Genomic DNA, 56222 nt, shown 5'->3' on the forward strand with positions numbered 1-56222 from the left:
TTTAAATCTTATTTTTTCATGTGTTTATTCTTTAAATGCATATGCGAGATTTGAAATCGCAGGCGAAAAAAAAGGCCGTCGAAACGGCCTCAAAACCCCTGCTATGTGATCAGCGATTCGGTTGTGGCGTGAGTCGCAGGTACGGCTTCACCGCGCGATACCCCTTCGGAAAGCGTTTCTTGATTTCGTCCTCGTCCTTGAGCGACGGCACGATCACCACCTCATCACCGTCCTGCCAGTTGGCGGGTGTGGCGACCTTGTGGTTGTCGGTCAACTGCAACGAGTCGATGACCCGCAGGATTTCGTGGAAGTTGCGCCCGGTGCTGGCCGGGTAGGTGATGGTCAGGCGAATCTTCTTGTTCGGGTCGATCACGAACAAGGAACGCACCGTGAGGGTGTCACTGGCGTTGGGGTGGATCAGGTCGTACAGGTCGGACACTTTACGGTCGGCGTCGGCCAGGATCGGGAAGTTGACGATGGTGTTCTGGGTTTCGTTGATGTCTTCGATCCACTTGTGGTGCGAATCCACCGGGTCGACCGACAGGGCGATGGCCTTGACGCCACGCTGGGCGAATTCGTCCTTGAGCTTGGCGGTGAAACCCAGCTCGGTGGTGCACACCGGGGTGAAATCCGCTGGGTGGGAGAACAACACGCCCCAGCTATCGCCCAGCCATTCGTGGAAACGAATCTTGCCGGCGCTGGAATCCTGTTCGAAGTCGGGGGCGATATCGCCCAGTCTTAGACTCATGGTGTGGCTCCTGGTGAGTGCTTATGGAGCCCACTGTGCATGGAATATGGATTATTTAAAAAGAATAAATATCGATTTATCTAGATGATAAAGGAATATTAAAAATCTGTTCATTGGACGTATCCGAAGGCGAGGAGCACCATCGTTTCCAAGGTTCGAGAAGGCCTTGAGACGCTGTACAAAGAGGGGTTCAGGAAGGGCTTGCGGGGGTTTAGCCCGACTTGAAAGCAAGACACCTTGCCCGGTGTTGCACCGGGCAAGGCTTTACGCAGTTACTTGAACGCGTAGGTGTAGCTAACGATGACGCGGTTTTCGTCCTGATCGCGCGCGGCGGCAACATCGTTGCGCCACATAGCGTTTTTCCAGGCCACGCCAACGTTTTTGAACAGGCCTTCTGGTACGACGTAGGCAACAGTGATGTCACGCTCCCACTCGGACTGGCCGGTGAACTCAGCGCGAGTGCTGTTGACGGTGTCGATGTCAGTACCTTTGAGGTACACAACACCAGCGGTCAGGCCAGGCACGCCAACCTTGGCGAAGTCGTAGGAGTAGCGAGCTTGCCAGGTACGTTCGCCAGCACGGGCGAACTTGGCGATCTGCATGTCAGTGGTCAGGTAAGCGGACGAACCGTCGCCTTGGTTCAACCAAGGGAAGTCGCTGCTACCGTTGCTGACTTGATAACCACCACCGAAGGTGTGACCGGCAACGGTGTACAGGAACAGACCGCTGTACAGGTTGTTATCAACCTTGCCGCGACCGGAGTTCACACCGCTGTAGTTGCCCGACGAGAAGTAGGCGGATTCGTTACCGTTCTTACCGTCGTCGGAGCTGTTGAAGTAACGCAGGTCAGACTTCAGCACGCCCGGGCCGATTGCCCAGTTGTGAGTCAGGCCTAGGAAGTGTTGCTTGTAGAAATCTTCCAGATTGCCGTAGTAGTACTGTGCGGTCAGATCCTTGGTGATCTTGTAGTCACCACCGGCATAGTAGAACTTGTTGCTGTCACGCCAGCTGGCGCCACGGGAGTTGGCACCCGAGATCGACAGGTTGTCGACGTTGCTGGAGTTACGACCTTTGGCTTTTTCGATCTGACCCGCAACCAGCGTCAGGTCTTTGTTGAGATCGTTGGTAGTGATCTGGCCACCTTGGAAGGTCTGCGGCAGCAGACGACCATCGTTGGTCACGATAACCGGCAGTTTAGGCTGCAGGGTACCCAGCTTCAGTTCAGTCTGGGAGATCTTGGCTTTGGCAGTCAGGCCCAGGCTCGAGTAGTTATCAACGGCTTCGCCATTGGACTTGCTCGGGAATACAGTGCCGCCGTAGGAGGAAGCAGTGGCGCCGTTGGTGCCGCCGCCGGAATCCAGGCGAACGCCCAGCAGGCCGATAGCGTCAAGACCAAAGCCTACGGTGCCTTGGGTGTAACCGGAGATGAAACGCAGGTCGAAGCCTTGGCCCCACTCTTCCTGCTTGCTCTGAACACCGGCGCGCTTGTTGGCAGCAGTGCCAGCAGCCGAGTCACGGTTGTCAGTGTTGATGTAAAAGTTACGCAGACCCAGTGTTACTTTGCTGTCATCGATGAAACCGGCAGCGCCTGCTTGCTGGGCGATTGCGCCCAAAGCTACAGCCAAAGCCAAGGTGGACTTCTTCATGTACCGCTCCTCTCATTTCTAATTTTTGTATTTCTTTGGTCTCGGGTCTGACGCCCTCGATCCACAGATGCGCGATTAGCGCCAGATAGTGACTACCAAGTCAATCGTAACCTTGTGTGTCTACTACCTTCGTCTAATCGCAGTTGATTTGGTCCCTGCAGGGTAATGAGTTTTTCATACACCCAAAAAGAATTGTTTCATTCTTTTTCATACGATTTGGGAATAAGGCTTTTTATGATGCGGACGCGTCAGGGTAGACGAACCGCTCCATAAGCTAATTCCTAAATGGTATTTGTTAGCGCTTTTTTAGATCGATTAGTGTGGCCGTACTGTTGCATACGTCACCCACGATCAAAAAGGCGACGCCATCATGGCCAAACGCACATCCTCCCGTCAATTTGTTACAGTTTTTGTGTCACTAATACTTTCTTTTGGTGTCAAAGCCGCCGATTTAACCGTCGGCTACCAAACCGGCATTGACCCCAGCAAAGTCCCACAGGCCGACGGCCTCTATGAGAAGGCCATCGGTGAAAAAATCGCCTGGCGCCGGTTCAACAGTGGGCCGGAGGTCGTCACCGCCATTGCCTCCGGCGATGTGCAGATCGGCAACCTCGGTTCCAGCCCCCTTGCGGCGGCGGCTTCACGGAATCTACCCATCGTTGCGTTCATCGTATCGGCGCAGATCAATACTTCTGAAGCTCTGGTGGTGCGCAACGGCAGCGGTATCGACAAACCCGAAGACCTGATCGGCAAAACCATCGCCACGCCCTTCGTCTCTACCTCTCATTACAGCCTGCTCGGTGCGCTGAAGCACTGGGGCCTGGACACCAAACAAGTCAAGGTGGTGAACCTGCAGCCAGCCGAAATTGCCGCCGCGTGGAAACGCGGCGATATCGACGGTGCCTTCGTGTGGTCGCCGGCCCTGGGCGAAATCCGCAAGACCGGCAAGACCCTGACAGACGCGGCCCAGGTGGGTCAGTGGGGCGCGCCGACATTTGAAGTGTGGGTGGCGCGCAAGGATTTCGCGGAAAAACATCCTGACGTAGTGGCCAAATTTGCCAAGGTCACCCTGGATTCGTTTGCCGAGTATGCGGCCCATAAAGACGGTTGGACGGTGGATTCCGAGCCGGTGCAGAAAATCGCGAAACTGACAGGTTCGAATGCTGCCGACATCCCGGAGCTGTTGGCCGGCACCACCTTCCCGGATGCGCAGGCACAGCAAACTGATGCGCTGCTTAAAGGCGGCACGGCGAAGGCGATTGGGGAGACGGCGAAGTTCTTGAAGGAACAGGGAAAGGTTGAAGCGGTGTTGCCGGACTACTCAGCGTTCGTGACCGACAAATTCATCAGCCAGTAAGCAGATCGAATGTGGGAGCGGGCTTGCTCGCGAATGCGGTGTATCAGTCACACATGTACCGACTGACAGTCCGCATTCGCGAGCAAGCCCGCTCCCACATTTAGACCTATCGTGCTTCTGAGACCCGGTTTAGAGGGCCTTCTCGAAAATCTTCGAATTACGCTGATAGTTGTACAGCGACGCCCGCGCCGACGGCAGACGATCCACGCTGCTCGGCACAAACCCCCGCTCACGGAACCAGTGGGCGGTGCGGGTAGTGAGCACAAACAAGGTCTTCAACCCCTGCGCACGGGCACGGGCCTGGATACGTTCCAGCAACACATCACCTCGCGCGCCATGACGGTATTCCGGGTTCACCGCCAGGCATGCCAGCTCACCTGCGTCCGAATCCGCGATCTGGTACAGCGCCGCGCAAGCGATGATCATGCCTTCGCGTTCCACCACGCTGAACTGCTCGATCTCACGCTCCAGCACTTCCCGCGAACGGCGCACCAGGATGCCCTGCTCTTCCAACGGGCTGATCAGGTCGAGCAAACCGCCGACGTCTTCAATCGCGGCTTCGCGCACCTGCTCGAATTGTTCCTGGGCTACCAGCGTACCGCCACCGTCGCGGGTGAACAGTTCGGTGAGCAAGGCGCCGTCTTCGGCGTAGCTGACAATATGACTGCGCCCTACGCCACCCCGGCACGCTTCGGCGGCCGCATCGAGTAATTCAGCCTGATAGTTGCTGCTGCCCAGGCGTTGCAAGTGAGCCGGCACTTGTTGTGGACGCAGCTCACGGACCAGGCGACCGTTTTCATCGATCAGGCCCATGTCGGCGCCAAACAGCAACAGCTTGTCGGCACCCAGGTCGATGGCCGCGCGGGTGGCGACGTCTTCGCAGGCCAGGTTGAAGATCTCGCCGGTCGGCGAGTAACCCAACGGCGACAGCAACACGATGGAGCGTTCGTCCAACAGGCGGTTGATACCCTTGCGATCGACGCGGCGCACTTCGCCGGTGTGGTGGTAGTCCACGCCGTCCAATACGCCGATAGGGCGTGCGGTCACGAAATTACCGCTGGTTACACGCAGGCGCGAGCCCTGCATCGGCGACGAGGCCATGTCCATCGACAGGCGCGCTTCAATGGCGATGCGCAGGTGGCCGACCGCGTCGATCACACACTCCAGCGTCGCCGCGTCAGTGATGCGCATGCCTTCGTGATAAGTCGGGATCAGGCCACGTGCTTCAAGGCGCACTTCAATCTGTGGCCGCGAACCGTGGACCAGCACCAGGCGCACGCCCAGGCTGTGCAGCAGCACCAAGTCGTGGACGATATTGCCGAAGTTGGGATGCTCTACACCGTCGCCAGGCAGCATGACCACAAAGGTGCAGTCGCGGTGGGCGTTGATGTAAGGGGACGCGTGACGAAGCCAATTAACATAGTCGGGCATAAAACCTGGGCCTGTAATAAAAAGCAGCCGAAAAAGGATGAATCGTGAAAGCGCACAGCGGGCTGATGGTTATCGTCGGAACAGGCTTGGCGACACGCTCACTCTCCTTTCTATGTACGAACAGGTTGGGGTTAATTTATGCAGGTTTCAGGCAGTAATGTTCGATCAGTTGCCGCAATAGACGCACTGTAGGCGTCAAGCGTGACATTTCGAGGTACTCGCCCGGTTGGTGGGCACAGGCGATGTCGCCAGGGCCGAGCACCAGGGTTTCGCATCCAAGGCGCTGAAGATAAGGCGCTTCGGTGCCGAACGCTACTGCTTCGGCACGATGGCCGGTCAATCGTTCCGCTACCCGCACCAGTTCGGCATCTTCGGGTTGCTCGAAAGGTGGCACCTCGGGGAACAGCGGCGCGTAATCGATCTTGACCTGATGGCGCTCGGCCAAGGGCACGAGCTTCTGCCGGATAGCGTCGCGCAGTACTTGCGGGTCCATGCCCGGCAGCGGCCGCAGGTCGAACTCCAGGGAACACTGGCCGCAGATGCGGTTGGGGTTGTCGCCACCGTGGATGCAGCCAAAATTCAGGGTCGGCTGCGGCACGCTGAATTGCGGGTTGCGGTATTCGCGCTGCCAGGCCAGGCGCAAGCCACGCAGTTCGCCAATGGCGTCGTGCATGGCCTCAAGGGCGCTGTGGCCCAGGCTGGGATCCGACGAATGGCCGCTTTGGCCGAGGATGTCGATGCGCTCCATCATTACGCCTTTGTGCAGGCGGATCGGCTTGAGCCCGGTCGGCTCGCCAATCACCGCTGCGCGGCCCAGCGGGCGCCCCGCTTCGGCCAATGCGCGGGCGCCGGACATGGAGCTTTCTTCATCGCAGGTAGCGAGGATCAGCAGCGGCTGCTTGAACGGCTGATCCAGCAACGGCAGCACCGCCTCGATGGCCAGGGCGAAAAAGCCTTTCATGTCGCAACTGCCCAATCCTACCCAACGGCCGTCGACTTCCGTCAGCTTGAGCGGATCGGTCTTCCACAGTGCGGCGTCATAGGGCACGGTATCGCTATGGCCCGCCAGCACCAGCCCGCCGGGGCCGCTGCCGTAACTGGCCAGGAGGTTGAACTTGCCGGGGCTGACGTGTTGGATGTCGATGGCAAAACCCAGGTCGCCCAGCCAACTGGCGAGCAAGTCGATCACCGGGCGGTTGGTCTGGTCGAGAGAGGCCTGGGTGCAACTGACCGACGGCGCTGCAATCAGCGCGGCGAACTGCTCTTTCATGGACGGTAATGGCATGCGCGGCCTCTCGACTTCCCGGATGAGCCCCACTATAGAGCCATCTGCACGACACAATAAACCGTTGCGGCACGTTGCCGGGCTCAGTCCTGTACACTGCACGACCTTGGCAGCCACTCTTTTCCCCGGCTGCGCTCCCGATCCTGGATGTACCGGCCATGCAAAAAGAAACTGAAATCAAGCTTCGCGTCAGCCGCGAGACCCTCGCCGCGCTACGTGAGCACCCACTGCTGAAAAAACGCAACAAAAGTGGCTGGGAACGCCGTGAGTTGATGAACCAGTATTTCGACACCCCCGAGCGCGACCTGGCCCAGGCCAAAGTTGCCCTGCGCCTGCGCAAGGACGGTGACGACATCATCCAGACCCTCAAGACCCGTGGCCAAAGCGTCGCCGGCTTGTCGGAACGCAACGAGTACAACTGGGAATTGCCCAAAGCCAAGCTCGACGTGAAGAAACTCGACGGCGAATGCTGGCCCGAGCAACTGGCCGAGCTGGACAAAAAGACCCTCAAGCCGATCTTCACCACCGACTTCGTGCGTGAACGCGCCGAAATCGCCTGGGGCCGTGGCAAGGCCAAGGTGGTCATCGAAGCCGCCCTGGACCTGGGCCACGTGGTGGTCGGCAAGCAAAAAGAAGAAATCTGCGAGCTGGAACTGGAACTGCGTGAAGGCGAACCGGCTGCACTGCTGGAACTGGCCGCCGAACTGGCCGCCACCCTGGCCCTGATGCCGTGCGATATCAGCAAGGCTGAGCGCGGCTACCGCCTGTACGACTCCAGCAGCTATTCCCTGAGCCTGCCGGCGCCGCAGATCCACGCAGAAATGCCGCTGGACGATGCCTTCGCCGCCATCATGTGGCACCTGCTGGGCAGCAGCCAACGCCTGGCCGAGCAATACCGCTTCAATGGCCACTGGCGCCTCCTGCAAGACTGGGTCGACAACCTCGGCGAACTGCGCGCCCTGATCGGCAGCCTCGGCCAAGCCGCGCCGCGCCAATCCACCAGCGAACTGCGTAGCGCACTGGATGCCCTGTTGGAAGACTGGCGCCCATTGGTACAAGCCGGTGACGACGACGAAGACATTCGCAAAGCCGCACCGGAACAATTCGCCGAAGAACTGGAAGACGTGCGTTGGGGCCTGTTCTCATTGAACGCTTCGCGCTGGCTGATGGCCCGTACCTGGACCGCCGACCGCAACGTGCGTGGCAACCGCCAGGGCGCTGCACAAATCACCAACTGGCTGCCACGCTTGCTGGCCGACGACGCCGTCGCCCTGCAACTGCCGCGTTACCAGCAACAACCGGAAGACCTGGCCGAGCAACTGCCGCGCATCGAACGCATCCAAGCCTGGCTGCACCATGCGCGTCAGGTGGTCGACATCCCGGAGCTGGACCGTCTGTACGGCGAACTGAACAAGTTGGCACAACTGGCCAACCAGCCGATCACCGATGAGTCGCTGGATGCGCGGATGCATCAAGCGATTGCGGTGTACCAGAACCGTGCCTGGAAAACTCTGCTGCGCCTGTAAATAAACTGTGGCGAGGGAGCTTGCTCCCGCTGGACCGGGCTGGCGCTCCAGTGCGCAGCGCTCCCGATTTTTGGGGCCGCTGCGCAGCCCAGCGGGAGCAAGCTCCCTCGCCACAGAGGCTTCATCTACACTGGCAGGCTGGTGGTGGACTTGATCTCCGACAACGCCACAATCGAATTGACCTCCTGAATCCCCGGCACCATCGACAACTTCTCGAAGAAGAACCGCTCATAGGCCTCGATGTCCGAGGTGACGATGCGCAGCAGAAAATCCACTGCCCCCATCAGCACATAACACTCCAGTACTTCCGGAAACCCGCGAATCGCGTCGGTGAACTCGGTGAAGTTGGAGCGGCCGTGGGCGTTGAGTTTGACCTCGGCGAAAATCTGCGTGTTGAGGCCAATCTTCTTGCGGTCCAGTAACGTCACCTGGCCGCGAATCACCCCCTCTTCCTTGAGACGTTGAATACGCCGCCAGCACGGTGACTGGGATAAGCCGACCTGCTCGGCGATCTGCGCGCTGGACAGCGAGGCATCCTCTTGCAGCAGGGCCAGGATACGGCGGTCGTAGACGTCCAACTCGCTGTGCATATAAATTCCTTCCATTACGTTTATTTTGAATCAATCAATTCAAATAACTTTCAAACAAGCCCATCTTAGATAAGAAATCTCCGTTGTCGAATGTAAAAATTTCTCCAGTCGAATCTGGAGTTTTCCCATGCACGCCGTCGAAACCACACACACTGTTACCCGCGTCGATGCGTGGGCCGTCACCAGCGTTCATTGCCAGGCGCACTACCGGATCGTCGCCGAGGCGGAGCCGGATGTTTTATGCCGGGTCCTCAACTATTTCGCGCTGCAATGCCTCACGCCGCGACAGGTCACGGTGAATCGGGAAGATGACCTGCTGAACATCGACATCGTGATGGATGGCCTGAGCTGGCACCGCGCCCAAGTGATCGGTGAAAAGATTCGAAACCTGATCAGCGTGTGCACGCTGGATATGCGGTCGGCTGACTCCATGGGGCCTCAAGCGGTGGTGGCGGTCGCCCAGTAAAAGCCTGCAATACACGCTGGGAGGCAGATATTCATCGGCTGGCTAGCCTGGGATTTACACCCACGGCCCCCCAGGAAAACCTTCATGCCGGTTGATCAACGATTGGAACTGCATCAGCTGTTGCCGGCTTTGGTCGAAGGGCGGCTGATCACGCCTGAGCTCGCCCAACGCTTGTCGGCATTGCCGGCCAGCAACACTCAGCATCCGCTAGAGAGCATCGCAGCCCAAGGCCCGTGCCTGGAAACCCTGACCGAATGGCTCGCCCAACAGGCCGGGCAACCCTATCTGCGCATCGACCCGTTGAAGATCGACGTGGCGACGGTGGTGCCGCTGATGTCCCACGCATTCGCCCAGCGCCACGCCATCCTCGCGGTGGCGGTGGATGCGCAAACCGTCACGGTCGCCAGCGCCCAGCCCCATGTCACCAGCTGGGAAGCCGGGCTCTCGCAGGTGCTCAAGCGTTCAATCAGGCGCGTGGTCGCCAATCCCCAGGACATTACGCGCTGCATCGGTGAGTTCTACCGGCTGGCGAAGTCCGTCAGCGGCGCCGATCAAAAGGTCGTGGCGCCTGGCAATGTCGACCTGCTCAACCTCGGCGCCAGCGACCAGGAGCCGGATGCCAACGACGCGCACATCGTCAATATCGTCGATTGGCTGCTGCAGTACGCGTTCGCCCAGCGCGCCAGTGATATCCATATCGAACCCTGCCGTGAACAGGGGCGTGTGCGCTTTCGCATCGACGGGCTGTTGCATGACGTCTATCAGTTCCCGCCCTAGGTGACGATGGCCGTCGTCAGCCGCCTGAAAAGCTTGGGCCGTATGAACGTGGCAGAAAAACGCAGGCCCCAGGACGGCCGGGTCAAGACCAAAAGCCCGACGGGCGCGGAAGTTGAATTGCGCCTTTCCACCTTGCCCACGGCGTTTGGCGAGAAGCTGGTGATGCGGATATTCGACCCGCAGGTGCTGCTCAAAGGCTTTGACCAGTTGGGTTTGTCGGCTGATGACCAGCGACGCTGGCAATCCATGACGCGCCAAACCCACGGCATCATCCTGGTGACCGGCCCGACCGGTTCAGGCAAGACCAGCACGCTCTACACCACGCTCAGGCAACTGGCGACCCGGGAGATCAACCTGTGCACGGTGGAGGACCCGGTCGAGATGGTCGAACCGGCGTTCAACCAGATGCAGGTGCAGCACAACATCGACCTGACCTTCGCCAGCGGCATCCGCGCGTTGCTGCGCCAGGACCCGGACATCATCATGATTGGCGAGATCCGCGACCAGGAGACCGCCGAAATGGCAATCCAGGCTGCTCTGACCGGGCATCTGGTGCTGTCGACCCTGCATACCAACGACGCGCCCAGCGCCATCAGCCGCTTGCAGGAACTGGGCATTGCTCACTATTTGATCAAGGCCACGCTGTTGGGGGTGATGGCGCAGCGGTTGGTGCGGGTTTTGTGCCCTCACTGCAAGCAGGCGCAGGGTGAGGTCCATGAGGCGGTCGGATGCGTGGAATGTCGACACAGCGGTTATCGGGGCCGAGCCGGTGTGTACGAAATCATGGTGCTCAACGAAGCGCTCAAGACGTTGATCACGCCCGGCGCCGATGTGCAGGCGCTGCGCCAGGCGGCGATTGCCCAAGGCATGTGCAGCCTGCGCATGGCCGGCCTGCAAATGGTCGAGGCGGGGCAAACCACGATGGCGGAAGTACTGCGAGTGACCCCTGGGGATTCGGTAACAAATCCTTTGTTTGATCGGCAGTGAAACCGTTCTTATCGGTGACAACACCGTTACAATCGGACCAACGTCGTTTTACTGACTCATTCAGATAGGGAATCGCTATGCAGATCGGAACCGTACTGCTTCTTTTCGTGGGCTTGGCCATCGCCATCCTGTTCATGGGCTTCAAGGTCGTCCCCCAGGGTTACCAGTGGACAGTCGAGCGTTTCGGCCGCTACACCAACACCCTCAAGCCTGGCCTGAATATCATCATCCCGGTCATGGACCGCATCGGTCGCAAGATCAACGTGATGGAAAGCGTGCTGGATATCCCGCCCCAGGAAGTCATCACCGCCGACAACGCCACCGTGCAGATCGACGCCGTGTGCTTCTTCCAGGTGGTCAACACCGCCCAGGCGGCGTACGAGGTCAACAACCTCGAACACGCCATCCGCAACCTGCTGCAAACCAACATCCGTACCGTGCTCGGCTCCATGGAGCTGGATGCCATGCTCAGCCAGCGTGACGGTATCAATGAAAAACTGCTGAAAACCGTAGACGAAGCCACCGCACCGTGGGGCATCAAGATCACCCGTATCGAGATCAAGGACATCAGCCCGCCCGCCGACCTGATGGCCGCCATGTCGGGCCAGATGAAAGCCGAGCGGATCAAGCGTGCACAAATCCTCGAAGCTGAAGGCCTGCGAGCCTCCGCGATCCTGACCGCAGAAGGCAAAAAGCAGGCGCAAATCCTGGAGGCCGAAGGTAGCCGGCAGGCGGCATTCCTTGAGTCCGAAGCCCGCGAGCGTCAGGCCGAAGCTGAAGCCCGAGCGACCCAGGTGGTATCGGAAGCGATTGCGTCGGGCAACGTGCAGGCGGTCAATTACTTTGTCGCACAGAAATACATCGATGCGCTGGGCAAGCTGGCATCGGCCAACAACAGCAAGGTCATCCTGATGCCGCTGGAAGCCAGCCAGGTGATCGGTGCAGTCGGCGGTATCGGCGAGATCGTCAAGGCAACGTTCGACAACAAGAAAGGCTGAGGCCAGCGCCATGTGGGATTTCCTGCAGCATCTGTCGTTTTGGGATTGGCTGGCACTGGGTACGGTGTTGTTGATCCTTGAGGTATTCGGCGCCGGTGGTTACCTGCTGTGGATGGGCATCGCGGCGGCGGCCGTGGGTGTGATCAAGTTTTTGGTGCCACCCTTGGGGCTGGAGTGGCAACTGCTACTGTTTGCCGTGCTGTCGATCGTCACAGCCGTGTATTGGTGGAAGCGCCAGCGCAGCAGTGCCAAAGCCAGCGACCAGCCTGGCCTCAACGAGCGCGGCTCGGAACTGATCGGCCGCACCTTCGTGGTGCATCAGGCGATTGTGGACGGTCGGGGCAAGGTAAAGGTGGGTGACGGCGTGTGGATGGTCACTGGCCCGGACAGCCCCGTAGGCGCTCAAGTCCGGGTAGTTGCCCAGGAAGGTGTGGTGTTAAGGGTTGAAACTGTTTAGTCAGTGATGGAACTCGGTTGGACTAACTACAATCATAAAGTACAGATAACCCACCCGGAGTCACCCATCATGCGTCTTAAATATGCTGTCGCAACCCTTGCTGTGCTTTCCCTCCCTGTCGGTTCAGCCATGGCCGACAGTTTCTGGCGCAACGTCATCTCGTCCGGCGCCACTACCGGCTCGACATACCTGACGTTCAAGGACCACAAGCTGGTGGTCGCCGCGCAAGACGACGCAGGCAGCTTTGTTGCCAGCGATGGCGGCATCCGTGGCCCATACCTGGAAGCCGCGATGCAGAAAGTCCGCGCCGATAACCCTGGCCTGCAAGCCACGGATATGGAGCTGGCCAACGCCATCCTCGCGAAAAACGCCGTTACCGAATAACTCGGGCTCGATAAAAAATGCCGCTTTGAACAGCGGCATTTTTTTGCCTTCATTTCCTACGGTTATACCCGCCGAGTACTACGCATAGGTTCCTGCTTTCAATGTGGAGTACAGAGAAGTCCTGTCGAGCCTCATTCTGCTGGGCAACAAGCTATGGGTTCCTTTTTAAATAAAGCGAATCACTGCCCATGCACAAGATTGCCTACGTACTGCTGCTCTCTGCATTTGCGACCTCCTACACCCAGGCAGAAAGCTGGTACGGATCAGCAAAATTCAACAACGCCCGCCAGAACCTTTCCAGCTCGCTGCTCACCAGCCCTCGTGTGACTGAACGAGTGGACGCCCCAGATAGCACCAAGTCATTCGTAGCCTCTTTCGCCGCAGGTTACGCCTTTGAGAATGGCTGGCGCCTGGAAGGGGAATACACAATGCCGAACAACTCGACATTCAAATCCTACTGGGCCCCCTTCAATGCCAACGTCAACAGCATGCACGTCCAGAGCCAACGCTTGATGCTCAATGGCTATAAAGACATCCCGATCAACCCATGGTTATCGTTCTACGGCATGGCCGGCGTGGGTGTCGCTCGCATTGAAGCCGAAGGCTATCAAACCAACGAGACCCGTCGCTTTGCCAATAATCGCCAGCACAACTTTGCCTACAGTGTGGGCATGGGACTTGAAGCCAAGGTCAGTGAGCAAATCACACTGGGGGCTGGTTATCGATATATCGCCATGGGCGATGTTGAAACCGGCTACAACACATTCGCAAACCGTGTGAACGCCAGGGATGAACAACTCAAAGGCAAGCTCAAGGAACAAAATGTGTTCCTGGAAGCGCGCTACGCCTTCTAAAGCCCGTAGAGAATGCCGCTGTTGAAGCGGCATTTCTTACTTAAACACTGACGATTCATTCACAGGCGACAGGCTATATTCAGTCACACCGTGTAACCATACCGGTACTGATCGCTTACTCATCGCCAATCTGAAACGGATGCCTTCGTCGTCATGAGCCAACAGCCTTTCCTGCCTTTCTCCAAACCCACCATTGATGAAGCCACCATCTCGGCGGTCGGCGATGTACTGCGCTCGGGCTGGATCACCAGCGGGCCGAAGGTGCAGGCATTCGAGGCTCAGCTGTCGGAATACTTTGGCGGCCGGCCGGTGCGCACCTTCAACTCGGGCACCTGCACCATGGAGATTGCCCTGCGCATTGCCGGTATCGGGCCGGGCGATGAAGTCATTACCACGCCGATCTCCTGGGTGGCCACGGCCAACGTGATTCTGGGAGTCGGCGCCACGCCGGTGTTTGCCGATATCGACCCGATCACCCGCAACATCGACCTGGCTCAGGTGGAGGCGGCGATTACCCCGCGCACGAAGGCGATCATCCCGGTTTACCTGGCCGGCCTGCCCCTGGACATGCCGATGCTGTATGCACTGGCGAACAAGTACAACCTGCGTATCGTCGAGGACGCTGCCCAGGCATTGGGTTCAAGCTGGGATGGCGAGCGCATCGGCGCCACCGGTGATTTCGTGTCGTTCAGCTTCCAGGCCAACAAGAACATCACCTCTTCCGAGGGCGGTTGCCTGGTGTTGAACAATGCCGAGGAAGCGCGTCTGGCCGAAAAGTATCGCCTGCAGGGCGTCACCCGCACCGGCTTCGATGGCTTGGATGTAGATGTGCTGGGCGGCAAGTTCAACATGACCGACATCGCCGCCGCCATTGGCCTGGGGCAGTTTGCTCATATCGAGAAGATCACCGCGCATCGCCAGAACCTGGCGCGACACTACTTCAAGTGCTTTGGCAGTGATTTTGAAGCGTTGTACGGCGCACAACTGCCACCGGCCGACTTCGAAAACAGCAACTGGCACCTGCTCCAACTGGTGCTGCCAGAGCGTCAGGACGGCCTGCCGGCCCGCGCCACCTTCATGGAGCAGATGCAGGCCCACGGCGTCGGCATTGGCTATCACTACCCGCCGATCCACCTGCTGAGTCTTTATCGGGCACAGGGCTTCAAGGAAGGCATGTTCCCGGTGGCAGAAAAGGTCGGTCGTTTGATCGTGTCGTTGCCGATGTTCACGGCGATGACGGAAGCGGATGTGGAGCGGTCGGTAGCGGCAGTGAAAGCGGTTCTACAGCGCTGAAAGCACATTGCGGGAGCCGGATAACCGGCTCCCGCAACAGAATCACTCGCCGATGGCGGCTTTGTAGCCAGCAGCATCCAGCAGTTTTTCCAGATCAGCCGGGTTGCTCGGCTTGAGCTTGAAGATCCACGCGCCGTACGGGTCGGAGTTCAGCAGCTCAGGGCTACCGCTCAGCTCTTCATTGACGGCAATCACTTCGCCTGCAACCGGAGCGTAGATGTCCGAGGCGGCCTTCACCGACTCAACCACACCCGCTTGGCCGGCAGCGTCAAACTGCGCGCCCACTTCGGCCAGCTCAACAAACACCACATCACCCAACGCTTCCTGAGCATGGTCGGAAATACCGACGGTCACGGTGCCGTCAGCTTCCAGGCGTGCCCATTCGTGGCTTTCGGCAAAACGCAGGTCGGCAGGGATATCGCTCATAATCTGTGTCCTCAAGAAGTAATGTCAGCGGCCATTGGCCTGCCGGAAATAGGTTAGATCAAGGTTTTGCCATGGCGCACGAAGGTCGGTTTGACCACTCGAACCGGGTACCACTTGCCGCGGATTTCCACTTCGGCCCGATCAGCGGTTGCCGTCGGTACTCGCGCCAGAGCAATGGATTTGCTCAGCGTAGGAGAGAAACTACCACTGGTGATCTCCCCTTCGCCAATATTGGCGATACGAACCACCTGGTGAGCGCGTAGAACCCCACGCTCTTCCAGTACCAGCCCGACCAGTTTGAACTGCACACCTGCCGCTTTTTCTGCTTCCAGCGCGGCGCGACCGATGAAATTGCGTTCGGCAGGCTCCCAGGCAATGCTCCAGGCCATGTTCGACGCCAAAGGCGAAACATCCTGATGGATGTCCTGACCGTAGAGGTTCATACCGGCTTCCAAACGCAGGGTATCGCGGGCGCCAAGGCCGATGGGGGAAATACCGGCACCTACCAGGTCGTTGAAAAAGCCCGGCGCCTGATCGGCCGGCAGGACAATTTCCAGACCATCTTCGCCGGTGTAACCCGTACGCGCGATAAACCAATCGCCGTCGGCCTGGCCTTCGAAGGGTTTGAGCTGGTGAATCAGCGCGCCGCGCGACTGGGTCACCAGCTCGGCAATCTTCTGCCGGGCGTGGGGGCCTTGGATGGCGAGCATGGCCAGCTCAGGGCGTTCATGCAGTTGCACCTGGTAACTGCCCAGTTGCGCGTGCATCCAGGCCATGTCCTGATCACGGGTGGCGGCATTCACCACCAGGCGATAGGCGGCTTCGGTGCGGTAGACAATCATGTCGTCCACCACGCCGCCCTTTTCGTTGAGCATGGCGCTGTACAACGCACGGCCGCAGCCGTGCAGGCGTTCGACATCATTGGCCAGCAGGTACTGGAGCCATTCCTTGGCCTGGGGGCCGGTGACATCGATCACGGTCATATGAGATACATCGAACACCCCGCAGTCGCGTCGCACCTGATGGTGTTCTTCAACTTGCGAGCCGTAGTGCAGAGGCATATCCCAACCGCCAAAATCGACCATTTTCGCGCCGAGGGCGAGATGCAGGTCATACAGAGGCGTACGCTGTCCCATGGGTTTCTCCTTCCGGGCGTGGCGAAGGTGCGCGGAGCTACTGTTCGCGCTGAACACCTTGAATTACAAGGCCTGCAGCCACGCCCAGCGACCCGCTCCGAAAGACGAAGCGCACCGAATGCCGCGCATTGTAGCCGCAAGCCGTAGGACTGGCACCTAACCGATTTGCCGGGCGGAGCGTCGAATCAGCCCGATCACCGGCAACAGGCCGACCAACACCAACGTCAACGCGGGCAAAGAGGCCCGTGCCCATTCACCTTCACTGGTCATTTCAAAGATCCGCACGGCGAGCGTGTCCCAGCCGAACGGGCGCATCAGCAGGGTCGCGGGCATTTCCTTGAGCACATCGACAAACACCAGCAGTGCCGCACTCAAGGTCCCCGGCAGCAGCAACGGCAGATACACTTTGCAAAACAGTCGCGGGCCACTGACGCCAAGACTGCGCGCAGCTTCCGGCAAGGAGGGCCGGATGCGCGCCAGGCTGTTTTCCAACGGCCCATAGGCCACCGCCAGGAAACGCACCAGATACGCCAGCACCAACGCCGACAGGCTGCCCAACAGCAATGGTTTGCCCGCCCCGCCGAGCCAGCCGGACAGCGGCACCACCAGTTCGCGGTCCAGATAGCTGAACGCCAACATGATCGACACCGCCAACACCGAACCCGGCAACGCATAACCGACATTGGCCAGGCTGATGCCGGAGCGGATCGCCCGCGTCGGCGCCAGCCGGTTGGCGAATGCCAGCACCAGCGCCACGCTGACCGTGATCAGGGCAGCGATCCCGCCCAGATAAAGCGTGTGCACAATCAGGCCGGAGTAGCGTTCATCCAGGTCGAAGCGACCGCGCTGCCAGAACCAGGCAACCAGTTGCAGCATCGGGATCACAAAGGCACAGGCGAACACCAGCCCACACCAACTACTCGCCGCTGCCGCCTTGAACCCGCGCAGGTGATAAAGCGCCTTACCCCGTGGCCGCTCGTTGCTCGGTCGACTGGCGCCCCGTGCGCGCCGCTCGCCATACAGCACCAGCATCACCACCAGTAGCAACAGGCTGGCCAACTGGGCCGCGCTGGACAGGCTGAAAAAGCCGTACCAGGTCTTGTAGATGGCGGTGGTGAAAGTATCGAAGTTGAACACCGAGACCGCACCAAAATCCGCCAGGGTCTCCATCAATGCCAACGCCACCCCGGCGCCAATCGCCGGCCGCGCCATGGGCAGGGCCACATGCCAGAACGCTCGCCACGGCGATTGCCCCAACACCCGCGCCGCTTCCATCAGCCCTTTGCCCTGGGCCAGAAACGCCGTGCGCGCCAACAGATAAACGTAGGGATAGAACACCAGCACCAACACGATGATCACACCGCCGGTGGAACGCACCCGAGGCAGCCTCAAGCCACTGCCAAACCATTCGCGCAGCAGGGTTTGCACCGGGCCGGAGAAATCCAGCAAGCCGACAAACACAAAAGCCAGGACGTACGCGGGAATGGCGAACGGCAGCATCAACGCCCAATCGAGCCAGCGCCGGCCGGGGAACTCGCAGAGGCTGGTCAGCCAGGCCAGGCTCACACCCAACAGGGTCACGCCGACGCCGACACCCAACACCAGGGTCAGGGTGTTGCCGAGCAGGCGCGGCATCTGGGTTTCCCAGAGGTGGGACCAGATTTGTGCATCGATGCTTTGCCAGGACAGTAACAGCACGCTCAGCGGCAGCAGCACCAGGGCAGCGACGGTGAAGACCGGCAGGTACCAACGGCGTTGGGCGGGGTGGGCCAATGAGAAACTCTCAGAATAATAAAGATTTTCAAGGCGCCGCTAACCAATGTGGGAGCGGGCTTGCTCGCGAATGCAGTGTATCAGCCACACATGTATCGACTGACACGACGCTTTCGCGAGCAAGCCCGCTCCCACATTTCGATCTGCGGCGTTTTAAAAATTTAGTTCCAGCCAGCGCGATCCATCAACCGAATCGCCTCAGCCTGGCGCTTGCCCGCCACTTCCACCGGCAAGGTGTCCGCCACGAACTTGCCCCAGCTCGCGACTTCCGCCGAGGGCGGTACGGCCGGGTTGGCCGGGAATTCCTGGTTCACGTCGGCAAAGATCTTCTGCGCCTCAGGCGTGGTCATCCACTCCACCAGTGCCTTGGCAGCTTCCGGGTGCGGTGCGTGCTGGGTCAGGCCGATGCCCGACAGGTTCACATGCACGCCACGGTCGCCCTGGTTCGGCCAGAACAGCTTTACCGCCAGCTCCGGCCTCTGCTTGTGCAAGCGGCCGTAGTAGTAGGTGTTGACGATGCCCACATCGCACTGCCCGGCATTGATGGCCTCCAGCACGGCGATGTCATCGGAGAACACGTCGGTGGACAGGTTGTTCACCCAGCCCTTGACGATTTCTTCGGTCTTGGCCGCACCGTGGGTTTCGATCAGGGTGGCGGTCAGCGACTGGTTGTAGACCTTTTTCGCCGTGCGCAGGCACAGGCGGCCTTCCCACTGTTTGTCGGCCAGGGCTTCGTAGGTGGTGAGGTCGCCCGGTTTTACCCGGTCGGTGGAATAGGCGATGGTCCGCGCGCGCAGGCTCAAGCCGGTCCAGGTGTGTTTGGACGAGCGGTATTGCAGGGGAATGTTCTTGTCGATCACCGGGGAAGTGAACGGTTGCAGGATGCCCATTTGCTCAGCCTGCCAGAGGTTGCCGGCATCGACGGTGAGCAGCAGGTCGGCGGTGGCGTTTTCGCCCTCGGCCTTGATGCGCTGCATCAGCGGGGCTTCCTTGTCGGTGATGAATTTCACCTGCACGCCGGTTTTCTTTGTGTAGGCGTCGAACACCGGCTTGATCAGTTCGTCGATGCGCGAGGAGTAGACCACCACTTCGTCGGCGGCCTGCACGGTGGTGCTGCCGATCAGGGTGAGTGCCAGGGCAGTCAGGAGGCGCTTGGGTGCCAACATGGGTGCGGTCTCTCATTTGCAAAAAGAGGGCAAATGATAAGGACTCACATTTGGTAGCGCTTGGTGGAGGCGTTACCAGATGTTGCATGGCCGGGATTTGCAGTGCGGCTTATGGCCTCATCGCGGGCAAGCCCGGCTCCCACAGGGGATAGCATTTCAACCTCAGGGTTTGGCGAGCTCCGGAAGGTCGCCGGTCAGACCCAGCGCCTGGCGCACAAAGACGGCCTTGGCCTCGGGCATCTGGTCGACCATTTTCAATCCAGCGTTGCGCAACCAGCGCAGCGGCAGTTGATCGGCCTGGAACAGTCGCTCAAAACCTTCCATCGCCGCCATCAACGCCAGGTTGTGCGGCATGCGTCGACGCTCGTAGCGGCTCAGTACCTTTACATCCGCCAGGCGCTCGCCGCGCTCGGTTGCCGACAACAAGACTTCAGCCAGTGTCGCCGCATCCAGGAACCCCAGGTTCACGCCCTGCCCCGCCAAGGGATGGATGACGTGCGCCGCGTCGCCAATCAACGCGAGGCCTTCGGCCACATAGCGCTTGGCGTGACGCTGACGCAGTGGCACGCAGACGCGCGGGTCGGCGCTCAGCACCGTGCCGAGCCGCCCTTCGAAGGCGCGCTCCAGCTCACGGCAGAAGCTTTCATCATCCAGCGCCATCAAGCGCTCGGACTCGGCCGGCGTGGTCGACCAGACGATCGAACACCAATCTTCCTGCCCCTCTCGCACCAGCGGCAAGAACGCCAATGGGCCGGTGTCGGTAAAGCGTTGCCACGCGGTGCGCTGGTGCGGCTGGCTGCTGCGTACGCTGGTGACGATGGCGTTATGCAGGTAATCCCATTCGCGGGTCGCGGTGCCGGTCAGGCGACGCACAGCGGAGTTGGCGCCATCGGCAGCCACCACCAACGGCGCGCGCAGCGTGCGGCCGTCGGCCAGGGTCAGCAGCCAGTCATCGCCGGAGCGGCGCATCTGTTCCAGGCGTGCATTGGCCAGCAGGCCCAGGTCGCAGTCGTGCAGACGGTCGAGCAGCGCATCCTGCACCACGCGGTTCTCGACGATATGCCCCAGCACTTCAGCATGCACACTGGCGGCGGAAAAATGGATCTGCCCGGTGCCGCTGCCGTCCCACACTTGCATCTCGCCATAAGGGCTTGCACGGCGCGACACAATGCCGTCCCACACGCCCAGACGTTCAAGGATGCGCTGGCTCGCGGCCGACAAGGCGCTCACGCGGGGTTCGAATGCGGCCTCGCGGTCGAACGGCTTGACGCTCAGCGGGCTACCGTCGAGCAGCAGCACCTGCAGGCCACTGCCCTGCAACGCCAGCGCCAGGGCGCTTCCGACCATTCCGGCCCCGACAATCAGCACATCTGCGCGCATGTCCATGCTTTAAGCCTGTCTCGCTGGCGGCTTGCGCCGCACGTAAAGGGTTTTGTCGACCCGCGCCACCAGGGTGCCGGAGCCGTCATGAATCTCAACCTTGAGGTGGGGCAGGTACTTCTCGCCCCCTTCGGTCTGCCGGCGGATCTCATCGAGCAAGGCATCATCGATGGAAAACTCGGCATACACCGGGCCTTTGCCCGGCGAGATGAAATCGATACTCGCCGCCTTGTCCCACACGATGTAGTCGCGGCCCAGGTTTTCCATCAACAGCAGCATGTAGAACGGGTCGACCATCGAATACAGGCTGCCGCCAAACTGTGTGCCGACGTAATTTCGGTTGTACCAGCCCAGGCCCATGCGCACTTTGACATGCCGGAAGTCCGCGCTCAGTTCTTGCACCCGTACACCCGCGCCGAGGTACGGCGGGTACAGGCTCAGGAACCAACGCAATAACCGCGCCTTGCCCACACGTTGGATCAACCAGTTACGCATCGGGACGTGTACCCAGGCCCATGGCCTGACGGGCGAACCAGCGCTTGGCCGGCGGCAGCAAGTCCAGGCCCAGCAGGCCCATGTTGCGCCCCAGGGCGACCAACGGTTGAGCGCTGCCAAACAGGCGCGTGACCTGGTCGGAGAAACCCACGGTGAGCTTCTGGTCCAGGCGCTGACGCTCGCGATAACCCTGCAAGGTGGCCAGGTCACCCGGCACTTGCGGTCCCGCCAACAAGGCTTCAGCCAATGCATTTGCATCACGCAGGGACAGGTTGAAGCCCTGCCCCGCAATCGGGTGTAGGCTGTGGGCCGCGTTGCCGAGGATAGCCAGGTGGGAGCGCACTTGCTCCTCGGCTTCAACCAGTGTCAGCGGGTACAGATGACGGGCGCCGACTTGCTTCAGCGTGCCCAGGCGGTAGCCGAACACGCCCTGCAACTCGCTCAAAAAGCTGCGCTCGTCGAGATTGGCCAGGCGTTGCGCGTCCATGCCGATGCGCGTCCACACCAGTGCGCAGCGGTTGTCCGGCAGCGGCAGCAAGGCCATCGGGCCCTCGTCGGTGAAACGCTCGAAGGCTTCACCGTTATGGGATTCGCTGGGGGTGATGTTGGCGATCAGCGCGCTCTGGTTGTACGGGCGGGTTTTCACGCCGATGCCCAATTGCTCGCGCAAACCGGAACGGCCACCGTCAGCCAGCACGGCGAGGTCGCATTCCAGCACGGTTTCATCATTGAGGGTCAGGCGGTAGCCATCGGGCAGCGGTTCCATGCGTGTGACTTCGGCCGGGCAACGCCAGCTGACCACCTCTTTGTCCAGGCCTTGCCACAGGCATTGGCCCAGCCAGGCGTTTTCCACCACATAGCCGAGGGCCGGCACGCCCTCTTCCATGGCGGACAGGCGCGCGGTGGAGAAACGCCCACGGTCAGACACATGAATCTGCTTGATCGGCTCGGCGCGGCGCGAAATCTCTTGCCACAAGCCCAGGCGCTGATAGATCTGCCGTGCACCAAAGGACAACGCAGAAGAGCGCGCATCGTAGCTCGGCTGGTAGCTGTCGCCCGGCGCAAAAGGTTCGATCAGCACGATCTTCCAGCCGCGCGCCTTGGCCCCAGCCTGCAACGCCAGCGCCAGGCTGGCGCCGACCAGGCCGCCGCCAATGATTGCCAGGTTGACCCGGCTCATCGGGCAGCCGCCATCAGCGCTTCAATTTCAGCGACGGTCTTGGGCACGCCACCGGTCAGGATTTCACAGCCTTGCTTGGTCACTACCACGTCGTCCTCGATGCGTACGCCAATGCCACGCCATTTCTTTGCCACATTCGGGTTGTCCGGCGAAATATAAATGCCCGGCTCTACGGTCAGCGCCATGCCGACTTCCAGCACCCGCCACTCACCGCCCACTTTGTACTCGCCCACATCATGCACATCCATGCCCAGCCAGTGGCCAGCGCGGTGCATGTAGAAGGCTTTATAGGCTTCGTTGGCGATCAACTCGTCGACGTCACCCTGCAGCAACCCCAGCTTCACCAGACCGGCAGTAATCACCTGCACGGTGGCCTCATGCGCCTGGTTCCAATGCTTATTCGGAGCGATCTCGGCAAACGCGGCCTCTTGGGAAGCCAGCACAATTTCGTAGATCGCCTTCTGTTCCGGCGAAAATTTGCCATTGACCGGCCAGGTGCGAGTGATGTCGCTCGCGTAGCAGTCAATCTCGCAACCGGCGTCAATCAGCACCAGGTCGCCGTCCTTGAGCAGCGCGTCATTCTGCTGGTAATGCAGGATGCAGCTGTTGCGCCCGGCGGCGACGATGGAGCCGTAGGCCGGCATTTTCGCGCCGCCTTTGCGGAACTCATAATCCAGTTCGGCTTCCAGGCTGAACTCATACAGGCCGGCGCGGCTGGCTTGCATCGCCTTCACGTGGGCCGCGCAGGAGATTCGCGCGGCCTCGCGCATCACCTTCACTTCTGCCGCCGATTTATACAGGCGCATGTCGTGGAGCAGATGATCCAGGGCAACGAATTCGTTCGGCGGCTGGGCGCCCAGGTGGGCCTTGGAGCGGATCACGTTGATCCATTCCATCAGGTGCCGGTCGAACTCGGCATTGCTGCCCATGGCCGAGTACACCCGGTCGCGACCTTCGATGAGGCCGGGCAGGATGTCGTCGATATCGGTGATGGGGAACGCGTCGTCGGCGCCAAAGTCACGGATCGCGCCTTCGGTGCCGGCGCGCAGGCCGTCCCACAGTTCGCGTTCGGCGTTGCGCTCGCGGCAGAACAGCACGTACTCGCCGTGCTGGCGACCGGGCATCAGCACGATCACCGCTTCCGGCTCGGGGAAACCGCTCAGGTACTGGAAGTCGCTGTCCTGGCGGTACACGTGTTCGACATCGCGATTGCGGATCGCCACGGCGGCGGCCGGCAGGATCGCGATGCTGTTGGGTTCCATCTGCGCCATGAGCGCCTTGCGGCGTCGGGTGTATTCCGCTCGGGGGATATGGATCATGGGCAGATGGGCTTCCTTTCTTAGTGCAGCGAAGGCTTGGGCGCAGCGGGCTCAGCGGACTTCTTGGTCTCGGTGAACAGCAGCAGCGGCGCGACGCGCAGGTATTCCATGACTTCCATGTAATCGCCTTCGCCGTCTTCGGACTCTTCCAGAGCGTCTTGCACCTGGGAGATCGCTGCCAAATCCTGCAACACTTCCTTGGCGTCGGTGCTCAGTTCCAGGCCGCCGGCGTTGACGCCGAAACCGTGGAGGAAGCCTTGGCACCATTGGCCCAGGGCAGCGGCGCGCTCGGCGAGCGGTGCGTCGTCGGTCGGCAGCAGCAGGACCACGGTGACGTCATCACCGGTCAGCTCGCCCTTGACCATCTCTTGCAGGCCGATCAGCGCGTTACGCACGTTGTCGGTCGGCTCGGTCTCAAGCAGCTCGGCCACGTCAGCCAGCCAGTTGTCGGCATCAAAGCCAACGCCGGTGCAGCTACGGCCCAGCAATACGCCGTGCAGTTCAGCAGGCGAGCAAGGGTGGCCGCTGGTGCTCAGCAGTTTGGAAAAAGCGTCGTACGGGGAGTTCTGAATAGGCATGGTGAGCTAGGCGCCAGACGGCGCAATGTCTAGAATGGAGCGCTGTATCCTAGCACCGGCAGACGTACCAAGACTATCAAGGGCGTCAGATCGTTTATCCTGCAGTTGCCATTCATCAGACAAATCCAGTGGAACCCAATGGAAGACACCGACCTGCAAGCGCTGATGGCCAGACTCGAATTGCTAATTACCCGGGTCGAGCAACTAAAGAGCCAAAACGGACTCCTATTAGCTCAGGAAAAGACCTGGCGCGAGGAACGCGCTCACCTCATTGAAAAAAACGAAATCGCCCGGCGTAAGGTCGAATCGATGATTTCGCGCCTGAAGGCCCTGGAGCAAGACTCATGAGTTCAAGCAATAGCGTCACCGTGCAGATCCTCGACAAAGAATATTCGATCATCTGCCCCCAGGAAGAGCGCAACAACCTGGTGAGCGCCGCCCGCTACCTGGATGGCAAGATGCGTGAAATCCGCAGCAGCGGCAAAGTGATCGGCGCCGACCGTATCGCCGTGATGGCCGCGCTGAACATTACCCACGATCTGCTGCATAAGCAGGAACGCCCTGACGTGCAGGCCAGCGGCTCGACGCGTGAGCAGGTGCGTGACCTGCTGGAGCGTGTCGATCTGGTGCTTTCCAGCGATTCAGACGCACCCAAGGGCTGATTGCCGCGACGGTTTAAGGTATACTCGCCCCACTCCCTGGCGTGTTTGCCAGTCGGCGATGTCCCTGAGCCGATTCGCACTACCCTGGAAGTTGCACGTTGGGCTGGTGTGCATGTCCGCTAGACGGAAAGCCTTAAAGCCTACTGCATCTTCCACCTTGAACTTTCGGGTTCAAGGGCTAAGTCGACAGCGGCTCTGTCGGGGAGCCTGAATTCCCAAACTCAATGCCAGTCCTCGGACTGGCATTGTTTTATGAGCCGGAAACCATGACCGAACCTGCGCCGCTTTCCCGTCCGCAACTTCGACGCATGTTGCGCAAAGCCCGCCGCGCCCTCACGCCGAGCGAGCAGCGCAAGGCCGCCCAGGGCCTGTATCGGCAACTGGCACAGCACCCGCTGTTTCGCCGGGCCAAACATATCTCTTTATATCTACCGACGGACGGTGAAATCGATCCGCGCCTGCTGCTGCGCGCCGCCCAGCGCCGGGGCAAGGCCACTTACCTGCCGGTGCTCAGCGCCTGGCCACGGACCAAGATGGTGTTCCAGCGCGTGCGGCCTGGGGAAAAGCTGCTGCCCAATCGCTTTCGCATCCTGGAGCCACGAGTGAATATCAGCCGCCAGCGCAAAGTCTGGGCCTTGGACCTGGTGCTGTTGCCGTTGGTGGGGTTCGATGATGCCGGTGGACGCCTGGGCATGGGCGGCGGGTTCTACGATCGCAGCCTGGCTTACCTGGCGCGCCGCCAAAGCTGGCGCAAGCCGACGCTGTTGGGCCTGGCCCATGAATGTCAGAAGGTCGATCGATTGAAACAGGCAAGCTGGGATGTGCCGTTGGCGGGCACCGTCACCGATAAGCATTGGTATAGTGCGAAGACGCCACTGGAATCAGCGGCGCCTTAGAAAGAAGAGTCAGCGTTTGAACGGTTGCGGCTGCTGCTGAGCCAGTTCAACGGGCGCATCGGTCTTGTTCGACCACAAGCTTTGGGCATACCCGGTGGTCACGACGCCCAGACCAAACAAAATCACCAAAATCCATAGTAAATCCGGTTTACGTTGCATCGATTGCCCCCCTGCAGGCACCTCGTACACGATGACAACAACGTTCCAAAGTAGTCCGTTGCAGCTGCGTCAAGCTTTAAAAGCCGGCATTCTGCGGTAACGTGAACCAACACGCAAACCTTGGCGCCAACCGACTGTCGGTTTGTCATCAAATTGCCTGACAACTTGCCCACTGCTTTTTTCAGGAGCCCAAAAATGGCCTATTGGCTGATGAAATCCGAGCCCGACGAACTCTCTATCAAAGGCCTGGAAAAGCTCGGCGAAGCGCGCTGGGACGGGGTTCGCAACTACCAGGCGCGCAACTTCCTGCGAGCCATGGCGGTGGGTGACCAATTTTTCTTCTACCACTCCAGTTGCCCGGAGCCGGGCATTGCCGGCATCGGCAAAATCGTCGAGGCGGCCTACCCGGATCCCACCGCGCTGGAGCCCGAAAGCCACTACTTCGACGCCAAGGCCACCCCGGAAAAAAATCCGTGGAGCGCGATCAACGTCGCCCACGTCCAGACCTTCCCCAACGTGCTTGGCCTGGGCTACCTCAAACAACAAGCCGCCCTTGCCGAACTGCCCCTGGTGCAAAAAGGCAGCCGCCTTTCAGTGATGGCCGTCACGCCCGAGCAATGGGCCGCCGTGATCAATTTGCTTTAACTGACCGGTATCAAAGCCCCGCCGGGGCAAACCGCTCAAACTAGGACGCTAATGCCGCAGGAAGCAGCCATGTCGACGAACCACCACGCCTCACGCCTTTTCGCCATCGCCCTCATTGCCCTGTTGCTGGGCGCCGGCGGCTTCGGTTACTGGCGCTCCACCCAGGACCGCCTGCCCGAAGGCCTGAGCATGGGCAATGGCCGCCTGGAATCCACCGAAGTGCAGATCGCCGCCAAGATCCCCGGCCGCCTGGCCGAAGTACGCGTGGACGAAGGCGACAAGGTCCTCAAAGGCCAACTGCTCGCACGCATGGACACTCGCACGCTGGAAGCCCAGCGCGCCCAGGCCGAAGCCGAAGTGCTGCGCGCCAAGGAAAACTTCGCGGCCGCCGAGGCCAACGTGCAACTGCGCCAGAGCGAGCAACTGCTGGCCAACCAGGAACTCAAGCGCACCCAGGAACTGTACAAACGCGGCTTCGCCAGCAGCCAGCTGATTGACCAACAGCAGGCGCGGCAGAACACCGGCAACGCCGCCGTGATTGCCGCGCAAGCCCAAGTCAATTCGGTCAAGGCGGCGATTGGCGCCGCCGAAGCCCAGGTCGCCCAGCTCACCAGTGAGATCGATGACAGCAGCCTGCGCGCGCCCATCGACGGGATTATCCAACTGCGCCTGGCCGAGCCGGGCGAAGTGCTCGGCGCGGGCGGGCGTGTCCTGTTGCTGATCGATCCCAACGATCAATACATGAACCTCTACCTGCCAGCCTCCGTCACCGGCCGCCTGACCGTCGGCAGCGACGCGCGCATTCTGCTCGACGCCCTGCCCGACCAACCGCTGCCGGCGAAGATCAGCTTTGTCGCCGCCAAATCCCAGTTCACCCCCAAGGAAGTGGAAACCCGCGACGAACGCCAGAAACTGGTGTTCCGCGTCAAACTGCGCCTGACCCAACCCAGCGCCGTGCCCCAAGCCAAACCGGGCATGCCCGGCGCCGGCTACGTGCGCACGGCTGATATCGACTGGCCGGCCAACCTGCGATGACCGGCCTGGCGCTGCAAGCCACGGCAATCAACCATCGCTACGGCAAGCAACAGGCCCTGCTCGACATCACGTTCAGCCTCCCGGCCGGTACGCGTTGCGGGTTGATCGGGCCGGATGGCGCGGGCAAGTCGAGCCTGCTGGGCTTGATCGCCGGGGTCAAAAAGCTCCAGGACGGTCAACTGCAAGTGCTGGGCGGTGCGATTGAAGACCGCCGCCACCGCAACAGCCTGTACCCGCGCATCGCCTTTATGCCTCAAGGGCTGGGCGGCAACGTGTATCCCGAGTTGTCCATCAGCGAGAACATCCGTTTCTTTGCCACGTTGTTTGGCCTGTCGAAAGCCGACTGCGACCAGCGCATGCACAACCTGCTGCTGGCCACCGACCTTGCGCGCTTCGCAGAACGCCCGGCCGGCAAGCTCTCCGGCGGGATGAAACAGAAACTCGGCCTGTGCTGCGCGCTGATCCACGACCCGGACCTGTTGATCCTCGACGAGCCCACCACCGGCGTCGACCCACTGTCACGCCGGCGCTTCTGGGAACTGGTCGAAAGCGTCCGCCAAGAACGCCCCCAACTGACGCTGCTGGTGGCCACGGCCTACATGGAAGAAGCCGAGCAATTCGAATATTGCCTGATGCTCGATCGCGGCAAGCTGATTGCAGACGGACTAAGCCGTGAATTGGCGGGCGCAACCGCCAGCGGCAAACTGGACGAAGCCTTCACCCACTTCCAGGGCGACAGCGCCCACGACAACCAGCCGCTGGTGATTCCACCGAGGGAAAGCGACACCACCGATATCGCCATCGAAGCCCACGACCTGACCCTGCGTTTCGGTGATTTCACCGCCGTGAACAAGGTCAGCTTCGCCATTGGCCGCGGCGAGATCTTCGGCTTCCTCGGCTCCAACGGCTGCGGCAAGACCACCACCATGAAGGTGCTCACCGGCCTGATGCCCGCTACCGAAGGCAGCGCGACGCTACTGGGCAATCCGGTGGACGCCAAGGACCTCGAGACCCGCAAGCGCGTGGGTTTCATGTCGCAAAGCTTCTCGTTGTATGGCGAACTCAGCGTGCGCCAGAACCTGGTGCTGCATGCGCAACTGTTCGACTTGCCCAAGGCCGACAGCGGCCCGCGCATCGATGAGCTGATCCAGCGTTTCGACCTCGGTGACGTGGCCGAACAACCGTCCGGCGAACTGCCCCTCGGCCTGCGCCAACGTTTGTCATTGGCCGTGGCGGTGCTGCATCGCCCGGAAGTGCTGATCCTCGATGAACCAACTTCGGGCGTCGACCCGGCGGCGCGGGATGATTTCTGGCGATTGCTGATCGAGCTGTCCCGCGAACAAGGCGTGACGATTTTCCTGTCCACGCACTTTATGAACGAGGCCCAGCGCTGCGACCGCATCTCCCTGATGCACGCGGGTAAAGTGCTCGCCTGCGATACGCCGCAAGCGCTGCAACGGCAATTCCAGGGCGACACCTTGGAAGCCGCGTTCGTCACCTGCCTGGAACAGGCCCAAGGCGAACCCGAGCCCACGGCGCCCGCCGCAACCGTCAGCGAAACCAGTGCCCCTCCCGTGAGCAAACGCGGCTTCAACCTGGCCCGCCTATTGGCCGTGGCCAGCCGCGAAGGCAAAGAGCTGCTGCGCGACAAGGTGCGCATGGCCTTCGCGTTGCTCGGCGCGATGTTCATGATGGTGATCTTCGGCTACGGCATTTCCCTGGATGTGGAGAAACTCGCCTTCGCCGTCTACGACCAGGACCAGACGCCGCAAAGCCGCGCCTACCTGGAGGCATTTCGCAGTTCACGCTATTTCGCCGAGCAGCCGCCGATTCAGGACTCAACTGAATTGCACCGGCGCCTGCAACGTTCGGAAATCAAACTGGCCCTGGAGATCCCACCCGGCTTTGGCCGCGATCTCTACGCTGGCCGCCAGCCCAGCGTGGCCGCCTGGCTCGATGGCGGCATGCCGTTTCGCGCGGAAACCAGCCGCAACTATGTCGAGGCCGTGCACCAGGAAAACCTGCAGCAACTGGCCGAACTGAGCAGCCTGCCGCGCAACAATCCAGCAGCCGCCAAGCTGGAAACGCGCTTTCGCTATAACCAGGACGTGGTCAGCGTCAACGCCATCGGCCCCGGTGTGATGGCGCTGATCCTGGCGTTTATCCCAGCGATGCTCACCGCCCTCGGCATCGTGCGCGAGAAGGAACTGGGCTCGATCACCAACTTCTACGCCACGCCCCTGACCCGCCTGGAATTCCTGCTCGGCAAACAGGCGCCGTACCTGGCCGTGAGCCTGGTCAACCTGGCGGTATTGGTGGCGATGAACCGCTGGCTGTTCGGCGTGCCGTTCAAGGGCAGCGGCCTGACGCTGGCGTTCGGCGGCCTGCTCTATGTGCTGGCGACCACCAGCATGGGCCTGCTGATTTCGGCGTTCACTCGCACCCAGATCGCGGCGATCCTCGGCACCATGATCATCACCAGCCTGCCGACCATTCAATTCTCCGGGCTGATCGTGCCACGCTCGTCCCTGGAAGGCGCGGCGGCGTTGATGGGCATGCTATTTCCGGCGGGGCACTTCCTGGATGTCGCCGTGGGCACCTTCACCAAGGCCTTGGACCTGCGCCAGTTGTGGCCGCAATGCTTGGCGCTGTTCGGGTTCTTTGTCGGGTTTACCGGGCTGAGCCTGGTCATGCTCAAGAAGCAGGAGGCCTGATGCATAAGTTCGCGCATATTCTGCGCCTGGGGATCAAGGAACTGACCAGCCTGCGCCATGACAGCGTGTTGCTGCTGTTTCTGTTCTACGCCTTCACCGTCGCCATCTATATGCCCGCCGCCGGCTCGGTGATTGGCGTGCACAACGCCAGCGTGGCGTTTGTCGATGAAGACCACAGTTCGCTGTCGCGGCAACTGGCCGAAGCGCTGCAGCCGCCCGAGTTTCAAGCGCCTACCCCTCTGGCCTACGACCAGTTGGACAAGGTCATGGACAGCGGCGAATACACCTTCGTGATCAATGTGCCGGCGAACTTTCAGGCTGATCTGCTGGCCGGTCGCCAACCCGGCGTGCAGGTGAACGTAGACGCCACGGCCATGAGCCAGGCGTTCATGGGCGCGGGCTACATCGGGCGGATTTTCCAGCGCGAATTGCTGACCTACAGCGGGCAAGCCGACGCCAGCCAGGCGCCCGCCCTGCTCACGACGCGCGCGCTGTTCAACACCAATCTGGAGGGCGGCTGGTTTTTGGCGGTGATCCAGATCGTCAACAACATCACCATCCTCGCCATTATCCTGACCGGCACCGCCCTGCTGCGCGAACGCGAACACGGCACCCTCGACCATCTGCTGGTGCTGCCGCTGACGGCGCTGGAAATCATGCTGGCGAAAATCTGGAGCAACATGCTGGTGGTGGTGCTCTGTACCTGGCTGTCGTTGGAAGTGGTGGTCAAAGGGTTGCTCGGCGTACCGCTGGCGGGGTCGTTGAGCCTGTTTCTGTTCGTGACGGCGCTGTACTTGTTTGCCAGTACGGCCTTGGGGATTTTCCTGGCGACGCTCGCGCGATCGACGCCGCAGTTCGGCCTGCTGGCGATTCCGGTGATCATCCCGATGCTGCTGCTCTCCGGCGGCAGTACGCCGTTGGACAGCATGCCCGAGTGGTTGCAGTGGGTGATGCAGGGCTCGCCGTCGACGCATTTTGTGAGTTTGAGTGCGGCGATTCTGTTTCGGGATGCGGGAGTGAGCGTGGTGTGGCCGGATTTGCTGGCGCTGGCGGGGATTGGGTTGGTGTTTTTTGCGGTGGCACTGGCGCGGTTCAGGAAGAGCCTGGCTTCCTGAAACCGCACCCTATTGGTGATTACTGGATGATCAAGTTGTTGAACAGCAGATCTTCCACCACCGGTTTGCCGGTCTCGTCATTCATCACTTGCTGGGTTTGCTTGAGGGCTTCCTGGCGCAGTTTTTCCTTGCCTTCAACGGTGCTCATAGCCTCGTTGGTCTGCTGGGTGAACAGCGCCACCAGCTGATTACGGATCAACGCGTCGTTGGCTTTGACGGCAGCAGCCGCTTCGGGGCCGGTCACGCGCAGGGCGATGTCGGCCTTGAACACCTTGAGTTTCGCCGTGCCATCCAGGCCGTAGTTGCCCACAAATGGCGGGCTCAGGCTGATATAGCTGACCTTCGGCGCCTCGCCTTCTTTGGCTTCTTCGGCTTGGGCCGCCATCGGCAACGTCAGGGCCAGCATCAACAGGATCCACGCTTTCACAGTTCATTCCTCACATTCGGTTGCCGGGTAGCATAACGCTAGCAAGGCAGAGCACAAGCTTATGGCGGCTTATCAGGCCCGGGCATGCTCGTTGACCCACGGGCGTACCCTCCTACACTTATCGGCCACGATGCCAAAAGGAATAGTCCGATGAAAGCTGTGCTGTGCAAAGCCTTCGGCCCCGCCGAAACCCTGGTGCTGGAAGAGATCGCCAGCCCGGCGATCAAGAAGAACGAAATCCTGCTGGACGTGCATGCCGCCGGGGTCAACTTCCCGGACACGCTGATCATCGAGGGCAAGTACCAGTTCAAGCCGCCTTTCCCGTTCTCGCCGGGTGGGGAGGCGGCGGGCGTGGTCAGTGAAGTCGGGGAAAAGGTCAGCCACCTGAAAGTCGGTGACCGGGTGATGGCGCTGACCGGCTGGGGCAGCTTTGCCGAGCAGGTCGCGGTGCCCGGCTACAACGTGCTGCCGATTCCGCCGAGCATGGACTTCAACACCGCCGCCGCCTTCAGCATGACCTACGGCACGTCCATGCACGCGCTGAAACAACGCGCCAACCTGCAACCCGGCGAAACCCTGCTGGTGCTCGGCGCCTCCGGTGGCGTGGGCCTGGCCGCCGTGGAAATCGGCAAGGCCATGGGCGCGCGGGTGATCGCTGCCGCCAGTAGTGCCGACAAACTCGCAGTGGCCAAGGCCGCCGGCGCCGATGAGCTGATCAACTACAGCGAAACCAGCCTGAAAGACGAGATCAAGCGCCTCACCGACGGCAACGGCGCCGACGTGATCTACGACCCGGTGGGTGGCGATCTGTTTGACCAAGCCATCCGCGCTATCGCCTGGAACGGCCGCCTGCTGGTGGTGGGTTTTGCCAGCGGGCGCATCCCGGAGCTGCCGGTGAACCTGGCGCTGCTCAAGGGTGCGGCGGTGGTCGGGGTGTTCTGGGGTTCGTTTGCCCAGCGCCAGCCGCAGGACAATGCGGCGAACTTCCAGCAGTTGTTCAGTTGGTATGGCGAAGGAAAGCTAAAACCGTTGGTGTCGCAGGTGTACCCGCTGGAGCAGGCCGCCCAAGCGATCAATGACCTGGGGCAGCGCAAGGCTGTTGGTAAAGTGGTCGTCCAAACCCGCTGAGCCATCGTTGGGGCTGCTCGCCAGCCCCACACTGATAAAACGACCACCACTTATCTATTCGCGACATGTTCGTAAGAGAACATGCAATTGCTCTCATTTCCTGTGTTTGCAGATAAGAGGCGATGCTATTTTCGGTAACGAAACTGTAACATTCGCATCCGCAGTCAAAACAAGAAATTTGGAGCTCTTGAATGTTTGCTTTCTTTCGTCCTGCCGCCCACCAGGCGCCCCTGCCTGAAGAAAAAATAGACAGTACCTACCGACGTCTGCGCTGGCAGATCTTCGCCGGTATTTTCTTCGGCTACGCCGGTTACTACCTGCTGCGCAAAAACTTCTCCCTGGCCATGCCCTACTTGATCGACGAGGGTTACACCCGCGGCGAACTGGGCCTGGCGATGTCGGCCATCGCGATTGCCTACGGCCTGTCCAAGTTCCTCATGGGCCTGGTGTCCGACCGCTCCAACCCGCGCTACTTCCTGCCCTTCGGCCTGCTGGTTTCGGCCGGGGTGATGTTCATTTTCGGTTTCGCACCTTGGGCGACGTCCAGCGTGACCATGATGTTCATTTTGCTGTTCATCAACGGGTGGGCCCAAGGCATGGGCTGGCCGCCAAGTGGGCGCACCATGGTGCACTGGTGGTCGCAGAAAGAACGCGGCGGCGTGGTGTCCGTGTGGAACGTGGCGCATAACGTCGGCGGCGGCCTGATCGGCCCGCTGTTCCTGCTGGGCATGGCTTGGTTCAACGACTGGCATGCAGCCTTCTACGTACCGGCCACCGTGGCCCTGGCCGTGGCGGCATTTGCCTTCATCACCATGCGCGACACCCCGCAATCGGTCGGCCTGCCGCCGATCGAGAAGTACAAGAACGACTACCCGGAAGGCTACGACGCCAGCCACGAAGACGAATTCAGCGCCAAGGAAATCTTCGTCAAGTACGTGCTGCGCAACAAAATGCTGTGGTACATCGCTTTCGCCAACGTGTTCGTCTACCTGCTGCGCTACGGCGTGCTGGACTGGGCGCCGACCTACTTGAAAGAAGCCAAGCACTTCACCGTGGATAAATCCTCGTGGGCGTACTTCTTCTATGAGTGGGCCGGTATTCCGGGCACGCTGCTGTGCGGCTGGATGTCGGACAAGATCTTCCGTGGCAACCGCGGCCTGACCGGCATTGTGTTCATGGCATTGGTGACCGTGGCGACTCTGGTGTACTGGCTCAACCCGCCGGGCAACCCGATGATCGACATGATCGCGCTGTTCTCCATCGGCTTCCTGATCTACGGCCCGGTGATGCTGATCGGCCTGCAGGCGCTGGAACTGGCACCGAAGAAAGCCGCCGGCACCGCTGCGGGTTTCACCGGCCTGTTCGGTTACCTGGGGGGTTCGGTGGCTGCGAGTGCGGCCATGGGCTACACCGTGGACCATTTCGGCTGGGACGGTGGTTTCGTGCTGCTGATTGGCGCATGTATCTTGGCCATCGCCTTCCTGATCCCAACGCTGTGGCACACCAACAGCGTCAGCTCGGCGCGTTAAACGCCTGAGCAACCCTTTGCACAACGCTTGAGCCGCGCCTCCAGGTTCTTATCTGGCATGGCGTGGCTACGCAGGGCGTTGACGGTCTGCTCGACATAATCGCGAGTGGTGCCGTAACGCCCGCAAGCGCTCTGCAACACGTGGTTCAGCACGATGTCGGGCAGGTTACCGGCGTAGCTGGGCAAGTGCCGCTCCAAGACAAATCCCAACGCCTGCACCGTGCTGCCATCTTCGAGACGGCAACTGAGCCAATGCGGCCGGTAGGAGGGATAAGGCATTTCGCGCTGCCACAAGGCGTAGAGCGAGGCCTCCAGCTGATCTTCCGGCAAGCGGTAGGCAAACCCGCTGCAGGAACCGCCGCGATCCAGCCCAAAGACCAACCCTGGAATTTCCGGTGTGCCCCGGTGCTCGTGGGACCACAGGTACAGGCCCCGGTGATAACCGTGGACCCGTGCCCGCATCCGCTCGGTGGACGAGCACTCAGGGCGCCAGATCAGCGAACCGTACGCAAACAGCCAGACCGGCCCACCCTTATGCCGGCCCATGGTGGCCTGCATCGAGCTCATCAATTGTTCGTGAGTGAGTTGCGGCCCAAGATCGAGCCGCGGAGGGTAAGCCAATTGCAGAAGATCGGTTTCAATGGCGGTCATGGCGAATAGCGGGACGCCTCCTGTGTGTTACCAGTTGTAAGCAACTTTACCGTAATAAAACGCGCCGCTGTAACCGTACGGCGAAAAAGTGCTGTAGGCGAGGTTGCCGCCGCTGCTGGCGAAGGCATTGACCTTTTCCGGGTATTTATCGGTGACGTTGTCGCCTCCGAGGGTGAAGGTCCAGTTCTTAAGCTTGTAGTCCGCCGACAAATCCAACACCCAAGCCGCCTTGAAGGTCTGGTCGTTGACCTTGTCGGCCTGGTAGCTGGTGAATTCACCATAGCGCACCAGGTTGCTGTGCAACGCCCAATTACCGAAGGCAAAGTCGTTACCCAGGCTCAACTTGTGTTCCGGCGTGGTATCGCCCAGCAAACCGCTTTTCTCACGACGGTCCACCCGCACCAGGTTGGCGCCCAGGCTGTCGAGGATGGCCGGGTTGGGCTTCACGTCGGTGACCTTGGTGTGGTTGTAGTTGTAGCTCACGGTGCTGTTCCAGCGGATGCCGTTATCGAACTGGTAGCGGTAGTTGGCCACCAGATCGACGCCGTCGGTGCTGGTGTCGGTGGCGTTGGTGAAGTAGCGGGCGGTGGTGTAGTTGATGTTGCCCACGCCATTGGCGCGCAGATAAGCCTGGGTGGCCGGGTCCAGGTTGAGGTTCGACGACAGGCTGATACGGTCACGAATATCGATGCGGTATACGTCCACCGTCACGGTCAGGTCATCGGCGGGCTCCAGTACCAGGCCAAGGCTGTAGTTACGCGACTTCTCGGCCTTCAGGTCCTCCGCGCCCAGCAGGCGCGCGACCTGGCTGGAGGCCGGGAAAGTACCGGCCTCGCGGATGTCGCTGCCGATCAACTGCGACGAAGTAAACGCGAAGTTCTGCTGAGCCAGGGACGGCGCGCGGAAACCGTTGGAAATGCTGCCGCGCAAGGCCACCTGCGGGGTGAAGTCGTAGCGGGCCGACAGCGAGCCGCTGACGTTGGAACCGAAGTCACTGTAATCCTCATGCCGTACGGCAGCCGAGGCGCTGAGTTTTTCGGTGAAGTTGGTTTCCAGGTCCAGGTACTGCGCCCAATTGTGACGTGAACTGCTGCCGGCGTCGGCATCACGGAAACCGCCAAGGCCCGAACTGCCGGTCTGATAGTAGGACGCTGGCTCACCTGCTTCAATTTCATAGCCCTGGCGCAGGTATTCACCGCCAAAGGCCACGGAGACCGGATACGGCAGGAAGCCCAGGTCAAATTCACGGGACAGGTCCAGGCTGACTTGCTTCTGGTCGTTGCTCAGGGTGCCGTTGTCGAACTTGCGTGGCGTGGCCAGGCCCAGGGACGTGTTGATGGTTTCGGTGCTCAACTCGTACTGGTTCTTGCCGTAGTTGGCCGACAGGTCGTAATGCCAGTCATAGGCCAACAGCCCGCGCAGGCCCACCACCAACGACGTGTCTTCCAGGTTGCCCTTGATCAACGGCAGGTAGCCATTGGGATTGAGCGCCGGAATATTGTTGGACGCATTGCTCGCCCGGTAGAACGCCGCGGTCTCGCCGCGACGCTTGCTGTAGCCGCCGAAGGTGTAGAACTCGGCCGCATCATTGAAGGAATATTCCGAGTTGAACTGGAATTTGCCCTCGTTGGTGGCCGGCTCGCCCTGGCGAAACACCTGCTGGCCGTAGGTCGTGGAGCCTACGCTGGCTGAGCGGAAATCCTTGCCGGCGCGGTTGGTGTAATCGTTGTCGGCGCCTTCGGCCGAGAGGTTGATAAAGCCGTTATCACCCAATGCCACGCCGGTGTTGCCACTCAGATTGCGCTGGATGCCGTCGCCCTTCTTGTACTCGCCGAACTTGGAGGAGATCGAGCCGCCATGGTCGGCATGCTTGAGGATCACGTTGATCACCCCGGCAATCGCGTCCGAGCCGTAACGCGCTGAGGCGCCGTCGCGCAGTACTTCGATATGGTCGACCGCCGACAGCGGGATCGCATTCAAATCCGCTGGCGCCGAGCCGCGGCCCACCGCCCCACCCAAGTTGACGAAAGCACTGGTGTGGCGGCGCTTGCCATTGACCAGCACCAGCACCTGATCCGGCGACAGCCCGCGCAACTGCGCAGGGCGCACCAGTTCGGCGCCGTCCACCAGGCTTGGGCGCGGGAAGTTGATTGATGGAATCAGCCGCGCCAACACCGCCCCCAGCTCATCGGAACCGGTGCTGCGCAGGGTGTCGCCGGAAATCACATCGATAGGCGACAGCGACGCACTGGCCGTGCGCTCTTGGGCGCGGGTGCCGGTGACGATCACGGTGTCGAGCTTGGGTGCATCGGTGGCGGACGTTTCGGCCGCGAAGACTGGATTGAAACCCACGGCGGTCAGCAAATTGGCCGACAAAATCGCCGAGTACAGCGCGTGTTGCTTGTAGCTCCCCATACCGCTCCCCTTGAATCAAAAACCAGAACGTCGTGCTCTGAGTTCATACGATCGATCCGGCTGGCGGGCGGTGGCGGTCAGTTATTGGTGGTTGTAATTGAGTCGGTAGTCCGTTGCGATATAGCTTAAGGATATTTATGTAACAAATTAAATACCTTTAAAGCATAAGCGAATGCATAAGCAAAATGGCCCATTCGTCAGGATTACAGGGGCCAATCCCGCTACTTTCAGCCCCGGTTCAGCCTGGAAACGTGCCAAGCCGTCAAAATAGGACACAGATCACGACCCACCTAGCCGCCCATCAAACCGACTACCGAGGTCGCACCCATGAAAAAATTCCGATTGCCTGGCCTGCTGTTCCTGGCCCAGGCCACCACCGCGTTGGCGGGCGAAGCGCCGGCCACTGAAGACGACAAGGGCTTCTGGTACGCGCAGACCAGCGTCTACACCCGACACTTCGCGCCCGACCCCGAGCACAATAACAACCAGGACCTGATCGGCCTGGAGCGCAATGAAGCCTCAGGTTTTGTGTATGGCGGGGCGACGTTTCGCAACTCGTTTCGGCAGCGTTCGTACTACGCGTATGCGGGCAAGCGCTACGACATGGCCGACTATCCGGTGTATTTGAAGCTGACAGGCGGGGCGATCCAGGGTTATCGCGGCAAGTACCGCGACAAGATCCCGTTGAACCGATTCGGCGTGGCGCCGGTGATCATTCCGTCGGTGGGCGCGCATTACGGGCCGGTGGCAGCGGAATTGGTGTTGCTGGGGTTCAATGCGGCAATGGTCACCACTGGCGTACGCTTTTAGGGGCGTGGCGCGTAGGCAAACACATCGGCACGCATCTGGTGCGCATCCATGCCAGCCTCGACCAGCGCATCCAGCGTGCCGTAGATCATGGCCGGTGAACCGCTGGCGTAGACGTGCACAGCCTTGAGATCGGTGATGTCTTCGCACACCGCTTCATGCAACAGCCCGCAGCGCCCTTCCCAGCCGCACAGGTCACTGACGACCTTGTGCAGGAACAGGTTGGGCAATTGCAACCACTGGTCCCAATGCTCAATCTCGTAGAAATCTTCCGGACGGCGCACGCCCCAGTACAGGTGCACCGGGTGTTTGAAGCCGGAAGCGCGACAGTGTTCGATCAGGCTGTGCATCTGCGCCATGCCGGTACCGGCAGCGATCAACACCAGCGGCCCATCCGGCAGCTCGGCCAGGTGGGTATCACCAAAAGGCAGCTCGACGCGCGCCATCTGGTTGCGTTGCAGCTGCTCAAGCAAGGTGCGCGCGCTGTCCTCGCGGGCCAGTACATGCAGCTCCAGCTCGCGCCCGGCGTGGGGCGCCGAGGCCAGGGAAAACGCTGACTTCTCGCCGTTCTCACGCTCGATCATCAGGTATTGCCCGGCGTGGTAACGCACCGCCTTGCCGGCCGGCGCACGCAGGCGCACGCGCCACACATCGCCACCCACCTCGACGCATTCACTCAATTGGCACGACAACTTGCGCAACGGCAACTCTCCCGGCGCCAGCACGCCATCCCACAACACAATGCAATCTTCCAGCGGCTCGGCGATACAGGTGTAGAACTCGCCGTGATCACGCACTTCACCAGCCTGCTGCACCCGGCCCTCCACCAACAACGCGGCGCACACGTGGCACACGCCGTTGCGGCAAGCCTGGGGGCATTCGTAGCCCAAGCGGCGCGCGCCTTCGAGGATTCGCTCGCCGGGGACCAGCTCCAGCACGGCGCCGGAAGGTTGCAGGGTTACACGCATCAATCTATTCCCAATTCTTTCCAGATCGCATCGACACGGGCGGTGACGGCTTCATCCTTGACGATCACCCGGCCCCACTCGCGGGTGGTTTCACCCGGCCACTTGTGAGTGGCGTCCAGGCCCATCTTTGAACCCAGGCCTGAAACCGGCGAGGCGAAGTCGAGGTAGTCGATCGGTGTGTTGTCGATCATCACCGTGTCGCGCTTGGGGTCCATGCGCGTGGTAATGGCCCAGATCACGTCGTTCCAGTCGCGGGCATTGATGTCGTCGTCGGTGACAATAACGAACTTGGTGTACATGAACTGTCGCAAAAACGACCACACACCGAGCATTACCCGCTTGGCATGGCCTGGGTACGACTTCTTCATGGTCACGATGGCCATGCGGTACGAGCAGCCTTCAGGCGGCAGGTAGAAGTCAGTGATCTCCGGGAATTGCTTCTGCAGAATCGGCACAAACACTTCGTTGAGCGCCACACCCAGAATGGCCGGCTCATCCGGCGGACGGCCGGTGTAGGTACTGTGATAAATCGGCTTGATGCGATGGGTGATGCGCTCGACGGTGAACACCGGGAAGCTATCGACTTCGTTGTAGTAGCCGGTGTGGTCGCCGTAAGGACCTTCATCGGCCATTTCACCCGGATGAATCACGCCTTCGAGGATGATTTCAGCCGTGGCCGGCACTTGCAGGTCGTTGCCACGGCACTTCACCAGTTCGGTGCGATTACCGCGCAGCAGGCCAGCGAAGGCGTATTCGGACAGGCTGTCGGGCACCGGGGTCACGGCGCCGAGGATGGTGGCCGGGTCGGCGCCCAGGGCCACGGAAACCGGGAACGGCTTGCCGGGGTGTTTTTCGCACCACTCGCGGAAGTCCAACGCGCCGCCACGGTGGCTCAGCCAACGCATGATCACCTTGTTACGGCCGATCACTTGCTGGCGGTAGATACCGAGGTTCTGGCGGTCTTTGTTCGGGCCCTTGGTGACGGTCAGGCCCCAGGTGATCAGCGGGCCGACATCGCCTGGCCAGCAGGTTTGCACCGGCAGCATGGCCAAGTCGACATCGTCGCCTTCGATGACCACTTCCTGGCACACCGCGTCCTTGACCACTTTGGGGGCCATGGCAATGATCTTGCGGAAGATCGGCAGCTTCGACCAGGCGTCCTTCAGCCCCTTGGGCGGCTCGGGTTCCTTGAGGAAGGCCAGCAACTTGCCGATCTCGCGCAATTCGCTGACCGACTCGGCGCCCATGCCAAAGGCCACGCGCTCGGGCGTACCGAACAGGTTGCCAAGCACCGGGATATCAAAGCCGGTCGGGTTCTCGAACAGCAGCGCCGGGCCCTTGTTGCGCAGGGTACGGTCGCAAATCTCAGTCATTTCCAGCACCGGGGAAATCGGCATCTGGATACGTTTCAACTCTCCGCGCTGCTCAAGTTGCTGCACGAAATCCCGAAGATCCTTGAATTTCATTAACCATGCCACCCGTAAAATAGGCGTACATCCTACCTGCTATGGCGGCCGCTGGCAGCTTATCGCGGTGCATTTGGGTACAGAGAATGCTTAAAAAACCGGCACAAAAAAAATGGCGCCCCTGAGGGCGCCATTCTTTCGGACCTGAAACGTCGTATTACTTACGCTTCATCGACAGGAAGAACTCGTCGTTGGTCTTGGTGGTTTTCAGCTTGTCGACCAGGAACTCGATGGCAGCGACTTCGTCCATCGGGTGCAGCAGCTTGCGCAGGATCCACATGCGCTGCAGTTCGTCGTCGGCGGTCAGCAACTCTTCACGGCGGGTGCCGGAACGGTTGATGTTGATCGCCGGGAACACGCGTTTTTCCGCGATGCGACGGTCCAGGGGCAGTTCCATGTTGCCGGTACCCTTGAACTCTTCGTAGATCACTTCGTCCATCTTCGAACCGGTTTCAACCAGTGCGGTGGCGATAATGGTCAGCGAGCCGCCTTCTTCGATGTTCCGCGCAGCACCGAAGAAACGCTTCGGTTTCTCCAGGGCGTGGGCATCGACACCACCGGTCAATACCTTGCCGGAGCTCGGGATCACGGTGTTGTAGGCGCGGGCCAGACGGGTGATGGAGTCGAGCAGGATCACCACGTCCTTTTTGTGTTCGACCAGGCGCTTGGCCTTCTCGATCACCATTTCGGCAACCTGCACGTGGCGGGTTGGCGGCTCATCGAACGTGGAGGCAACCACTTCACCGCGCACGGTGCGCTGCATTTCGGTCACTTCTTCCGGACGCTCATCGATCAACAGCACGATCAGGTGAACTTCAGGATTGTTACGCGCGATGTTCGCTGCAATGTTCTGCAGCATGATGGTCTTACCGGCTTTCGGCGGTGCGACGATCAGGCCACGCTGGCCTTTGCCGATCGGGGCGCATAGGTCGATCACACGACCGGTCAAGTCTTCGGTGGAACCGTTACCGGCTTCCATCTTCATGCGCACGGTCGGGAACAGCGGCGTCAGGTTCTCGAAGAGAATCTTGTTTTTCGCGTTCTCGGGGCGATCGAAGTTGATCGTGTCGACCTTGAGCAGGGCGAAATAACGCTCGCCTTCCTTCGGAGGGCGGATCTTGCCAACGATGGTGTCACCGGTGCGCAAGTTGAAGCGACGGATCTGGCTCGGCGAGACGTAGATATCGTCTGGGCCGGCAAGATAGGAGGCGTCAGCAGAACGGAGGAAGCCGAAGCCGTCCTGGAGAATCTCCAGCACGCCATCACCGGAGATTTCCTCGCCGCTTTTCGCGTGCTTTTTCAGCAGGGAGAAAATCACGTCCTGCTTGCGCGAACGGGCCATATTTTCTATGCCCATTTCTTCGGCCAGCTGGAGCAGGTCGGTAATCGGCTTTTGCTTGAGTTCAGTCAGATTCATATAGGAATGACGTAATCATTTATGGAGGGGGGAAATTAAGCTTTTGGCTTAATGAGGCCGCGCCGCGGAGAAGGCGACAGGATCGCGTACTAATCGAAAAGGAGTGCGTCGGCGACGGCATGCAGGGGGCAGTGGAGAAACCAGTGCGGGGCCGAATGTACCACCTGAGTTTCGGAGCGTCTAGCCCTGTTTCACGAAAAAGCCCCGCTAATTTGCGGGGCTTTTTTGACGACGCTTAGATGTTCGCGTCGAGGAAAGCTTGCAGCTGAGACTTCGACAGCGCGCCTACTTTGGTCGCTTCGACGTTGCCGTTCTTGAACAGCATCAGGGTCGGGATACCACGCACGCCGTGCTTGGCCGGGGTTTCCTGGTTGTCGTCGATGTTCAGCTTGGCAATGGTCAGCTTGCCTTCGTAGGTGGTCGCAATGTCGTCCAGGACTGGAGCGATCATTTTGCAAGGGCCACACCATTCAGCCCAGTAGTCAACCAGCACCGGGCCAGCAGCCTTGAGTACTTCGGCCTCAAAGGTCGCGTCGGTGACGTGCTTGATAAGATCGTTGCTCATGGATGTCTCCGGATTGTAAGCAAAAAAAACGTGGCCCATCATAGCCGCCCTTCCCCCGTTCAGGAAGCCGCCTCTGATTGAGTCTTGCTATGGTGGTGCATGAGTTTGGGTATAGCCCAACTCACGGCGTGACGGGAGTCACGAAGGCAATGCCTGTGCGCAACGCCGCGTTGCGCACGTGCTCCTGCATGGTTTTCTGCGCCGCCGCACTGGCCCGCCGGGCCAGGGCGCGCAGGATCCGGCGGTGCTCCTGCCAGGTTTCCATGGCCCGCTCCGGCCGGATGAACGGTAGCTTCTGGCTCTCCAGAAACACCTCGGCGCTGGCACTCAGGATGCTCACCATCGCCTGATTACCGCTGGCCAGCAGGATGCGCTGGTGGAATTCGAAGTCCAGCCGTGCGGCCGCCTCGAAGTCGCCGGCCTTGAGTACCTTGCGCATGGCCTCGACGTTGTCTTCCAGGCTGTCCAGCTCATCGAGGGTCAGCGTCACCGCCGCCAACCCCGCCGCGAACCCTTCCAGCGCATAGCGCAACTGGAAGATATCCAACGGCGTGGCCTGGGCCGCGAAGGGCCAGGCAAACCCCGGCGACTCCTCGGCGGCCTGCACGAACACACCCTTTCCAGGCTGCACACTGACCACACCCAAAGCGCTGAGGGACGACAACGCCTCCCGCAACGACGCCCGGCTCACCCCCAACTGCACCGCCAGATCCCGTTGCGACGGCAAGGCATCGCCCGGCCCGAAACCTTGCTCCTTGATCAGTTTGCGGATGGCCTGCAGGGCCGCTTCCGGTACGGCTTGGGCGATGGAATTCATAGAAAACTCAAGGTTCCAGACAACTGAACGGCTAGTTGTAAAGCTATTCGCGGCCGGCGGCAAGTCACGCCCCAAAGGGGCTCGCGGGGTTTTGTCGACGCTCGAAAAGGGTGCGAAAACCGCTGCAACTGTTCAGACCAGTAAGACCACCGCAACTCAACAAATCCCTGGCTTGCAGGCGTTCTTCAGGGTGATGGCATGGGCTGTGCACTGAGCAAATCCAGAAAATTCCTTCGCCCTTCTCGGAGAGTTGCCATGACCAAGCGCTACAGCGCCCTGCTTACTGCCCTGTTTGCCAGCCTGATGCTGGGCCAGGCACCCGCCCAGGCCAACGGTCTGGACGACATCGTCGCCCGTGGCACCCTCAAGGTCGCCGTGCCCCAGGACTTCCCGCCATTCGGCTCGGTTGGCCCCGACATGAAACCCCGTGGCCTGGACATCGACACCGCCAAGCTGCTGGCCGACCAGCTCAAGGTCAAGCTGGAACTCACCCCGGTCAACAGCACCAACCGCATTCCCTTCCTCACCACCGGCAAGGTCGACCTGGTGATCTCCAGCCTGGGCAAGAACGCCGAGCGGGAAAAGGTCATCGACTTCTCCAAGGCCTATGCACCGTTCTACCTGGCCGTGTTCGGCCCGCCTGAAGCCGCCATCAGCAGCACCGACGACCTCAAGGGCAAGACCATCAGCGTGACCCGTGGCGCCATTGAAGACATCGAGCTGACCGCCGTGGCGCCCAAGGAAGCCACGATCAAGCGTTTCGAAGACAACAACTCGACCATCGCCGCCTACTTGGCGGGCCAGGTCGACCTGATCGCCAGCGGCAACGTGGTGATGGTGGCGATCAGCGAACGCAACCCGAAACGCGTGCCGGCGCTGAAAGTGAAGCTCAAGGACTCGCCAGTGTACGTGGGCGTGAACAAGAACGAGCCGGCGCTGCTGGAGAAGGTCAACCAGATCCTGGTCGCGGCCAAGGCCGATGGCAGCCTGGAGAAAAACGCACTGCAATGGCTGAAAGAGCCACTGCCCGCCGATCTCTGAAGCGACGGAGCTGACTCATGGCGTATCAATTTGACTTCGTGCCGGTGCTGGCCAATACCGACCTGCTGTTGCGCGGCGCGCTGTTCACCCTGGAGCTGACGGCCATCGGCGCCCTCCTCGGCGTGGCCCTGGGCACCGTCGGCGCCGTGGTGCGGGCGTGGAAGATCCAGCCGTTTGCGTGGATCTTCGGTGTTTATGTCGAGTTGATCCGCAACACGCCGTTCCTGGTGCAGCTGTTCTTCATCTTCTTCGGCCTGCCGTCCCTGGGGCTGAAGATCACCGAGTGGCAAGCCGCCGTGCTGGCGATGGTGATCAACCTGGGCGCCTACTCCACGGAAATCATCCGCGCCGGCATTCAAGCCATCCCGCGCGGGCAGCTGGAAGCCGCCGCCGCGCTGGCGATGACACGCTTCGAAGCCTTCCGCCATGTGGTGCTGCTGCCGGCGCTGGGCAAGGTGTGGCCGGCATTGAGCAGCCAGATCATCATCGTGATGCTCGGTTCGGCGGTGTGTTCGCAGATCGCCACCGAAGAGTTGAGTTTTGCCGCCAACTTTATCCAGTCGCGCAACTTCCGTGCGTTCGAAACCTATGCCCTGACCACGTTGGTGTACTTGTGCATGGCGCTGATGATTCGCCAGTTGCTCAACTGGATCGGCCGCCGCTTCGTGATGAGGAACAGCCGATGAGTGATTTTTCATTCTGGGACATCGTGCGCAACCTGCTCACGGGTCTGCAATGGACGCTGTTGCTGTCGCTGGTGGCGTTCATCGGTGGAGGCATTATCGGTTTGCTGGTGATGACGATGCGCATCAGCCGCAAGGCCTTCCCACGTAACCTTGCGCGCACCTATATCGAACTGTTCCAGGGCACGCCGCTGTTGATGCAGCTGTTCCTGGTGTTTTTCGGCATTGCCCTGCTCGGCGTGGATATCTCGCCCTGGCTGGCGGCGGCGATTGCCCTGACGTTGTTCACCAGCGCCTACCTCGCCGAAATCTGGCGCGGCTGCGTCGACTCCATCGCCCACGGGCAATGGGAAGCCTCGGCCAGCCTGGCGCTCAACCCACTTGAGCAACTGCGCTACGTGATCCTGCCCCAGGCGCTGCGGATTGCCGTCGCGCCCACCGTGGGGTTTTCGGTGCAGGTGGTCAAAGGCACCGCCGTGACCTCGATCATCGGCTTTACCGAACTGACCAAGACCGGCGGCATGCTCGCCAACGCGACCTTTGAGCCCTTCATGGTCTACGGCCTGGTGGCCCTTGGTTACTTCTTGCTCTGCTACCCCTTGTCCCTCAGTGCGCGCTACCTGGAAAGGAGACTGCATGCCTCTGCTTAGAATTTCCGCCCTGCATAAGTATTACGGCGATCACCATGTACTCAAGGGCATCGACCTGAGCGTTGAAGAAGGCCAGGTGGTGGCGATCATCGGCCGCAGCGGTTCGGGTAAATCCACCTTGCTGCGCACCCTCAATGGCCTGGAATCGATCAACGACGGCGTGATCGAAGTCGATGGCGAATACCTTGATGCCGCCCGCGCCGACCTGCGCAGCCTGCGGCAGAAAGTCGGCATGGTGTTCCAGCAGTTCAACCTGTTCCCGCACCTGACCGTCGGCGAAAACGTCATGCTCGCGCCGCAAGTGGTGCAGAAAGTGCCGAAGGCCAAGGCGGCTCAATTGGCCAGGCAAATGCTGGAGCGCGTCGGGCTGGGCGAAAAGTTCGACGCCTTCCCCGATCGCCTGTCCGGCGGCCAGCAACAACGCGTGGCGATTGCGCGCGCCTTGGCCATGTCGCCCAAGGTGCTGTTGTGCGATGAAATCACCTCGGCCCTCGACCCGGAGCTGGTCAACGAAGTGCTCAGCGTGGTGCGCCAACTGGCCAAGGACGGCATGACCCTGATCATGGTGACCCACGAAATGCGCTTCGCTCGTGAAGTCGGCGACAAGCTGGTGTTCATGCACCAGGGCAAGGTGCACGAGGTGGGCGACCCAAAAATCTTGTTCGCCAACCCGCAAACTGCCGAGCTGGCCAACTTCATTGGTTCTACGGAACAGCCGGGCTGACCAGTTCGAATTGGCCACGCCCCTCCAGCAGCATTTCCCGGCGTACCGAGAGGGCATCGGCCGGCAATTGAACCGCTATTTCCACCTGGGCCGTCAGCCGACGGCCCGTCACCGGCGCACCGCCTGCGCTTGCAGACAACGCACGACCCGGTATCAGCTGCCCGCTGGCGGTGTCATCAGGCAACCACGATACGGGCCTGCCGTCGACCTGGGCCTGCCTCAGATTCAAGGTAAAACGCCCTAGCCGACCAAACTGGAAGCCTTGGGCATCGGCGGCTACACCACTGAAACGCAGCGCCATCGCCGAAGGGTCCGTGCAAAGTACACTCAAATGCAGCGTGCGTGGCGTGTCCAGCGTCATTGTCGCCCTGCCGGACGATGCTTGCGAAGGGCGAATCACCCCATAGTCGACCCGGGGCTCGCTCAGGGTCATCCGGCAGTTTTCGGCCTGGGCCTGGCTCGTCACGAGGGCCGCCCACAACAGCCACAGGCTCTTGCGCTTAGCGAACATGGCAGACCACCGGTGCGGTGTCGTAGAGTTTTTCATCGTCAGGCTCTTGCTCAGGATTGACTTGCAGCAGGCAGGACTTGGAGTCCGGCAGTGAAACCCTCAGGGTTTGCGGCCCATCGATATTGCTCAGGAAAATCATGCCCTCCCCCACGACGCTGGTTACAAAGCTGTTGCCTTCGCCGAACACTGCGGCACCTTGCGGCAGTGGCCGGCCCTCTTCGTCCTGGGCTTCAAGCAACAGACGACGGACTTTCACCACATCAAAGTCGAGGATATTGACTGAACCGCGACCGGCGGCGAGTACCTTGGTGCCGTTCTTCAGGTCGACACGTTTGGGCAGCGACTGGGTCTGCACCTGCAGATGGTTATCGCCATAGGCCTGCAGCCCAGGGAGTACCGCCTGGCCGCTGAAGTCGGTCCATACCGGGCCTTGTGGCGTCGAGATCTTGGCCGCGCCGATATCACCCACCGAGGCGATGCCAAAAGTGTCCTGCACCGCATACGGCGAGAAGGTCACGCCGTGCCCATGGGCCACGATGCCGCCTTGCAGTTGCCCGGAATAGTTGGTGTTCGACGGATCACGGTCTATGCCCAGGCTCACGCGGGTATACAGCGGCAAGACGTCCACACGACCGCGCACGCTTTGCTCTCGCTCTTTCACGTCCCGATCAACACCGACTTCGTAATTCACATAGTCGTTGACCCGCTCGCTGAGGGCGGTCCCGGCATCCAGCCGGTCACCTCGACGACTGACGTAAGAACTCACACTCCGATCAGCCCCCAAGGGCACCGTGACCTGCAGCCTGACAGACGTGCCTTCGTCCAGCCGCTCATCGCGGCGGCCGCCCCGAACCGGCTCCAAGCGCCGAGGTTCGGTCGCCCCCACCTGAGCGTCGGCGATCAGTGCGACACCCACGCCGTTGAACGTGTTGTTCCACGAGGCAAAAAGGTGATCGCTGGATTGCCCGTCAAATTGCGAACTACGGGTGAAACCGAGGGAGAAACCACCCAGGGATGGAGTCGCCCAGTTCAAACCTGCCGTGTACTGGCGCTTGAAACGCGCATCGAGGTTGTACCCCCGCGACGCCTGGCCCGCGTCCAGTACCTCCCGGTAGCCGCGGCTCTGTGCCGAGGCACTCAGGTTGATATCCAGGTTGGCAAATAACGGCGCCCCCAAGGACAGCGTGCTACGCGCGCCGCCCACCTCGTCTTGAGCATCACGGGACAGGTTATGGCGCACGCCCACGGTCATCTGATGGAAAAACACACTGCTCAAGGAGCCACCTGCCGACTGGTACTCGTCGGTACTCAGCAAACCGAAACCCAGCGACGAGCGCTGGCCCAGCCCCCAGGTGCCGCTGCCCATGGCGACCACCGGGGAATCCTGGTTGTCGATGGCCGTCTCACGCACCTTGCCAAGGGAAAAATAGTACCCCGGCTCCACCGGAGCCCCACCACGAAAGGACGCAGCGGGCACCACGAAACTACGTTTTGCCCCACGTACGTCAATCACACTCACGTCGAGGTCGCTGGTGCTGTTCAACAAGGGCAAACCGGTCAGTCTGAACGGGCCTTCCGGCACCAGCGTAGAGTGGATCAATGCGCCCGACTGACGGACTTCGACGCGTGACTGGCTTTGAGCCAGGCCTTCAACCACGACATTGCTGTCGCCCCCACCGGTGCGCTGCTGGCCATCCGGGAAGAACTGCAAACCCGTCAGCTGTACACCGCCAAAGATAGGGTTGTTGCTGGAAATCTGCCCCACCTGGAAGGTCGACTGCAACGCCGCGATATCACGCTGGGCATAGGCGTTCACCTGTTCGGTGCGCGACCTGCCATTGTCGGAAACATAAAACTGGCGGCTGCGTACAATCCAATTACCCAGGTTGAATCCTGCCTCGGTATAAGCCGATACGAAGCGACTTGATCCACCGCGCGACTGGGTATCGAAACCCAATATGTCATAGTTGAAGATGGCCGCCGCGCCACCCTGGGAAAAGTCCCCGGCCTCCCACTCCGGCGCACGCAGGGACTGGGTCGGCACCACCAGGGTGACCTCGTCGCTACTGGGGCGCAGCCGCACCATGGTCGCCGGATACTCTCCAACGAAATCATGGCAGGCCTGATCAGGGGTGATGCCCTCGCGCAATACCCTGGACGGGGTAACCAGACCGGCTTTTTCCAGCAACGCAGGGGTGAAGCACAACTGCCCCTGGTAATCGAAACGGGCGTCAACCAACCCCAACGGCGTGCCATTGACCCGCAGTCCGACCACATGGACACCTTCGCGAAAGCGCGCTGCGCTGCGAAAGTATTCAGACACCTGTGGATCAATCCCAAGGGAATTCAACGCGACCAGATCAAAACCTTGCCCCAGCCCAACCGCTGCGCTGGTGCCTGGCAGGCTGCACAGCGTCGCAAGCCCCAATAGAACTCTGGAGCGAACCAGGGAAATAGTGCTCGGCACGCTATTGGCCGATCGACGGGTATGCCTGATCTTTTTCATAGGCCCGTCAATCCGCATCAGCCGTAACGGGCGCGCGGTAACTGTCCACCGTAAACCCGTAGACCGTGGCCGGCTTGATCTCCACGGCCACCACTCCCGCCACCGGGCTTGCCGACGAGAGCGTCAGCACTTCACCCGGCAGGATGTAGGTTCGCGGCAACGTTGCCACGCTTGCCTGTGGGTGCAGCTGTACTTCCATCCCCATGCGCACGACGTAAGCGCTGTTGTTGTGGACCTTCAACTGATCCCCTTCACGCTTCCATGTCAGTAGCTGCCAGGGCGCATCATGTTTGGGCAAGCCTTTGGGGTGCAGGATCAATGGCAGGCTTTGGCGCAGAGTGATACCAATGGTCGCACCGCCGGGTGCACGGGCGTCGGGAATACCTTCAAAGGACACTCGTTTCAGACGCTGGGTCTTGAGCGGTTGCTTTGCGGTACTGATAAAGCGGACAAGTTGGGTGTCGCCCGCTTCGACCCGCGTAATCGGGGGCGTTACGATCAGCAAGGGTTCCGGATCTTCGGGTAGGTTTAATATGACCGAATGAAGCAACGCAGGACCAGGGTCCGTATTTTTGACGTTAAGTGTCGCCTCACCCTCTTCTTCATTCAAAATGACAACGGTTGTCTCGGGCTGCATTCCGTCCGCTACTGCCATACCGCACAAAAAAAGGCACAAGCTTATATAGCGCAGCAACGTCATGATTATTGATAGAGCATTCACCGATTTTCCCCACGCCATAAAGTCGAACACCAACAAACGCACACGTTAAAACAGCCGACACTTAACAAAGGCAGGCGAGCACCATTGCCTCATGTCGGCTATTAATGACGTACTTAGATGTAATCCACTGACAAACTGGTGCGACCATCCAGCGTCACATCACGGGTCAGGTCCAAGTCCTGCGTGCGGTTGATAACGGCTTTTACTTCAAGCGTGCCGGTCAGACTGGTGATGGATGCAGGTACCGCAGTGGTACCGCTACGCCACGAATACTGGACAGGCGATTGGGCGACTACACCGTCACTGTTCTGCCAGGACGCCCCCTGACTGCTGCGCATGATAGGGCTCAAGGCGCCGCTGGGCGATTGCAGGTTTTTGAGAGTCACGGAGTACCCACCGGTACGCCGGCCATTGGCGAGGCCCAGGCCGTAGTTCTGCGCCTCGCTGAACCCGGCACCGAGGATGCCTGTCACCTTGCTGGCGGGTTGCAGGTCGGTCAGTGCCACTCGAAACTGCGCTGGCGCTTGGCCGCAATTGATGTTCAATCCCACCGTTTTCGCTGCAAGTGGAGTGAACTGCGTCGGCGACAAGCTTGCGGCGGGAATTGTCTGGTAATCGACGACGCCGCTGCCGGCGAGGCTAAGGTTGCAAGCCACCGGCTTAATAGTCCCTCGTACAACCAGTTCAGCAACATTCGTTGCATGAGCCCCAATACTTGCGGCCAAGCAAAGAGCACCCATGGTCACACCAAGCATTTTCTTCATATTCAACCTGTCATCTGTAATGAGTAGGTGAATTTACGATGATCGAAAGTTTCGACCATAAATAAATAACACCACGGCGAAATTGCCGAATGACAGTCTGTGGCTTTGACACCTCATTAATGAATCAGAGAACACGCCAATAAATGTGGGAGGCGTAAAAATAAAAAGTGGGCCAAGCCTAAGTACCGAGTAGGTTTAAACTAAAATCCGATAAGCCAATAACCTCCACCGTGTAGGCAAAGTCATAAATATCACAACTTCCGCAAGTCGTTAATAACTCCTACAAAGATAAAGCACCATTCTCTTTAAACTTAGAAAGCCGCCCTACATTTCCCACAAGATCCCCTCACAGACACCCGCAGAAAAATTACCGAAGCCGTACGCGTTGGCACCAAAGGTCGATCGTGGCACGATGGCTGGGTTATCGACCGAGACCCCCTTACCATGCCGCAATCCCAAGCCAAGAATCTGTCCCTGATCGCCGCCATCGACCTGGGCTCCAACAGCTTTCACATGGTCGTGGCCAAGGCCCAGAACGGCGAAATCCGCATCCTTGAGCGGCTCGGCGAGAAAGTGCAACTGGCTGCCGGCATCGACGATGAGCGCCAGCTCAATGAAGAATCCATGCAGCGCGGGCTCGATTGTCTCAAGCGATTTGCCCAGCTGATCAACGGCATGCCCCTGGGCGCCGTGCGAATCGTCGGTACCAACGCGTTGCGCGAAGCGCGCAACCGTGGCGAATTCATCCGCCGCGCCGAGGAGATTCTTGGGCATCCCGTCGAAGTCATCTCCGGTCGTGAAGAAGCCCGTCTTATTTATCTGGGCGTGTCCCACACCCTGGCCGACACCCCCGGCAAACGCTTGGTCGCCGACATCGGCGGCGGCAGTACCGAATTCATCATTGGGCAAAGATTCGAGCCATTGTTGCGCGAAAGCCTGCAGATGGGCTGCGTCAGCTACACCCAACGCTACTTCAAGGACGGCAAGATCACCCCGGCGCGCTACGCCCAGGCCTACACGGCGGCGCGGCTGGAGATCATGAGCATCGAACACGCCCTGCACCGCCTGACCTGGGATGAAGCCATCGGCTCGTCCGGCACCATTCGCGCCATCGGTCTGGCCCTGAAAGCCGGCGGCCATGGCACCGGCGAAGTCAACGCCGAAGGCCTGGCATGGCTCAAGCGCAAGCTGTTCAAGCTGGGGGACGCCGAGAAAATCGACTTCGATGGCATCAAGCCCGATCGCCGCACCATTTTCCCAGCCGGCCTGGCGATTCTCGAGGCGATCTTTGACGCCCTTGAGCTGCAACGCATGGACCACTGTGACGGCGCCCTGCGCGAAGGCGTGCTTTATGACCTGCTGGGTCGCCACCACCACGAAGACGTGCGTGAGCGCACGCTCACCTCGTTGATGGAGCGTTATCACGTCGACCTGGAACAAGCCGCCCGCGTCGAGCGTAAAGCCCTGCACGCCTTCGACCAGGTGGCCGAGGACTGGGACCTGGAGGACGGTGTCTGGCGCGAGCTGCTGGGCTGGGCCGCCAAGGTGCATGAAGTGGGCCTGGACATCGCCCACTACCATTACCACAAGCACGGCGCCTACCTGATCGAACACTCGGACCTGGCCGGTTTCTCCCGCGAAGACCAGCAAATGCTCGCCCTGCTGGTGCGTGGCCATCGCCGTAACATCCCCAAGGACAAGTTCGCGGAGTTCGGTGACGAAGGCATCAAGCTGATCCGCCTGTGCGTACTGCTGCGCTTTGCGATCCTGTTCCACCACATTCGTGGCACCCAGGAAATGCCCCAGGTGACCCTGCGCGCCAATGGCGACAGCCTGGATGTGGTGTTCCCGAAGGGCTGGCTGGATGAAAACCAACTGACCCAGGCGGACTTTGCCCAGGAAGCCGAGTGGTTGACGCGGGTGGGGTTCAGCCTGAACCTGCGCTAACGCGCAGGCGGCCAGAGACGCTTGTTTTGGGGAGCGGGCTTGTTGTGGTGAGCGGGCTTGCCCCGCGCTGGGTGGCGAAGCCGCCCCAATAAAAACGCCGCATTCTGTCAGGCAGAATGCGGCGTTTGGCTTTAGGGCTGCTTCGCACCCCAGCGGGAGCAAGCTCCCTCGCCACAAGAGCCCGCTCCCCACATTGAGTTAGTTCACCGTCAGAATCGGGCTACCCAACTTCTCCAACAACGTCGCCTGCGCGCTGCGCGGGTTCTGGTTGCCAGTCGGTGTGTTGCGTACATAGCGGCCGTCCGACTGCAGGCTCCAGCTGTGGGTGTTGTCGGTGAGGTAGCTTTCCAGCTCCTTCTTGACCCGCATGATCAGCTTCTTGCCTTCCACCGGGAAGCACGTCTCGACACGCTTATCGAGGTTGCGCTCCATCCAGTCGGCACTGGAGAGGAACATCTGCTCTTCGCCGCCGTTGAGGAAGTAGAACACCCGCGTGTGTTCCAGGAAGCGACCGATGATCGAGCGCACATGGATGTTGTGCGAAACGCCGACAATACCCGGACGCAGGCAGCACATGCCGCGCACCACCAGGTCGATGCGCACGCCGGACTGGCTGGCCTTGTACAGCGCGCGGATGATCTTCGGATCGGTCAGCGAGTTGAACTTGGCAATGATGTGCGCCGGCTTGCCGTCGAGGGCGAACTGGGTCTCGCGGGCAATCATGTCGAGCATGCCCTTCTTGAGCGTGAACGGCGCGTGCAGCAGCTTTTTCATGCGCAGGGTCTTGCCCATGCCGATCAACTGGCTGAACAACTTGCCGACGTCTTCGCACAAGGCATCGTCGGAGGTCAGCAGGCTGTAGTCGGTGTAGAGCTTGGCGTTGCCGGCGTGGTAGTTGCCGGTACCCAAGTGCGCGTAACGCACGATCTCACCGGCTTCGCGGCGCAGGATCAGCATCATCTTGGCGTGGGTCTTGAAGCCGACCACGCCGTAGATCACCACCGCGCCCGCCGCTTGCAGACGGCTGGCCAGTTGCAGGTTGGATTCTTCGTCAAAGCGCGCACGCAGTTCGATCACCGCCGTGACTTCCTTGCCGTTACGCGCAGCGTCGACCAGTGCATCGACGATTTCCGAGTTGGCGCCGGAACGGTACAACGTCTGGCGTACCGCCAAGACGTGCGGGTCCTTGGCAGCCTGGCGCAGCAGGTCGACCACCGGGGTGAAGGACTCGAAGGGGTGCAGCAGCAGGATGTCCTGCTTGCTCACCACGCTGAAAATGTTCTCGCTGTTTTGCAGCAGTTTCGGGATCTGCGGCGTGAACAGCGTGTATTGCAGCTCCGGATGGCTGTCCAGGCCGGTGATGCTGAACAGGCGCGTCAGGTTGACCGGGCCGTTGACCTGGTACAGCTCGGATTCGGCCAGGTTGAACTGCTTGAGCAGGTAGTCCGACAGGTGTTTCGGGCAGGTGTCGGCCACTTCAAGACGCACCGCATCGCCGTAGCGTCGCGAGAACAACTCGCCGCGCAGGGCGCGGGCCAAGTCTTCGACGTCTTCGGAGTCCAGCGCCAGGTCGGCGTTTCGGGTCAGGCGGAACTGATAGCAGCCTTTTACCTTCATGCCCTGGAACAGGTCATCGGCGTGGGCGTGGATCATCGACGAAAGGAATACATAGTTATCGCCAGCGCCCCCCACCTCTTCCGGTACCTTGATGATGCGTGGCAACAGGCGCGGGGCCGGGATGATGGCAAGGCCAGAATCGCGACCGAAGGCGTCGATACCTTCCAGCTCGACAATGAAGTTGAGGCTCTTGTTCACCAGCAACGGGAACGGGTGCGTCGGGTCGAGGCCGATCGGGGTGATGATCGGCGAGATCTCGTCACGGAAGTAACGGCGCACCCACGTCTTGATCTTGGTGGTCCAGTGACGGCGACGGATAAAGCGGACCTGGTGTTTCTCCAGTTCCGGTAACAGGATGTCGTTGAGGATCGCGTATTGGCGGTCCACATGGCCGTGCACCAGCTCGCTGATGCGCGCCAGGGCCTGGTGCGGCTGCAGGCCGTCGGCGCCAGCTTGTTCACGGGCGAAGGTGATTTGTTTCTTGAGGCCAGCGACGCGGATCTCGAAGAACTCGTCCAGGTTGCTGGAGAAGATCAGCAGGAACTTCAGCCGCTCCAGCAGCGGGTAGGACTCATCCAGCGCCTGTTCCAGCACGCGGATGTTGAATTGCAGTTGTGACAGCTCGCGGTGGATGTACAGGCTGCTGTCATCCAGGTTGGTCACCGCAGCCACCGGGGCCGGCACGGGCGGCTCGGCCACCACGGCAGGCGCGGCGGGCTCATGCTCAGGCGGGGTCTCGGTGACTTGTTCAACCACCGGGTGAGCGTCTTTTACGGCAACTTCTGAGAGTCCTTCGGTATTCATTGAACGTTCCTGTGAGGGCTATTGTTGCTCTCTAAGCAATTGGGCGGCGCGGGCGGCGAAGTAGGTCAGAATGCCATCAGCCCCGGCGCGTTTAAAGGCTGTCAGGGATTCTAGGATCACCCTTTCACTCAGCCATCCATTCTGTATTGCAGCCATGTGCATCGCGTACTCGCCGCTGACCTGATAGACAAACGTCGGCACTTTGAATTCTTCTTTGACCCGGTAAAGGATGTCCAGGTACGGCATCCCGGGCTTGACCATCACCATGTCAGCCCCTTCGGCCAGGTCGGCCGCCACTTCGTGCAGGGCTTCATGGCTGTTGGCCGGGTCCATCTGGTACGAAGCCTTGTTGGCCTTGCCCAGGTTCAACGCCGAGCCCACCGCATCGCGGAACGGGCCGTAGTAGGCGCTGGCGTACTTGGCCGAATAGGCCATGATCCGCACATTGACGTGACCGGCCAGCTCCAGGGCTTCGCGAATCGCCTGGATGCGCCCGTCCATCATGTCCGACGGTGCAACCACCTGGGCGCCAGCGGCGGCGTGGGACAAGGCTTGCTTGACCAGTGCATCGACGGTGATGTCGTTTT

The 56222-nt window shown here is 60.6% G+C and carries 52 protein-coding genes, 1 other RNA gene and 1 pseudogene (1 of these 54 running past the window's edge); 25 read left to right on the forward strand and 29 right to left on the reverse strand.

Features of this window, described 5'->3' with window-relative positions:
* Positions 1–109: 109 nt before the first annotated feature.
* Together HX812_RS21365 and HX812_RS21370 are read right to left on the reverse strand one after the other, a co-directional pair.
* A complete protein-coding gene (locus HX812_RS21365) occupies positions 110–748 on the reverse strand; it encodes a peroxiredoxin (protein WP_038850715.1) in 639 nt (212 codons plus the stop codon).
* Between the two features lie 272 nt (positions 749–1020).
* Positions 1021–2394 carry an OprD family porin gene (locus tag HX812_RS21370; protein WP_038850717.1) on the reverse strand — a complete coding sequence of 458 codons (1374 nt, stop codon included), beginning with the start codon at positions 2392–2394 and terminating at the stop codon, positions 1021–1023.
* A gap of 370 nt (positions 2395–2764) precedes the next feature.
* Here HX812_RS21370 and tauA point away from each other — a divergent pair, with 370 nt between their 5' ends.
* Positions 2765–3751 (forward strand): taurine ABC transporter substrate-binding protein, encoded by a 987-nt coding sequence (gene tauA, locus HX812_RS21375; protein WP_038850718.1) that lies wholly within the window; start codon positions 2765–2767, stop codon positions 3749–3751.
* Positions 3752–3880: 129 nt separating this feature from the next.
* Here tauA and argA read toward each other — a convergent pair whose 3' ends face one another.
* The gene (gene argA / locus HX812_RS21380) at positions 3881–5182 is read right to left on the reverse strand and encodes an amino-acid N-acetyltransferase (protein ID WP_016978985.1); all 1302 of its coding nucleotides are present in this window, start codon (positions 5180–5182) and stop codon (positions 3881–3883) included.
* Positions 5183–5318: 136 nt separating this feature from the next.
* Positions 5319–6467 carry an acetylornithine deacetylase gene (argE, locus tag HX812_RS21385; RefSeq protein ID WP_038843135.1) on the reverse strand — a complete coding sequence of 383 codons (1149 nt, stop codon included), beginning with the start codon at positions 6465–6467 and terminating at the stop codon, positions 5319–5321.
* Between the two features lie 158 nt (positions 6468–6625).
* Between argE and HX812_RS21390 the strand changes: the two genes are divergently transcribed.
* Positions 6626–7993 (forward strand): inorganic triphosphatase, encoded by a 1368-nt coding sequence (locus HX812_RS21390; protein WP_038843137.1) that lies wholly within the window; start codon positions 6626–6628, stop codon positions 7991–7993.
* A 125-nt stretch (positions 7994–8118) separates the two neighbouring features.
* Here HX812_RS21390 and HX812_RS21395 read toward each other — a convergent pair whose 3' ends face one another.
* On the reverse strand, positions 8119–8583 hold the full coding sequence (locus tag HX812_RS21395; RefSeq protein WP_038843139.1) for an Lrp/AsnC family transcriptional regulator: 465 nt from the start codon (positions 8581–8583) through the stop codon (positions 8119–8121).
* A gap of 127 nt (positions 8584–8710) precedes the next feature.
* Between HX812_RS21395 and HX812_RS21400 the strand changes: the two genes are divergently transcribed.
* From HX812_RS21400 to HX812_RS21430, 7 genes and pseudogenes are all read left to right on the forward strand, one after another.
* The gene (locus HX812_RS21400; protein ID WP_038843141.1) at positions 8711–9049 is read left to right on the forward strand and encodes a hypothetical protein; all 339 of its coding nucleotides are present in this window, start codon (positions 8711–8713) and stop codon (positions 9047–9049) included.
* A gap of 84 nt (positions 9050–9133) precedes the next feature.
* A pseudogene (locus tag HX812_RS21405) lies at positions 9134–10813 on the forward strand (GspE/PulE family protein).
* A 77-nt stretch (positions 10814–10890) separates the two neighbouring features.
* Positions 10891–11811 (forward strand): SPFH domain-containing protein, encoded by a 921-nt coding sequence (locus HX812_RS21410; RefSeq protein WP_010207363.1) that lies wholly within the window; start codon positions 10891–10893, stop codon positions 11809–11811.
* Positions 11812–11821: 10 nt separating this feature from the next.
* Entirely contained in the window at positions 11822–12268 is a 447-nt protein-coding gene (locus HX812_RS21415) for an NfeD family protein (RefSeq protein WP_038843145.1), read from the forward strand.
* Positions 12269–12337: 69 nt separating this feature from the next.
* Entirely contained in the window at positions 12338–12652 is a 315-nt protein-coding gene (locus HX812_RS21420) for a DUF2388 domain-containing protein (RefSeq protein ID WP_003176799.1), read from the forward strand.
* A gap of 188 nt (positions 12653–12840) precedes the next feature.
* Complete coding sequence (locus HX812_RS21425) at positions 12841–13506, forward strand: outer membrane protein (RefSeq protein WP_038843148.1); 666 nt, start codon at positions 12841–12843, stop codon at positions 13504–13506.
* Positions 13507–13659: 153 nt separating this feature from the next.
* On the forward strand, positions 13660–14799 hold the full coding sequence (locus HX812_RS21430) for a DegT/DnrJ/EryC1/StrS aminotransferase family protein (RefSeq protein ID WP_038843151.1): 1140 nt from the start codon (positions 13660–13662) through the stop codon (positions 14797–14799).
* 42 nt (positions 14800–14841) lie between these two features.
* On the opposite strand, the gene gcvH is transcribed toward HX812_RS21430, so the two are convergent.
* From gcvH to HX812_RS21475, 9 genes are all read right to left on the reverse strand, one after another.
* Positions 14842–15225, reverse strand: a complete 384-nt coding sequence (gene gcvH / locus HX812_RS21435; protein ID WP_033897550.1) for a glycine cleavage system protein GcvH — start codon at positions 15223–15225, stop codon at positions 14842–14844.
* A gap of 53 nt (positions 15226–15278) precedes the next feature.
* Complete coding sequence (gcvT, locus tag HX812_RS21440) at positions 15279–16361, reverse strand: glycine cleavage system aminomethyltransferase GcvT (RefSeq protein ID WP_038843153.1); 1083 nt, start codon at positions 16359–16361, stop codon at positions 15279–15281.
* A 156-nt stretch (positions 16362–16517) separates the two neighbouring features.
* Entirely contained in the window at positions 16518–18134 is a 1617-nt protein-coding gene (locus tag HX812_RS21445; protein ID WP_038843155.1) for an iron ABC transporter permease, read from the reverse strand.
* Positions 18135–18295: 161 nt separating this feature from the next.
* Positions 18296–19300: an extracellular solute-binding protein gene (locus HX812_RS21450; protein WP_038843156.1), complete on the reverse strand. Its 1005-nt coding sequence runs from the start codon at positions 19298–19300 to the stop codon at positions 18296–18298.
* Between the two features lie 162 nt (positions 19301–19462).
* Positions 19463–20680: a 2-octaprenyl-3-methyl-6-methoxy-1,4-benzoquinol hydroxylase gene (locus tag HX812_RS21455; RefSeq protein WP_177074928.1), complete on the reverse strand. Its 1218-nt coding sequence runs from the start codon at positions 20678–20680 to the stop codon at positions 19463–19465.
* A 9-nt stretch (positions 20681–20689) separates the two neighbouring features.
* Positions 20690–21175: a DUF4442 domain-containing protein gene (locus HX812_RS21460; RefSeq protein ID WP_038843161.1), complete on the reverse strand. Its 486-nt coding sequence runs from the start codon at positions 21173–21175 to the stop codon at positions 20690–20692.
* Positions 21168–22355 carry a 2-octaprenyl-6-methoxyphenyl hydroxylase gene (gene ubiH, locus HX812_RS21465; protein WP_033897545.1) on the reverse strand — a complete coding sequence of 396 codons (1188 nt, stop codon included), beginning with the start codon at positions 22353–22355 and terminating at the stop codon, positions 21168–21170. Before ubiH ends, HX812_RS21460 begins: the two co-directional genes overlap by 8 nt.
* Complete coding sequence (pepP, locus tag HX812_RS21470) at positions 22352–23674, reverse strand: Xaa-Pro aminopeptidase (RefSeq protein WP_038843166.1); 1323 nt, start codon at positions 23672–23674, stop codon at positions 22352–22354. Before pepP ends, ubiH begins: the two co-directional genes overlap by 4 nt.
* A 20-nt stretch (positions 23675–23694) precedes the next feature.
* On the reverse strand, positions 23695–24252 hold the full coding sequence (locus HX812_RS21475) for a YecA family protein (protein WP_021492630.1): 558 nt from the start codon (positions 24250–24252) through the stop codon (positions 23695–23697).
* Between the two features lie 138 nt (positions 24253–24390).
* Here HX812_RS21475 and HX812_RS21480 point away from each other — a divergent pair, with 138 nt between their 5' ends.
* The 4 genes from HX812_RS21480 to HX812_RS21495 all read left to right on the forward strand — a co-directional run bounded on the left by HX812_RS21480 (position 24391) and on the right by HX812_RS21495 (position 25810).
* Positions 24391–24600, forward strand: a complete 210-nt coding sequence (locus HX812_RS21480; protein ID WP_007982902.1) for a TIGR02449 family protein — start codon at positions 24391–24393, stop codon at positions 24598–24600.
* Positions 24597–24914: a cell division protein ZapA gene (locus HX812_RS21485; RefSeq protein WP_003176812.1), complete on the forward strand. Its 318-nt coding sequence runs from the start codon at positions 24597–24599 to the stop codon at positions 24912–24914. Before HX812_RS21480 ends, HX812_RS21485 begins: the two co-directional genes overlap by 4 nt.
* Before the next feature lie 30 nt (positions 24915–24944).
* Positions 24945–25123: non-coding RNA, 6S RNA (gene ssrS, locus HX812_RS21490), on the forward strand.
* Between the two features lie 57 nt (positions 25124–25180).
* Positions 25181–25810, forward strand: a complete 630-nt coding sequence (locus HX812_RS21495; RefSeq protein ID WP_038843171.1) for a 5-formyltetrahydrofolate cyclo-ligase — start codon at positions 25181–25183, stop codon at positions 25808–25810.
* 9 nt (positions 25811–25819) lie between these two features.
* On the opposite strand, the gene HX812_RS21500 is transcribed toward HX812_RS21495, so the two are convergent.
* On the reverse strand, positions 25820–25969 hold the full coding sequence (locus HX812_RS21500; protein WP_010207387.1) for a hypothetical protein: 150 nt from the start codon (positions 25967–25969) through the stop codon (positions 25820–25822).
* A 195-nt stretch (positions 25970–26164) separates the two neighbouring features.
* On the opposite strand from HX812_RS21500, the gene HX812_RS21505 reads away from it, so the two are divergent.
* The 4 genes from HX812_RS21505 to HX812_RS21520 all read left to right on the forward strand — a co-directional run bounded on the left by HX812_RS21505 (position 26165) and on the right by HX812_RS21520 (position 31478).
* A complete protein-coding gene (locus tag HX812_RS21505; protein WP_038843174.1) occupies positions 26165–26614 on the forward strand; it encodes an EVE domain-containing protein in 450 nt (149 codons plus the stop codon).
* A 69-nt stretch (positions 26615–26683) separates the two neighbouring features.
* Positions 26684–27649, forward strand: a complete 966-nt coding sequence (locus HX812_RS21510) for an HlyD family secretion protein (protein ID WP_038843177.1) — start codon at positions 26684–26686, stop codon at positions 27647–27649.
* On the forward strand, positions 27646–30363 hold the full coding sequence (gene rbbA, locus HX812_RS21515; protein WP_038843180.1) for a ribosome-associated ATPase/putative transporter RbbA: 2718 nt from the start codon (positions 27646–27648) through the stop codon (positions 30361–30363). Before HX812_RS21510 ends, rbbA begins: the two co-directional genes overlap by 4 nt.
* Positions 30363–31478: an ABC transporter permease gene (locus tag HX812_RS21520; RefSeq protein WP_038843183.1), complete on the forward strand. Its 1116-nt coding sequence runs from the start codon at positions 30363–30365 to the stop codon at positions 31476–31478. Before rbbA ends, HX812_RS21520 begins: the two co-directional genes overlap by 1 nt.
* A gap of 19 nt (positions 31479–31497) precedes the next feature.
* On the opposite strand, the gene HX812_RS21525 is transcribed toward HX812_RS21520, so the two are convergent.
* Positions 31498–31905, reverse strand: a complete 408-nt coding sequence (locus HX812_RS21525) for a flagellar basal body-associated protein FliL (protein ID WP_016978962.1) — start codon at positions 31903–31905, stop codon at positions 31498–31500.
* Between the two features lie 150 nt (positions 31906–32055).
* Between HX812_RS21525 and HX812_RS21530 the strand changes: the two genes are divergently transcribed.
* A complete protein-coding gene (locus HX812_RS21530) occupies positions 32056–33033 on the forward strand; it encodes an NADPH:quinone oxidoreductase family protein (protein WP_038843193.1) in 978 nt (325 codons plus the stop codon).
* A 191-nt stretch (positions 33034–33224) separates the two neighbouring features.
* Positions 33225–34562 carry a glycerol-3-phosphate transporter gene (glpT, locus tag HX812_RS21535; protein ID WP_033897536.1) on the forward strand — a complete coding sequence of 446 codons (1338 nt, stop codon included), beginning with the start codon at positions 33225–33227 and terminating at the stop codon, positions 34560–34562.
* Here glpT and HX812_RS21540 read toward each other — a convergent pair.
* Both HX812_RS21540 and HX812_RS21545 read right to left on the reverse strand, forming a co-directional pair.
* The gene (locus HX812_RS21540) at positions 34559–35212 is read right to left on the reverse strand and encodes a gamma-glutamylcyclotransferase (RefSeq protein ID WP_038843196.1); all 654 of its coding nucleotides are present in this window, start codon (positions 35210–35212) and stop codon (positions 34559–34561) included. The two genes, glpT and HX812_RS21540, sit on opposite strands and share 4 nt — an antisense overlap.
* Before the next feature lie 27 nt (positions 35213–35239).
* Complete coding sequence (locus HX812_RS21545) at positions 35240–37627, reverse strand: TonB-dependent siderophore receptor (protein WP_038843199.1); 2388 nt, start codon at positions 37625–37627, stop codon at positions 35240–35242.
* Between the two features lie 327 nt (positions 37628–37954).
* Between HX812_RS21545 and HX812_RS21550 the strand changes: the two genes are divergently transcribed.
* Positions 37955–38437 carry a hypothetical protein gene (locus HX812_RS21550; protein ID WP_038843202.1) on the forward strand — a complete coding sequence of 161 codons (483 nt, stop codon included), beginning with the start codon at positions 37955–37957 and terminating at the stop codon, positions 38435–38437.
* Here HX812_RS21550 and HX812_RS21555 read toward each other — a convergent pair.
* The 5 genes from HX812_RS21555 to HX812_RS21575 all read right to left on the reverse strand — a co-directional run bounded on the left by HX812_RS21555 (position 38434) and on the right by HX812_RS21575 (position 43667).
* On the reverse strand, positions 38434–39402 hold the full coding sequence (locus tag HX812_RS21555; protein WP_033897532.1) for a CDP-6-deoxy-delta-3,4-glucoseen reductase: 969 nt from the start codon (positions 39400–39402) through the stop codon (positions 38434–38436). The two genes, HX812_RS21550 and HX812_RS21555, sit on opposite strands and share 4 nt — an antisense overlap.
* Entirely contained in the window at positions 39402–40868 is a 1467-nt protein-coding gene (gene ubiD / locus HX812_RS21560; RefSeq protein ID WP_003176824.1) for a 4-hydroxy-3-polyprenylbenzoate decarboxylase, read from the reverse strand. The genes HX812_RS21555 and ubiD overlap by 1 nt, the downstream gene beginning before the upstream one ends.
* A 157-nt stretch (positions 40869–41025) precedes the next feature.
* Complete coding sequence (gene rho, locus HX812_RS21565; RefSeq protein ID WP_016973082.1) at positions 41026–42285, reverse strand: transcription termination factor Rho; 1260 nt, start codon at positions 42283–42285, stop codon at positions 41026–41028.
* A 235-nt stretch (positions 42286–42520) separates the two neighbouring features.
* Entirely contained in the window at positions 42521–42850 is a 330-nt protein-coding gene (trxA, locus tag HX812_RS21570; RefSeq protein ID WP_015886460.1) for a thioredoxin TrxA, read from the reverse strand.
* Positions 42851–42971: 121 nt separating this feature from the next.
* On the reverse strand, positions 42972–43667 hold the full coding sequence (locus tag HX812_RS21575; protein ID WP_016978955.1) for a FadR/GntR family transcriptional regulator: 696 nt from the start codon (positions 43665–43667) through the stop codon (positions 42972–42974).
* Between the two features lie 255 nt (positions 43668–43922).
* On the opposite strand from HX812_RS21575, the gene HX812_RS21580 reads away from it, so the two are divergent.
* The 4 genes from HX812_RS21580 to HX812_RS21595 are packed head-to-tail and all read left to right on the forward strand — an operon-like array spanning position 43923 to position 46765.
* Complete coding sequence (locus tag HX812_RS21580; protein ID WP_038843210.1) at positions 43923–44708, forward strand: transporter substrate-binding domain-containing protein; 786 nt, start codon at positions 43923–43925, stop codon at positions 44706–44708.
* Between the two features lie 17 nt (positions 44709–44725).
* Positions 44726–45394, forward strand: coding sequence for an amino acid ABC transporter permease (locus tag HX812_RS21585; protein ID WP_005792409.1), 669 nt, complete (start codon positions 44726–44728; stop codon positions 45392–45394).
* Entirely contained in the window at positions 45391–46041 is a 651-nt protein-coding gene (locus tag HX812_RS21590; protein ID WP_038843212.1) for an amino acid ABC transporter permease, read from the forward strand. Before HX812_RS21585 ends, HX812_RS21590 begins: the two co-directional genes overlap by 4 nt.
* Positions 46028–46765, forward strand: a complete 738-nt coding sequence (locus HX812_RS21595) for an amino acid ABC transporter ATP-binding protein (RefSeq protein WP_038843213.1) — start codon at positions 46028–46030, stop codon at positions 46763–46765. The genes HX812_RS21590 and HX812_RS21595 overlap by 14 nt, the downstream gene beginning before the upstream one ends.
* On the opposite strand, the gene HX812_RS21600 is transcribed toward HX812_RS21595, so the two are convergent.
* The 4 genes from HX812_RS21600 to HX812_RS21615 all read right to left on the reverse strand — a co-directional run bounded on the left by HX812_RS21600 (position 46746) and on the right by HX812_RS21615 (position 51267).
* Entirely contained in the window at positions 46746–47276 is a 531-nt protein-coding gene (locus HX812_RS21600; RefSeq protein WP_038843214.1) for a hypothetical protein, read from the reverse strand. The two genes, HX812_RS21595 and HX812_RS21600, sit on opposite strands and share 20 nt — an antisense overlap.
* Positions 47266–49782 (reverse strand): fimbria/pilus outer membrane usher protein, encoded by a 2517-nt coding sequence (locus HX812_RS21605; RefSeq protein ID WP_235165393.1) that lies wholly within the window; start codon positions 49780–49782, stop codon positions 47266–47268. The genes HX812_RS21600 and HX812_RS21605 overlap by 11 nt, the downstream gene beginning before the upstream one ends.
* A gap of 7 nt (positions 49783–49789) precedes the next feature.
* A complete protein-coding gene (locus HX812_RS21610; protein ID WP_080642338.1) occupies positions 49790–50482 on the reverse strand; it encodes a fimbria/pilus chaperone family protein in 693 nt (230 codons plus the stop codon).
* Between the two features lie 134 nt (positions 50483–50616).
* A complete protein-coding gene (locus HX812_RS21615) occupies positions 50617–51267 on the reverse strand; it encodes a DUF1120 domain-containing protein (protein ID WP_038843216.1) in 651 nt (216 codons plus the stop codon).
* A 444-nt stretch (positions 51268–51711) separates the two neighbouring features.
* On the opposite strand from HX812_RS21615, the gene ppx reads away from it, so the two are divergent.
* Positions 51712–53214 carry an exopolyphosphatase gene (ppx, locus tag HX812_RS21620; protein WP_033897523.1) on the forward strand — a complete coding sequence of 501 codons (1503 nt, stop codon included), beginning with the start codon at positions 51712–51714 and terminating at the stop codon, positions 53212–53214.
* Positions 53215–53412: 198 nt separating this feature from the next.
* Here ppx and ppk1 read toward each other — a convergent pair whose 3' ends face one another.
* Positions 53413–55635 carry a polyphosphate kinase 1 gene (gene ppk1, locus HX812_RS21625; RefSeq protein ID WP_038843219.1) on the reverse strand — a complete coding sequence of 741 codons (2223 nt, stop codon included), beginning with the start codon at positions 55633–55635 and terminating at the stop codon, positions 53413–53415.
* Between the two features lie 18 nt (positions 55636–55653).
* Positions 55654–56222, reverse strand: partial view of a porphobilinogen synthase gene (gene hemB / locus HX812_RS21630; RefSeq protein ID WP_038843222.1) — the 3' portion only. It continues 445 nt past the right edge of the window; the window shows 569 of its 1014 coding nt (coding positions 446–1014); its start codon lies beyond the right edge, outside the window; the stop codon is at positions 55654–55656.

The organism is Pseudomonas sp. IPO3749 (assembly GCF_013386605.1).
GTDB lineage: Bacteria > Pseudomonadota > Gammaproteobacteria > Pseudomonadales > Pseudomonadaceae > Aquipseudomonas > Aquipseudomonas azotoformans_A.

What these genes read in the sequence shown, in the direction of transcription:
- HX812_RS21450 (WP_038843156.1), bottom strand. Translation starts at nt 19,300, where the DNA reads ATGTTGGCACCCAAGCGCCTCCTGACTGCCCTGGCACTCACCCTGATC.
- HX812_RS21400 (WP_038843141.1), top strand. Translation starts at nt 8,711, where the DNA reads ATGCACGCCGTCGAAACCACACACACTGTTACCCGCGTCGATGCGTGG.
- pepP (WP_038843166.1), bottom strand. Translation starts at nt 23,674, where the DNA reads ATGATCCATATCCCCCGAGCGGAATACACCCGACGCCGCAAGGCGCTC.
- gcvH (WP_033897550.1), bottom strand. Translation starts at nt 15,225, where the DNA reads ATGAGCGATATCCCTGCCGACCTGCGTTTTGCCGAAAGCCACGAATGG.
- HX812_RS21600 (WP_038843214.1), bottom strand. Translation starts at nt 47,276, where the DNA reads ATGTTCGCTAAGCGCAAGAGCCTGTGGCTGTTGTGGGCGGCCCTCGTG.
- rbbA (WP_038843180.1), top strand. Translation starts at nt 27,646, where the DNA reads ATGACCGGCCTGGCGCTGCAAGCCACGGCAATCAACCATCGCTACGGC.
- HX812_RS21365 (WP_038850715.1), bottom strand. Translation starts at nt 748, where the DNA reads ATGAGTCTAAGACTGGGCGATATCGCCCCCGACTTCGAACAGGATTCC.
- HX812_RS21415 (WP_038843145.1), top strand. Translation starts at nt 11,822, where the DNA reads ATGTGGGATTTCCTGCAGCATCTGTCGTTTTGGGATTGGCTGGCACTG.
- HX812_RS21585 (WP_005792409.1), top strand. Translation starts at nt 44,726, where the DNA reads ATGGCGTATCAATTTGACTTCGTGCCGGTGCTGGCCAATACCGACCTG.
- HX812_RS21395 (WP_038843139.1), bottom strand. Translation starts at nt 8,583, where the DNA reads ATGCACAGCGAGTTGGACGTCTACGACCGCCGTATCCTGGCCCTGCTG.
- HX812_RS21430 (WP_038843151.1), top strand. Translation starts at nt 13,660, where the DNA reads ATGAGCCAACAGCCTTTCCTGCCTTTCTCCAAACCCACCATTGATGAA.
- HX812_RS21505 (WP_038843174.1), top strand. Translation starts at nt 26,165, where the DNA reads ATGGCCTATTGGCTGATGAAATCCGAGCCCGACGAACTCTCTATCAAA.
- HX812_RS21575 (WP_016978955.1), bottom strand. Translation starts at nt 43,667, where the DNA reads ATGAATTCCATCGCCCAAGCCGTACCGGAAGCGGCCCTGCAGGCCATC.
- HX812_RS21615 (WP_038843216.1), bottom strand. Translation starts at nt 51,267, where the DNA reads ATGAAGAAAATGCTTGGTGTGACCATGGGTGCTCTTTGCTTGGCCGCA.
- HX812_RS21500 (WP_010207387.1), bottom strand. Translation starts at nt 25,969, where the DNA reads ATGCAACGTAAACCGGATTTACTATGGATTTTGGTGATTTTGTTTGGT.
- HX812_RS21595 (WP_038843213.1), top strand. Translation starts at nt 46,028, where the DNA reads ATGCCTCTGCTTAGAATTTCCGCCCTGCATAAGTATTACGGCGATCAC.
- rho (WP_016973082.1), bottom strand. Translation starts at nt 42,285, where the DNA reads ATGAATCTGACTGAACTCAAGCAAAAGCCGATTACCGACCTGCTCCAG.
- ubiD (WP_003176824.1), bottom strand. Translation starts at nt 40,868, where the DNA reads ATGAAATTCAAGGATCTTCGGGATTTCGTGCAGCAACTTGAGCAGCGC.
- HX812_RS21410 (WP_010207363.1), top strand. Translation starts at nt 10,891, where the DNA reads ATGCAGATCGGAACCGTACTGCTTCTTTTCGTGGGCTTGGCCATCGCC.
- ubiH (WP_033897545.1), bottom strand. Translation starts at nt 22,355, where the DNA reads ATGAGCCGGGTCAACCTGGCAATCATTGGCGGCGGCCTGGTCGGCGCC.
- HX812_RS21460 (WP_038843161.1), bottom strand. Translation starts at nt 21,175, where the DNA reads ATGCGTAACTGGTTGATCCAACGTGTGGGCAAGGCGCGGTTATTGCGT.
- HX812_RS21555 (WP_033897532.1), bottom strand. Translation starts at nt 39,402, where the DNA reads ATGCGTGTAACCCTGCAACCTTCCGGCGCCGTGCTGGAGCTGGTCCCC.
- HX812_RS21420 (WP_003176799.1), top strand. Translation starts at nt 12,338, where the DNA reads ATGCGTCTTAAATATGCTGTCGCAACCCTTGCTGTGCTTTCCCTCCCT.
- HX812_RS21425 (WP_038843148.1), top strand. Translation starts at nt 12,841, where the DNA reads ATGCACAAGATTGCCTACGTACTGCTGCTCTCTGCATTTGCGACCTCC.
- gcvT (WP_038843153.1), bottom strand. Translation starts at nt 16,361, where the DNA reads ATGGGACAGCGTACGCCTCTGTATGACCTGCATCTCGCCCTCGGCGCG.
- HX812_RS21580 (WP_038843210.1), top strand. Translation starts at nt 43,923, where the DNA reads ATGACCAAGCGCTACAGCGCCCTGCTTACTGCCCTGTTTGCCAGCCTG.
- HX812_RS21475 (WP_021492630.1), bottom strand. Translation starts at nt 24,252, where the DNA reads ATGCCTATTCAGAACTCCCCGTACGACGCTTTTTCCAAACTGCTGAGC.
- tauA (WP_038850718.1), top strand. Translation starts at nt 2,765, where the DNA reads ATGGCCAAACGCACATCCTCCCGTCAATTTGTTACAGTTTTTGTGTCA.
- HX812_RS21390 (WP_038843137.1), top strand. Translation starts at nt 6,626, where the DNA reads ATGCAAAAAGAAACTGAAATCAAGCTTCGCGTCAGCCGCGAGACCCTC.
- HX812_RS21455 (WP_177074928.1), bottom strand. Translation starts at nt 20,680, where the DNA reads ATGCGCGCAGATGTGCTGATTGTCGGGGCCGGAATGGTCGGAAGCGCC.
- HX812_RS21480 (WP_007982902.1), top strand. Translation starts at nt 24,391, where the DNA reads ATGGAAGACACCGACCTGCAAGCGCTGATGGCCAGACTCGAATTGCTA.
- glpT (WP_033897536.1), top strand. Translation starts at nt 33,225, where the DNA reads ATGTTTGCTTTCTTTCGTCCTGCCGCCCACCAGGCGCCCCTGCCTGAA.
- HX812_RS21510 (WP_038843177.1), top strand. Translation starts at nt 26,684, where the DNA reads ATGTCGACGAACCACCACGCCTCACGCCTTTTCGCCATCGCCCTCATT.
- argE (WP_038843135.1), bottom strand. Translation starts at nt 6,467, where the DNA reads ATGCCATTACCGTCCATGAAAGAGCAGTTCGCCGCGCTGATTGCAGCG.
- HX812_RS21495 (WP_038843171.1), top strand. Translation starts at nt 25,181, where the DNA reads ATGACCGAACCTGCGCCGCTTTCCCGTCCGCAACTTCGACGCATGTTG.
- HX812_RS21605 (WP_235165393.1), bottom strand. Translation starts at nt 49,782, where the DNA reads ATGAAAAAGATCAGGCATACCCGTCGATCGGCCAATAGCGTGCCGAGC.
- HX812_RS21550 (WP_038843202.1), top strand. Translation starts at nt 37,955, where the DNA reads ATGAAAAAATTCCGATTGCCTGGCCTGCTGTTCCTGGCCCAGGCCACC.
- HX812_RS21545 (WP_038843199.1), bottom strand. Translation starts at nt 37,627, where the DNA reads ATGGGGAGCTACAAGCAACACGCGCTGTACTCGGCGATTTTGTCGGCC.
- HX812_RS21530 (WP_038843193.1), top strand. Translation starts at nt 32,056, where the DNA reads ATGAAAGCTGTGCTGTGCAAAGCCTTCGGCCCCGCCGAAACCCTGGTG.
- HX812_RS21370 (WP_038850717.1), bottom strand. Translation starts at nt 2,394, where the DNA reads ATGAAGAAGTCCACCTTGGCTTTGGCTGTAGCTTTGGGCGCAATCGCC.
- argA (WP_016978985.1), bottom strand. Translation starts at nt 5,182, where the DNA reads ATGCCCGACTATGTTAATTGGCTTCGTCACGCGTCCCCTTACATCAAC.
- ppx (WP_033897523.1), top strand. Translation starts at nt 51,712, where the DNA reads ATGCCGCAATCCCAAGCCAAGAATCTGTCCCTGATCGCCGCCATCGAC.
- ppk1 (WP_038843219.1), bottom strand. Translation starts at nt 55,635, where the DNA reads ATGAATACCGAAGGACTCTCAGAAGTTGCCGTAAAAGACGCTCACCCG.
- HX812_RS21540 (WP_038843196.1), bottom strand. Translation starts at nt 35,212, where the DNA reads ATGACCGCCATTGAAACCGATCTTCTGCAATTGGCTTACCCTCCGCGG.
- HX812_RS21590 (WP_038843212.1), top strand. Translation starts at nt 45,391, where the DNA reads ATGAGTGATTTTTCATTCTGGGACATCGTGCGCAACCTGCTCACGGGT.
- HX812_RS21610 (WP_080642338.1), bottom strand. Translation starts at nt 50,482, where the DNA reads ATGACGTTGCTGCGCTATATAAGCTTGTGCCTTTTTTTGTGCGGTATG.
- HX812_RS21520 (WP_038843183.1), top strand. Translation starts at nt 30,363, where the DNA reads ATGCATAAGTTCGCGCATATTCTGCGCCTGGGGATCAAGGAACTGACC.
- HX812_RS21485 (WP_003176812.1), top strand. Translation starts at nt 24,597, where the DNA reads ATGAGTTCAAGCAATAGCGTCACCGTGCAGATCCTCGACAAAGAATAT.
- trxA (WP_015886460.1), bottom strand. Translation starts at nt 42,850, where the DNA reads ATGAGCAACGATCTTATCAAGCACGTCACCGACGCGACCTTTGAGGCC.